Source organism: Thioalkalivibrio sp. ALE23, from assembly GCF_000378545.1.
GTDB lineage: Bacteria > Pseudomonadota > Gammaproteobacteria > Ectothiorhodospirales > Ectothiorhodospiraceae > Thioalkalivibrio.
This window is the reverse complement of the sequence record NZ_KB900035.1, coordinates 167,677-224,636: the sequence shown is the minus strand read 5'-3', so window position 1 is coordinate 224,636 and position 56,960 is coordinate 167,677. Positions and strand designations below refer to the sequence as shown.

Annotated in this window: 53 protein-coding genes and 1 pseudogene (2 of these 54 only partly in view); 39 read left to right on the top strand and 15 right to left on the bottom strand. The window is 68.5% G+C overall.

The features are described from left to right. The 5 genes and pseudogenes from F573_RS0111390 to F573_RS0111370 form a co-directional block, all read right to left on the bottom strand. Positions 1-5,284, bottom strand: the 5' portion of a protein-coding gene (locus F573_RS0111390; protein WP_019022685.1) for an Hpt domain-containing protein. The gene continues 479 nt to the left of window position 1, outside the view; only the first 5,284 of its 5,763 coding nucleotides appear in the window; the start codon lies at positions 5,282-5,284; its stop codon lies off the left edge, out of view. 60 nt (positions 5,285-5,344) lie between these two features. Beyond that, positions 5,345-7,318: pseudogene (locus tag F573_RS0111385) on the bottom strand (methyl-accepting chemotaxis protein); the annotation flags it as partial. 54 nt (positions 7,319-7,372) lie between these two features. Continuing rightward, positions 7,373-7,951, bottom strand: a complete 579-nt coding sequence (locus tag F573_RS0111380; RefSeq protein WP_019022683.1) for a chemotaxis protein CheW — start codon at positions 7,949-7,951, stop codon at positions 7,373-7,375. Continuing rightward, the gene (locus F573_RS0111375) at positions 7,948-8,313 is read right to left on the bottom strand and encodes a PleD family two-component system response regulator (RefSeq protein ID WP_018869688.1); all 366 of its coding nucleotides are present in this window, start codon (positions 8,311-8,313) and stop codon (positions 7,948-7,950) included. The genes F573_RS0111380 and F573_RS0111375 overlap by 4 nt, the downstream gene beginning before the upstream one ends. Positions 8,314-8,361: 48 nt before the next feature. Then, a complete protein-coding gene (locus F573_RS0111370) occupies positions 8,362-8,784 on the bottom strand; it encodes a PleD family two-component system response regulator (protein WP_026279473.1) in 423 nt (140 codons plus the stop codon). A gap of 129 nt (positions 8,785-8,913) precedes the next feature. On the opposite strand from F573_RS0111370, the gene gshB reads away from it, so the two are divergent. From gshB to F573_RS0111315, 11 genes are all read left to right on the top strand, one after another. Further along, positions 8,914-9,861, top strand: a complete 948-nt coding sequence (gene gshB / locus F573_RS0111365) for a glutathione synthase (RefSeq protein ID WP_019022682.1) — start codon at positions 8,914-8,916, stop codon at positions 9,859-9,861. Beyond that, positions 9,858-10,919: an FAD:protein FMN transferase gene (locus tag F573_RS0111360; protein ID WP_019022681.1), complete on the top strand. Its 1,062-nt coding sequence runs from the start codon at positions 9,858-9,860 to the stop codon at positions 10,917-10,919. Before gshB ends, F573_RS0111360 begins: the two co-directional genes overlap by 4 nt. After that, a complete protein-coding gene (locus F573_RS0111355; RefSeq protein ID WP_018869684.1) occupies positions 10,916-11,296 on the top strand; it encodes a NusG domain II-containing protein in 381 nt (126 codons plus the stop codon). Before F573_RS0111360 ends, F573_RS0111355 begins: the two co-directional genes overlap by 4 nt. A gap of 2 nt (positions 11,297-11,298) precedes the next feature. Beyond that, positions 11,299-11,847, top strand: coding sequence for a Gx transporter family protein (locus F573_RS0111350; protein ID WP_018869683.1), 549 nt, complete (start codon positions 11,299-11,301; stop codon positions 11,845-11,847). Next, positions 11,822-12,775: an energy transducer TonB gene (locus F573_RS0111345; protein ID WP_019022680.1), complete on the top strand. Its 954-nt coding sequence runs from the start codon at positions 11,822-11,824 to the stop codon at positions 12,773-12,775. Before F573_RS0111350 ends, F573_RS0111345 begins: the two co-directional genes overlap by 26 nt. Positions 12,776-12,842: 67 nt before the next feature. Further along, the gene (locus F573_RS0111340) at positions 12,843-13,421 is read left to right on the top strand and encodes a YqgE/AlgH family protein (protein WP_019022679.1); all 579 of its coding nucleotides are present in this window, start codon (positions 12,843-12,845) and stop codon (positions 13,419-13,421) included. Positions 13,422-13,425: 4 nt separating this feature from the next. Beyond that, positions 13,426-13,827 (top strand): Holliday junction resolvase RuvX, encoded by a 402-nt coding sequence (gene ruvX, locus F573_RS0111335; protein WP_019022678.1) that lies wholly within the window; start codon positions 13,426-13,428, stop codon positions 13,825-13,827. Beyond that, positions 13,817-14,338: a bifunctional pyr operon transcriptional regulator/uracil phosphoribosyltransferase PyrR gene (pyrR, locus tag F573_RS0111330; protein WP_019022677.1), complete on the top strand. Its 522-nt coding sequence runs from the start codon at positions 13,817-13,819 to the stop codon at positions 14,336-14,338. Before ruvX ends, pyrR begins: the two co-directional genes overlap by 11 nt. After that, entirely contained in the window at positions 14,335-15,345 is a 1,011-nt protein-coding gene (locus F573_RS0111325) for an aspartate carbamoyltransferase catalytic subunit (RefSeq protein ID WP_018869678.1), read from the top strand. Before pyrR ends, F573_RS0111325 begins: the two co-directional genes overlap by 4 nt. Beyond that, on the top strand, positions 15,342-16,634 hold the full coding sequence (locus F573_RS0111320; RefSeq protein WP_019022676.1) for a dihydroorotase: 1,293 nt from the start codon (positions 15,342-15,344) through the stop codon (positions 16,632-16,634). Before F573_RS0111325 ends, F573_RS0111320 begins: the two co-directional genes overlap by 4 nt. Next, the gene (locus tag F573_RS0111315; RefSeq protein ID WP_019022675.1) at positions 16,631-17,527 is read left to right on the top strand and encodes a dihydroorotate dehydrogenase electron transfer subunit; all 897 of its coding nucleotides are present in this window, start codon (positions 16,631-16,633) and stop codon (positions 17,525-17,527) included. Before F573_RS0111320 ends, F573_RS0111315 begins: the two co-directional genes overlap by 4 nt. Positions 17,528-17,531: 4 nt before the next feature. On the opposite strand, the gene F573_RS0111310 is transcribed toward F573_RS0111315, so the two are convergent. From F573_RS0111310 to F573_RS0111300, 3 genes are read right to left on the bottom strand one after another with little or no spacing between them, the layout of a single operon-like run. Next, positions 17,532-18,641: a PilT/PilU family type 4a pilus ATPase gene (locus tag F573_RS0111310; protein ID WP_026300893.1), complete on the bottom strand. Its 1,110-nt coding sequence runs from the start codon at positions 18,639-18,641 to the stop codon at positions 17,532-17,534. Positions 18,642-18,696: 55 nt separating this feature from the next. Continuing rightward, positions 18,697-19,869 (bottom strand): PilT/PilU family type 4a pilus ATPase, encoded by a 1,173-nt coding sequence (locus F573_RS0111305; RefSeq protein ID WP_019022673.1) that lies wholly within the window; start codon positions 19,867-19,869, stop codon positions 18,697-18,699. Between the two features lie 57 nt (positions 19,870-19,926). Then, on the bottom strand, positions 19,927-20,961 hold the full coding sequence (locus F573_RS0111300) for a type IV pilus twitching motility protein PilT (protein WP_019022672.1): 1,035 nt from the start codon (positions 20,959-20,961) through the stop codon (positions 19,927-19,929). A 109-nt stretch (positions 20,962-21,070) separates the two neighbouring features. On the opposite strand from F573_RS0111300, the gene F573_RS0111295 reads away from it, so the two are divergent. The 4 genes from F573_RS0111295 to F573_RS0111280 all read left to right on the top strand — a co-directional run bounded on the left by F573_RS0111295 (position 21,071) and on the right by F573_RS0111280 (position 23,855). Continuing rightward, complete coding sequence (locus F573_RS0111295; RefSeq protein ID WP_018869672.1) at positions 21,071-21,778, top strand: YggS family pyridoxal phosphate-dependent enzyme; 708 nt, start codon at positions 21,071-21,073, stop codon at positions 21,776-21,778. Between the two features lie 26 nt (positions 21,779-21,804). Continuing rightward, positions 21,805-22,626 carry a pyrroline-5-carboxylate reductase gene (gene proC / locus F573_RS0111290; protein WP_018869671.1) on the top strand — a complete coding sequence of 274 codons (822 nt, stop codon included), beginning with the start codon at positions 21,805-21,807 and terminating at the stop codon, positions 22,624-22,626. Positions 22,627-22,719: 93 nt separating this feature from the next. Continuing rightward, complete coding sequence (locus F573_RS0111285; protein ID WP_019022671.1) at positions 22,720-23,289, top strand: YggT family protein; 570 nt, start codon at positions 22,720-22,722, stop codon at positions 23,287-23,289. Between the two features lie 113 nt (positions 23,290-23,402). Continuing rightward, positions 23,403-23,855 carry a DUF4426 domain-containing protein gene (locus F573_RS0111280; RefSeq protein ID WP_026300892.1) on the top strand — a complete coding sequence of 151 codons (453 nt, stop codon included), beginning with the start codon at positions 23,403-23,405 and terminating at the stop codon, positions 23,853-23,855. A 78-nt stretch (positions 23,856-23,933) separates the two neighbouring features. Here the strand turns inward: F573_RS0111280 and F573_RS0111275 are convergent, their stop codons facing one another. Next, the gene (locus tag F573_RS0111275; RefSeq protein ID WP_019022669.1) at positions 23,934-24,599 is read right to left on the bottom strand and encodes a sulfite exporter TauE/SafE family protein; all 666 of its coding nucleotides are present in this window, start codon (positions 24,597-24,599) and stop codon (positions 23,934-23,936) included. A 15-nt stretch (positions 24,600-24,614) separates the two neighbouring features. Further along, positions 24,615-25,109 (bottom strand): TerB family tellurite resistance protein, encoded by a 495-nt coding sequence (locus F573_RS0111270; RefSeq protein ID WP_019022668.1) that lies wholly within the window; start codon positions 25,107-25,109, stop codon positions 24,615-24,617. A 125-nt stretch (positions 25,110-25,234) separates the two neighbouring features. Between F573_RS0111270 and F573_RS0111260 the strand changes: the two genes are divergently transcribed. Both F573_RS0111260 and F573_RS0111255 read left to right on the top strand, forming a co-directional pair. Continuing rightward, positions 25,235-25,876, top strand: coding sequence for a 7-cyano-7-deazaguanine synthase (locus F573_RS0111260; RefSeq protein ID WP_019022666.1), 642 nt, complete (start codon positions 25,235-25,237; stop codon positions 25,874-25,876). Next, positions 25,873-26,124, top strand: a complete 252-nt coding sequence (locus F573_RS0111255; protein WP_018937096.1) for a hypothetical protein — start codon at positions 25,873-25,875, stop codon at positions 26,122-26,124. The genes F573_RS0111260 and F573_RS0111255 overlap by 4 nt, the downstream gene beginning before the upstream one ends. Here the strand turns inward: F573_RS0111255 and F573_RS0111250 are convergent. Then, the gene (locus F573_RS0111250) at positions 26,117-26,821 is read right to left on the bottom strand and encodes an HAD family hydrolase (RefSeq protein ID WP_038033326.1); all 705 of its coding nucleotides are present in this window, start codon (positions 26,819-26,821) and stop codon (positions 26,117-26,119) included. The genes F573_RS0111255 and F573_RS0111250 overlap by 8 nt on opposite strands. Before the next feature lie 31 nt (positions 26,822-26,852). Here F573_RS0111250 and F573_RS0111245 point away from each other — a divergent pair, with 31 nt between their 5' ends. From F573_RS0111245 to cysQ, 3 genes are read left to right on the top strand one after another with little or no spacing between them, the layout of a single operon-like run. Beyond that, positions 26,853-27,614: a hypothetical protein gene (locus tag F573_RS0111245; protein WP_019022664.1), complete on the top strand. Its 762-nt coding sequence runs from the start codon at positions 26,853-26,855 to the stop codon at positions 27,612-27,614. 55 nt (positions 27,615-27,669) lie between these two features. Beyond that, positions 27,670-28,221, top strand: coding sequence for an ADP compounds hydrolase NudE (nudE, locus tag F573_RS0111240; protein ID WP_018869662.1), 552 nt, complete (start codon positions 27,670-27,672; stop codon positions 28,219-28,221). Continuing rightward, complete coding sequence (cysQ, locus tag F573_RS0111235; RefSeq protein ID WP_019022663.1) at positions 28,218-29,069, top strand: 3'(2'),5'-bisphosphate nucleotidase CysQ; 852 nt, start codon at positions 28,218-28,220, stop codon at positions 29,067-29,069. The genes nudE and cysQ overlap by 4 nt, the downstream gene beginning before the upstream one ends. A 5-nt stretch (positions 29,070-29,074) precedes the next feature. On the opposite strand, the gene F573_RS0111230 is transcribed toward cysQ, so the two are convergent. Continuing rightward, complete coding sequence (locus tag F573_RS0111230; RefSeq protein WP_019022662.1) at positions 29,075-29,920, bottom strand: pyruvate, water dikinase regulatory protein; 846 nt, start codon at positions 29,918-29,920, stop codon at positions 29,075-29,077. Positions 29,921-29,923: 3 nt separating this feature from the next. Then, a complete protein-coding gene (gene ppsA / locus F573_RS0111225) occupies positions 29,924-32,299 on the bottom strand; it encodes a phosphoenolpyruvate synthase (RefSeq protein WP_019022661.1) in 2,376 nt (791 codons plus the stop codon). Positions 32,300-32,391: 92 nt separating this feature from the next. Here ppsA and F573_RS0111220 point away from each other — a divergent pair, with 92 nt between their 5' ends. From F573_RS0111220 to F573_RS0111160, 13 genes are all read left to right on the top strand, one after another. Continuing rightward, positions 32,392-32,943: an ATP-dependent zinc protease gene (locus F573_RS0111220; protein WP_019022660.1), complete on the top strand. Its 552-nt coding sequence runs from the start codon at positions 32,392-32,394 to the stop codon at positions 32,941-32,943. Beyond that, a complete protein-coding gene (locus F573_RS0111215) occupies positions 32,940-34,475 on the top strand; it encodes an inactive transglutaminase family protein (protein ID WP_019022659.1) in 1,536 nt (511 codons plus the stop codon). Before F573_RS0111220 ends, F573_RS0111215 begins: the two co-directional genes overlap by 4 nt. Beyond that, positions 34,475-35,488, top strand: coding sequence for an alpha-L-glutamate ligase-like protein (locus F573_RS0111210; protein ID WP_018869656.1), 1,014 nt, complete (start codon positions 34,475-34,477; stop codon positions 35,486-35,488). Before F573_RS0111215 ends, F573_RS0111210 begins: the two co-directional genes overlap by 1 nt. Before the next feature lie 92 nt (positions 35,489-35,580). Continuing rightward, positions 35,581-39,342: a PAS domain S-box protein gene (locus tag F573_RS0111205; RefSeq protein ID WP_019022658.1), complete on the top strand. Its 3,762-nt coding sequence runs from the start codon at positions 35,581-35,583 to the stop codon at positions 39,340-39,342. Positions 39,343-39,436: 94 nt separating this feature from the next. Continuing rightward, on the top strand, positions 39,437-39,904 hold the full coding sequence (locus tag F573_RS0111200; protein WP_019022657.1) for a response regulator: 468 nt from the start codon (positions 39,437-39,439) through the stop codon (positions 39,902-39,904). Continuing rightward, the gene (locus F573_RS0111195; RefSeq protein ID WP_019022656.1) at positions 39,901-41,202 is read left to right on the top strand and encodes a diguanylate cyclase; all 1,302 of its coding nucleotides are present in this window, start codon (positions 39,901-39,903) and stop codon (positions 41,200-41,202) included. Before F573_RS0111200 ends, F573_RS0111195 begins: the two co-directional genes overlap by 4 nt. A gap of 53 nt (positions 41,203-41,255) precedes the next feature. Further along, positions 41,256-41,732 carry a transcriptional repressor gene (locus F573_RS0111190; RefSeq protein ID WP_019022655.1) on the top strand — a complete coding sequence of 159 codons (477 nt, stop codon included), beginning with the start codon at positions 41,256-41,258 and terminating at the stop codon, positions 41,730-41,732. A gap of 25 nt (positions 41,733-41,757) precedes the next feature. Then, positions 41,758-42,282 (top strand): DNA-deoxyinosine glycosylase, encoded by a 525-nt coding sequence (locus F573_RS0111185; RefSeq protein WP_019022654.1) that lies wholly within the window; start codon positions 41,758-41,760, stop codon positions 42,280-42,282. Between the two features lie 363 nt (positions 42,283-42,645). Next, the gene (locus F573_RS0111180; RefSeq protein WP_019022653.1) at positions 42,646-43,947 is read left to right on the top strand and encodes a hypothetical protein; all 1,302 of its coding nucleotides are present in this window, start codon (positions 42,646-42,648) and stop codon (positions 43,945-43,947) included. A gap of 101 nt (positions 43,948-44,048) precedes the next feature. Beyond that, entirely contained in the window at positions 44,049-44,981 is a 933-nt protein-coding gene (locus tag F573_RS0111175) for a metal ABC transporter substrate-binding protein (protein WP_019022652.1), read from the top strand. Between the two features lie 9 nt (positions 44,982-44,990). Further along, positions 44,991-45,602 carry an ABC transporter ATP-binding protein gene (locus F573_RS0111170; protein ID WP_019022651.1) on the top strand — a complete coding sequence of 204 codons (612 nt, stop codon included), beginning with the start codon at positions 44,991-44,993 and terminating at the stop codon, positions 45,600-45,602. Next, positions 45,595-46,371: a metal ABC transporter permease gene (locus F573_RS0111165; protein ID WP_019022650.1), complete on the top strand. Its 777-nt coding sequence runs from the start codon at positions 45,595-45,597 to the stop codon at positions 46,369-46,371. The genes F573_RS0111170 and F573_RS0111165 overlap by 8 nt, the downstream gene beginning before the upstream one ends. 36 nt (positions 46,372-46,407) lie before the next feature. Beyond that, positions 46,408-47,268 (top strand): class I SAM-dependent methyltransferase, encoded by an 861-nt coding sequence (locus tag F573_RS0111160; RefSeq protein WP_019022649.1) that lies wholly within the window; start codon positions 46,408-46,410, stop codon positions 47,266-47,268. A 15-nt stretch (positions 47,269-47,283) separates the two neighbouring features. On the opposite strand, the gene folE2 is transcribed toward F573_RS0111160, so the two are convergent. Further along, entirely contained in the window at positions 47,284-48,198 is a 915-nt protein-coding gene (gene folE2, locus F573_RS0111155; RefSeq protein WP_019022648.1) for a GTP cyclohydrolase FolE2, read from the bottom strand. A 77-nt stretch (positions 48,199-48,275) separates the two neighbouring features. Here folE2 and dksA point away from each other — a divergent pair, with 77 nt between their 5' ends. The 6 genes from dksA to F573_RS0111125 all read left to right on the top strand — a co-directional run bounded on the left by dksA (position 48,276) and on the right by F573_RS0111125 (position 56,402). Then, on the top strand, positions 48,276-48,704 hold the full coding sequence (dksA, locus tag F573_RS0111150) for an RNA polymerase-binding protein DksA (RefSeq protein WP_019022647.1): 429 nt from the start codon (positions 48,276-48,278) through the stop codon (positions 48,702-48,704). A 28-nt stretch (positions 48,705-48,732) separates the two neighbouring features. Then, positions 48,733-49,992 carry a zinc metallochaperone GTPase ZigA gene (gene zigA / locus F573_RS0111145; protein ID WP_019022646.1) on the top strand — a complete coding sequence of 420 codons (1,260 nt, stop codon included), beginning with the start codon at positions 48,733-48,735 and terminating at the stop codon, positions 49,990-49,992. Then, entirely contained in the window at positions 49,989-50,627 is a 639-nt protein-coding gene (locus F573_RS0111140; RefSeq protein ID WP_019022645.1) for a DUF1826 domain-containing protein, read from the top strand. The genes zigA and F573_RS0111140 overlap by 4 nt, the downstream gene beginning before the upstream one ends. A 109-nt stretch (positions 50,628-50,736) precedes the next feature. Beyond that, on the top strand, positions 50,737-51,123 hold the full coding sequence (locus F573_RS0111135; RefSeq protein WP_019022644.1) for a hypothetical protein: 387 nt from the start codon (positions 50,737-50,739) through the stop codon (positions 51,121-51,123). After that, positions 51,083-53,374, top strand: coding sequence for a bifunctional diguanylate cyclase/phosphodiesterase (locus tag F573_RS0111130; protein ID WP_019022643.1), 2,292 nt, complete (start codon positions 51,083-51,085; stop codon positions 53,372-53,374). The genes F573_RS0111135 and F573_RS0111130 overlap by 41 nt, the downstream gene beginning before the upstream one ends. A gap of 76 nt (positions 53,375-53,450) precedes the next feature. Continuing rightward, complete coding sequence (locus F573_RS0111125) at positions 53,451-56,402, top strand: PAS domain S-box protein (protein WP_019022642.1); 2,952 nt, start codon at positions 53,451-53,453, stop codon at positions 56,400-56,402. A 9-nt stretch (positions 56,403-56,411) separates the two neighbouring features. Here the strand turns inward: F573_RS0111125 and F573_RS0111120 are convergent, their stop codons facing one another. Then, positions 56,412-56,960 carry the 3' portion of a histone deacetylase family protein gene (locus F573_RS0111120; protein WP_019022641.1) on the bottom strand. 375 nt of this gene lie beyond the right edge of the window, so 549 of the gene's 924 nt are visible here — the last part of the coding sequence; the start codon falls outside the window, past its right edge; the stop codon is at positions 56,412-56,414.

The following is a 56,960-nucleotide window of genomic DNA, read 5'->3' as shown; positions in this document are numbered from 1 at the left end:
GCAGCGTGGCCCCGGCCACGCCCGGAATCCGGCTGAGGACCGGGCCGACCGACTTGACGACCACCTCCTGGCTGCCCGCCAGGCCATCCACACGCAGCGCGACCTTCTGCTCGTCCGTACGTACCAGCAGCAGCGGGAACGGCTCGTCCGGGAGCGGGTGGACCCCGGCCTGGGTCTCGATACCGAGGATCTCGCCCAGGGAATGCAGGGCGTATTCCTGTCCCACATAGCTGTAGGTCGGCGCCGCCCCCGATTCGTCGATCTCCTCGCGCCGCGCCCGGACGACGCCCTCGACCGAGGCCATCGGTACGGCAAAGGTTTCCTCTCCGACCTGCACCAGCAACGAATGGCTGATTGCCAGCGTAAACGGGAGCCGCAGGGTGAAGCGCGACCCGGAACCCGGGATGGAATCAATGTCCAGCGTTCCACCGAGCTGCTTGACCTCGGCATTGACTACATCCATGCCCACACCACGGCCGGCCACATGGTTCACCGATGCGGCGGTCGAGAACCCGGACTGCAGGATCAGCTGCAGTGCCTGATTGTCGCTCAGTTCGGCGTCCGGCGTGATGACTCCGCGGTCGATGGCCTTCGCCCGTACCACTTCCGCATCGATTCCGCCGCCATCGTCGGCGACTTCCATGCGAATCTCGCTGCCGGCCTGCTCCAGGGTCACCGTAATGTGACCTTCCCGCGGCTTGCCCCGCTCTTCCCGCTCGTCAGGTGTCTCGATGCCGTGCGCGACGGCATTGCGCAGCAGGTGTTCCAGCGGCGCCACCAGCCGTTCCAGCAGGGCACGGTCGAGCTCGGAATCCTGGCCCACGAAATCCACCCGGACCTCGCGCTGCATGTCGTCGGCTGCCGCGCGCACCACACGCCGCAGGCGTGGCGCCATGCGAGCGAACCGGACCATGCGCTGTCGCATCAGCTGGTCCTGCAGCTCGGTACCCACGCGTTTTTCCTGCAACAGCACGCCGCCGGCGGTCCGGAGCTCGTCATCCACCTCCTGCTTGAGGCTGTCGAGGTCACTCACACTCTCCGCCAGCGCGCGCGAAAGCTGCTGAATTCCGGAGTAGCGGTCCATCTCCAGCGGATCGAAATCCACCTGCTCCTCGCCGGTTTCCTGTTCCACCCGGAACAGCACCTGCGCTTCGGTTTCGATCTCGAGCTTGCGCAGCTGTTCGCGCACCCGCGTGATGGTCCGGTCCAGCTCCTCGACCTGGTTCTCGACCCGGCCCACCGTCTGTTCGAAGCGCCGATGGAAGGTCGCCAGCTCGCCGGCATTGTTGACCAGGCTGTCGAGCACTTCGGCGTCCATCCGCACCTGGTCCTGCAGCTTGCGGCTGGCGGGCTCCGCCTCATTCGCCGGGGCCGCGGTGTCATCCGCCGTCACCTCGTCGGCGTCGGGTTCGCCGGTCGCTTCGTCAGCCTCCTCCGGCTCTTCCGCTCCCTCCTCGACGCTCCAGTGCCTCAGCCCCGACAGTTCCCGGGTTTGGTTCTCGTCCGTCTGCCATGGCCCAACGCCGCGCTCGACCAGGCCCTGCACCTCCACCAGTGCCTTCTCCGCGGCATCAAAGAATGACGGGCGCGGATCCTGACCGGCTTCGGTCTCGACCCCGAGCGCGGTCTCCAGTGCGTGGGCGATGGCACCCACCACGGTGAAGCCCGCCATGCGGGCACTCCCCTTCAGGGTATGGACTTCCCGCTGGAAGGCCTCCTGGTCAGGACCGGGGCGGCCGCCCGCCTCGCGCCAGGCCGCCAGGGTGTGGAAGGCCTGCTCGAGAATGTCATGAGCCTCCTCGATGAAGACCTCGCCGAACTCCGGATCGATCTCGTCTTCCGACGGAGGAGACGCCGCTGCGACGGGTTCCGGTTCCGGTTCTGGCTCTGGCTCTGGCTCTGGTTCCGGCTCGGGCTCGGGTTCCGGCTCGGGCTCGGGTTCGCCCGTGACTTCGGCCAGCGCCTCCGCTTCCAGCCCCCCGGAGGTTCGGTTCCAGCGATCCTGGGCGTCTGCGAACAGGTCCTCGACCTCGTTCACCCATTCCGGTGGCGTCTCCAGCCGGGCCACCGGAGGTGGCACCGGCGATTCGACCACCGCACCGAGGTGGTCGGCCACTCGACGCAGCAACTCGATGGCCTGCGGGCCCAGCGGCTCCTCCATCTCGCGGTGAAGATGTACCAGGTTTTCGAACGGACGACAGACCGAATGCGCGGTCGAGACGCCCGCGGTTCGCGCGCTGCCGTGCAGGGTATGCAGGGCACGCTCCAACCCGTAACTCGGCGGACGCGGCGGGCCGGCTTCGGCTTCCTCGCGCCACGACCGAACCGTGTCCAGATGGCTGCGGGCCTCGGCCGAGAAGACCTCCCACAACTGCGGGTCGATCACCGGCTCCTCCGCCGGTGTTTCGTCCTCGACCGGCAGGGCGTCGAGCACATGACCTTCTTCCCGGTCCGTCGCCGGCCAGTCCTCGGCAAAGCTTGGCGCCGGCGCGGCTTCGCCCTCCGGGACCGGAGACTCGAGCTCGATCACCGAGTCAAGCTCGGGCTCGGGCTCGGGCTCGGGCTCGGGCTCGGGCTCGGGCTCGGGCTCGGGCTCGGGCTCGGGCTCGGGCTCGGGCTCGGGCTCGGGCTCGGCGGGAGCATCCAGGGCATCCATGCTGCGCGCCAGGGCCGCGAGATCGTCCTCGGCGCCGGCCGCAGGAGCCGCCGGGGCCGGCTCTGCCTCCGCGATAGTCTCGGCGGACTCGCCGGCGGCCAGGGCATCCAGACGCAGGACGATGTCGAGAATCGGCGTTTCCGGTCCCTTCTGGTCACGTACCTCCGCCACCAGCCCCGGAAGCACCGACACCGCGTCGCCCACGGCGGAGAGCGTGTCTCCATCCGCCTGGTCGGTGCCTTCGAGCAGCCGGTTGAGGAAGGACTCCACCACCCAGGCGAACTCGCCCAGCCGCAGTGCCCCCGCGAGGCGACCGGATCCCTTCAGCGTGTGGAAAGAACGACGCACGATGGAAAGCGTATCCATGTCGCCCGGTGCCGAGCGCCAGATCGGGTACTGCTCGTCGAGGCTCTGGATTTCTTCCTCGGCCTCCTCCAGGAAGATATCGAGGATCTCCGCATCTGCGTCCGGCCCGAGGACCTGCTCCTGGAGGACCGCCTCGTCGAAGGTCAAACCACCAGGGCGTTCCGCAAGCGAGGCACCGACCGGCGCTTGGGCCCGCGCGGCGGGCATGTCGAGAGCGGCCTCGGCCTCGGCCTCGGGCTCGGGCTCGGGCTCGGGCTCGGCCTCGGGCTCGGGCTCGGGCTCGGCCTCGGCCTCGGGCTCGGGCTCGGGCTCGGGCTCGGGCTCGGGCTCGGGCTCGGGCTCGCCGGCAGGTTCCTCGCTCGCCCCCTCTTCAGCCAGCTCGGGACCGGACGAGGCTTCGGCATCCGGTGCCGACGACGAAGCCGGCCCGATGTCCTCTTCCGAAAGTTCGAGATCCGGTACGGCATCCCGTTCGGCCGGCTCCGCCGCGCTGTCCGACGCCTCCGGAACGTCAAGATCCGGTATCGAGGCCGTCTCCCCGTCAGCCGGTTCCGGCCGTTCGGGCTCGGCTGGTTCCCCCATTGGGGATTCCGGAGCCGGCGCAGTGTCCTCGGATGCCCCCAGGCGCAGCAGGGCACTGCGACCGCGTTCATGCACACTGTCGAGTTCGCGCCAGGGCTGCCCGGACGATTCCAGCGCAACCTCGATCGAGCTGAGCACCTCCGCCAGTGCATCCACGGCATCCGGTGCCAGATCCGCCGCGGTCATCCCCTCGCGGTCATCGAGGAAACGCAGCAGGGGATCGATCAGGGAATGCAGGCTGCGGAAGCCCCCCATGGAAAGCGCGCCCCGCGTACGATGCAGGGCGTCACGCGCCTCGTCGAGGCTGCTGGCATGGGCATCGCCCGACAGAAACCCCATGAGGTTTTCCCGGACCCGACGAACCTCCACCAGCGATTCGCGGTACAGCGCCTCCGCCAGCTTCCGGTCGTAGGCCGCCTCGCCGCTCGCGGTCTCGCGTTCGCCTTCCAGGCCGGATTCAACGATGGACTCCAGCGCGAGCAGATGCTGGGCCAGCTCCATCTCCAGACGTTCGTCGTGGTGGGCCAGACGCGTGGGTTCCAGACATTCGTCCAGGGCCCGGGTGTGGTGTTCCCCCTGTTCCAGCCCGAGCATGCGCATGGTGGCGCCGATCCGGCGAACCTGTTCGCGCAACGGTTCGAGATCGCCCGCCTCGCGGGTCGCGGAACGAATCAGCACGTCCAGGCGTTCGCGGACCTCTCCAAGATCATCCTCCAGAGCCGCCCGCAGCTTGTCGAAGACTTCGCGCCCCAGACCACTGGATGCGCTCTCGTCCCGGGCATTCAGGTCATCGAGGTGAAAGACCTCGCGCACCGCGCGCGTCTGTTCGGTATCCGCCTCGGCCCTTGCCACGTGGAACAGGAGGGTCTTGATGATGTCGACGGGGGCTTCGTAATCGAGGTCGTCGGCCTGGCCGCCCTCGCGCAGCTGATTGGACAGTGCATTGAGGTAGCGGCCCAGTTCGCGATCGACACGCCCCACGAGACGCCGGATGTCGTTGTTGAGCTCGACCCCGCCGCGCGCCAGACCCTCGAGCAGGGCGCCGGCCACCCAGAAAAGACGCCGGAAATCACCGGCCGGGACCGCCCGCACCACCTCGCGCGAGACCTTGTGCAGCCGCTCCGCGGCCGCCGCGGCGTCCACGCCCTTCACCAGTCCCAGCAGATCCCGCTGAAAACTGCGCCGGGCCTGCTGCAGGGTCCGCAGGCGCTCCGCCGGCGACAGTCCCTCTTCCGGCTCGCCCATGCGCGAATCATCGACGTCGTCGAAGTCGGGCATCAGTTCGGCGACGTCCATGAGCATGCTCGCTCCGCGGACGCTGCGGAGTTCGTTGAGCAGCGGGAGCAGCACCATAGGAGACGGCAGATCGGCGGCATCGCCGTGTTCGAGATAGTCGGGGAGCTGCAGCGCGGCGCGCAACAGTGCCTCGGTGGTCGCGGCCGATGCGGACTCGCCGTTGCGCAGATGCTCCAGCACCGCGAGCATCTCGTCGCACACCTTCACGACGCTTTCGACCTGCACCATCACGAGCGTGCCGCGAATCTGGCGCACTCGTTCGTAGGCCCGGTCCAGCGAATCCACGCTGGTCGGGTCGTCGGAGTATTGGCGCAGGGCTTCCTGGACCTCGCCGAACAGCGCGTCCAGCTCGTCCCGAACCCAGTTCAGTGCACTGGCAACCATTGCGTGGCCCGGCCGTTATCCCTGCGTTCCTGAACGACCCGTGTCGTCCTGGTCCGAAGCCGGCAGCTTGAAGTCCGCGACCGAAGACTGCAGTTGCTGCGACAGCTGGGCCAGGTCGTCGATGGAGGCCGCCGTGGTATGCGTGCTTTCGGTGGTTTCGGTGGTGATCTCGCGGATCTGCGCCATGATGGACGTCACGTTCTTCGCCATTTCGGCCTGCTGATGGGCCGAAGAAGAAATGCCGTCGATCAGGCCGGCGAGGTCGTTGGAAACCTGCTCGATCTCGGACAGCGCCTCGCCCGCCGCCTGGGCCATCTCGGCCCCGGAGACCACGTTGGCGGTACTCTGTTCCATCGAACTGACGGCCTCGCTGGTATCCGCCTGGATCGCCTTGACCAGCCCTTCGATCTGGCGTGTCGCGCTACTCGAGCGTTCCGCCAGGCGCTGGACTTCGTCGGCCACGACGGCGAACCCGCGCCCGGCCTCGCCGGCCGCCGAGGCCTGGATCGCCGCGTTCAGCGCCAGGACGTTGGTCTGTTCGGCGATGTCGTTGATCAGGCCGATGATATCGCCGATCTCCTGCGAAGATTCGCCGAGACGCTTGATCCGTTTTGCCGTCTCCTGAATCTGTTCGCGGATCGAATCCATGCCCTCGATGGAGCGGCGCACGGTGGCGGCCCCGCGCGAGGCGATCTCCACGGAGTTTCGCGCCACCCCCGCGGACTGCCCCGCGTCCGAGGCCACCTTGTCGACCGACTGCGCCATCTCGTCAATCGCGTCGTTCGCCTGCTGGATCTCCTGGGTCTGCTGCTCGGCCTTCTCGGCCAGCCCCAGCACCTGGGCGCGGCTGTTCGCGGCCGAGTCATTGATATCGTCCGCCACACTATTGATGGTGGCGACCAGCGTACGCAGGTTCTCGATCGCGAAGTTCATCGAGTCCGCGATCGCGCCGGTGAAGTCCTCGGTCACCGTCGCGTTGACGGTGAGGTCCCCGTCGGCGAGGTTCATCATTTCGTCGAGCAGACGCAGGATGGCCTGCTGGTTACGCTCGTTCTGCGCCTCGGTTTCCGCCAGTTCGCGACGGGTGTCGCGATACAGGAACAGGCCCAGCGCAAGCAGGAACACCAGTGACAGGAGACCGAAGGCGAAACCGGCCAGGGCAATGAAGCCGGCCTGGTCCGCCCTTTCCGTCAGGGCGGTCTCCAGATCGCCCGTCGCCTCCAGCATGTCGCCGGAACCGGCTTCCACGTCCGCCACCGCGGCGTTCACCTCGAACACGCGGGAAGACGTTTCGAGCACCCCCTCGACCGCCTCGCTGAAGGCGATGAACAGGGTTCCGATCTCGTTGAGCATGGCCTGGGTTTCGGCATCATCCACGGCCTCGATGCCCAGCGGCGCGAAGCCTTCGATCAGCCCGTCCAGCACCCGCCCGAACAGGGTGGCGTCCCGTTCAAAACGTTCGATCGCGGTCGCGGCACGGGCACCGCCCTGCAGCACCTCGTTCAGACTGTTGCCGATCCGCTGGATCAGCATGGTCTGGCGCGCGGCCACGTAGATCTGGTCGGGATCCTCACCAATCTCCGACATGCGCCGCACCACGCTGTCGGACAGCCGGGCCAGCTCGGGGGAGAACTCGTTCACGGCTTCGGAGAATTCGGTGACTTCCTCGATGGCATCACGCCCATGGAGGATCGTGTTCACGTTGTCGCGATAACCGCTCCACTCGCCCTGAACCTGTTCCAGGTCGGCTTGCAGGTCGTCCGGCAGCGGCCCCAGGCCTTCGCGACCGTCGCGCAGTTCCTCGAGGTTGCGGTCGAACGCATCGCGGAGTTCGCCGATCTGTTCGAAGGCACGCTCGGAACCGGCTGCGGCCTCCAGCGAGCCGGTGGCCAGCCGCTGGGACAGCAGACGCATGTCGTTCGCCAGCGCGATCCGGTCGCGGTACTGGCTCTGCTCGTATTCATGCAGGGTGAACGCGACGCCCGTCCCGATCAGAGAGACTACCAGCAGCCCCCCGAGCAGCAGGTTGCGCATACGACGACTCAATCCCATAAAGCGTTGACTCCCTGTGACAGTGATGCCGCCCCGTCAGGAGGCGACCGCCTGCTGTTGGCCTTCGGCCGGTTCCGCCGTCTCGAGCCCCGCGAACCGCCCGGTATCGTTCAGTAGCCGATTGAGATCCAGCACGGGGTGGAGCCGGTGGCCCAGATCGAATCCCCCCGTAACAAACGGACGTGCCGCCTCGGGCACGTCCACTTCCAGGCGCCGCTGATGCGGGGCACAGTTACGCATACCCTCTACCCGACTCACCAGCAGCCCGGCCATGCCCTGCCCCTGCGGGGCCACCACGATGCGCTGGCGCGAGCTGTCACCGGCGAGGGGTTCGCCCAGCAGCAGCCGCCCCAGGTCGAACACCGGCAGCACCAGGCCGCGCAGATTGCCGACCCCCAGCACCATGGGATCGGCCAGCGGGACATGGGTCAGGGACATGGGATCGGTCACTTCCGAGATCGCCTCCATGTCCACCAGGAAGCGAAACTCGCCCACGGCCAGGAGCACGCCGCGCCAGCCGGATGAAGAATCGCGCTGGTACTCCCGGTTTACTCGCCGGCTCTCGCGATCCAGGCTCGCGAGCAGCTCAAACGGCGTGGAAGTATCGACCTTCATGCCGACAGATATTTCTCGATCGTCTGCAGCAGGGTGTCCTCGGTGACCGGCTTGGTGATGTAGTCCCGCGCCCCCTGGCGCATGGCCCAGACGCGGTCGGTCGCCTGGTCCTTGGTGCTGACCACTACCACGGGGACATTGGCGGTCTCTTCCTGCCTGGAGAGCTCGCGCGTGGCCTGAAATCCGTTCAGACCGGGCATCACGACGTCCATCAGGACCAGGTCGGGCACCTGGGCCCGCGCGGTCTCGACACCTTCCTCCCCGCTGGCCGCCGTGGATACCGAATACCCGTTCTTCTCGAGCATCGTGCGCAGGACGTGGATCTCGGTGGGGGAGTCGTCAATGATCAGGATACGGGCCATGGCGTTCTTCTTTCCTGGGTTGGTGCACGCGATTCACTCGCGATGGATTCATTCCGGGGTGCCCTGGTGCGCATACTTGCGCATGGCATCCAGGAGGTCGTCCCGCGTGAAGGGCTTGGTGAGATAGTCCTCCGACCCCACGACACGCCCCTTGGCCTTGTCGAACACGCTGTCCTTGCTGGACAGCATGATGACGGGGGTCTCCCTGAACTGCTTGTTGTTCTTGATCAGGGCGCAGGTCTGATACCCGTCCAGACGGGGCATCATGACGTCGATGAAGATGATGTCGGGGCGGGAATCGGCCACCCTCGAGAGGGCCTCGAAGCCGTCCACCGCGGTTTCCACCGCGGCACCGTGCTTCTGCAGCAAGGATTCGGCGGTGCGCCGGATCGTCTTGCTGTCGTCGATCACCATGACCTTCACTCCCTGAAACTCGGTGGCCGAGTCGGCTTCCGCTGGCGCGTCAGACACCTTACCCCCCCTAAGGCTATATGCAGGATCGAATCTAACGAAGTCCCGCGGGATACACAAACATCGAGCGGTAATATTGCTCCGCGTGGCATACTCGACTGACACGGATCACGAAGAAGGCCCGTTATCGTGCCCCACAACATCGCCATCATCATGGACCCCGTCACGGGGATCAAGCCGGCCAAGGACACGACCTTCGCCATGATGCTCGCCGCCCGGGCCCGGGGTCACGCCGTGCACTATCTCGAAATGAACGATCTGTGGGTGGAAGACGGCCGCGCCATGGGCCGCAGCCGCCCGATCGAGGTTCGGGACCGGGCCGAAGCGTTCCACGAACTGGGGACGGAAACCACCGGCCCGCTGGATCGCTTCGATGTCATCCTGATGCGCAAGGATCCACCGGCGGATGCCGAATACCTGTACGCCACCTACACGCTCGAGCTGGCGGAACATGCGGGAGTATGTGTATCGAACCGACCACAGGGGCTGCGCGACATCAATGAGAAGGCGTTCACGGCGCTGTTTCCGGACTGCACCCCGCCGACGCTGATCACCCGTGACCGCGCCCGCATCCGCGCATTCCTCGAGCAGCACGGCGATATCGTGGTCAAGCCGATGGACGGCATGGGCGGGAGTTCGATCTTTCGCATCCGCGAGGGCGATCCGAACACCTCGGTGATCCTCGAGACCATGACCCGGTTCGATCGGCGCACGGTCATCGCGCAGCGCTTTCTGCCGGAGTTCACGGCCGGCGACAAGCGCATCATCATGATCCACGGCGAACCCTTCGAGCATGCCCTGGCACGGATTCCGGCACCCGGTGAATCGCGCGCCAACCTGGCGGCCGGGGGACGGGGAGAAGCCGTGCCACTGACCGCGCGCGACCGCGAGATCTGCGAACGCGTCGGGCCGGAGCTGCGACGGCGTGGCATCCACTTCGCCGGACTGGACGTCATCGGGGAATCCCTGACCGAAATCAACGTCACCTCCCCGACCGGCGTGCGCGAGCTGGACACGGCCTGCGACGCAGACCTCGCCGGCCGCTACATCGATTTCGTGACGGGGGAAACCGCATGAATCCGCGCCGTACCTTGTTTTTCCTGGTCCTCACAGCCCTGATCGCGATGCTGCTGGTGGCCTGCGAACGCACGCCGGAAACCGAGCAACTGCAGTTCCGGGCCTTCGGCACCCTGGTCGAGGTCGCGGTCGCCCCGGCCGGGGAATATGACCTCGCCGGGATCGAACGCGAGCTGCAGGCGGAGCTCGACATCCTGCATGCCTCCTGGCACGCCTGGGAAGAAGGTTCGCTCGGACGCACCAACCAGCTGCTGCCGCTGCAACGCGAATTCAGCGCCCCGCCCTCGGTGCTGCCCCTGATCGAGCAGGGCCGCGCGGTGGAAGAAGCCACCGACGGCCTGTTCAACCCGGCGCTGGGACAGCTGATCGCGGCCTGGGGCTTCCATCAGGACGAACCCGCCGGCCCGCCCCCGGATGCCGACACGCTCGCCGAGCTGCTGGAGGACCCGCCGTCGATGGGGGACATCGAACGCAACGGGGTCCGCCTGACCGGGCACCACCCGGACCTGCAGCTGGACTTCGGCGGACTGGCCAAGGGCGCGGCCGTGGAGCGCGCGCGTGACCTGCTGGCCGACCTGGGCGTGGAGGCGGCCATCGTCAACGCCGGCGGCGACCTGATGACGCTGGGCCGGCCCGCCGGCCGCGACTGGCGCATCGGTATCCGCCACCCGGACGGGGGCACCCTCGGCGGCATCGAACTGGGCGGAGGCGAGGGCCTGTTCACCTCCGGGGACTATGAGCGCGGTTACGAACACGAGGGCGAACGCATCCACCACGTGATCGACCCGCGCACCGGCCGACCGACCGAGGGCGTGCGCTCCGCGACCGTGCTGCATGGGGACGGCGGCCTGGCCGACGCGGCGGCCACCACCCTCATGATCGCCGGCCCCGAACACTGGCCGGAATACGCCGCCCGGCTCGGGATTGACCACGCCCTGGTGGTGCTCGCGGACGGTCGCATCGAGGCCACGCCGGCGATGGCCGCGCGCGTCGAGATCGGGGAGCCCCACCCCGAGCCGGAGGTCCGCGAACGGCCGGAGGCCGGCTCCACACCGTGAGGGTTCCGGGCCTGCGCTGGGGGGACGCGGTCATCGCCGCAACCGGGGCCGGACTGGTCGTGACCGCCTTCATCCTCGCCTGGAACCCCGACGCGGGGACCGGGGCCCGCAGCCTGGTCATCACCCAGGCCGGCGAGCCCGCGCGCCGGGAGCCTCTGGAAGGCCCGCGCGAACTGCGCCTGCAGGGCCCCGCCGGGACTACCCGTGTGGAGATCGAAACCGGGCGCGCGCGCTGCGCGGAATCCCCCGGCACGCAGAACATCTGCGAGGGGGCCGGCTGGCTCTCCACCCACGGCGACATGGCCATCAGCCTGCCCAACCGCCTGACCCTCCGAGTGGAGGGCGCCGAACCCGCCTGGGACAGCATCCATTACTGACCGTGGACGTCGACCGCCCCGCCTCCCGCCGCGATCGCCAGATCGCTGCCCTCGCCGCCATCGCCATCGGAATCCAGATCCTGGAAGCCGCGATCCCCGGTCCCGTCCCGGGCATCAAGCCGGGGCTGGCCAATATCGTGACCCTCGTCACACTGCTCACGCTCGGCTGGCGCGCCGCGGTCGCCGTCACCCTGCTGCGGGTGGTCGGCAGCAGCCTGCTGCTGGGCACCCTCCTGAGCCCTGCCTTCTGGCTCTCGCTGACCGGCGCCCTGGCCGCTCTCGCCGCGCTGGCCCTGCTGGCGCCATTCGCCCCGCGACACGTCGGCGCCACGGGGCTGGCCATCGCGGCCGCCATGGCGCATGTCACCGGGCAGTTCCTGCTCGCCTGGCTGGTGATCATCCCGCACCCGGGCCTGCCCCTGCTTCTGCCACCCCTGTGGCTGGCCGCGCTGATCGCCGGCGCCGCCACCGGTATACTGACCGCCCACGTACTTTCCGATCCCCGGATCCAGCGCCATATCCGCCATGCCCGCCCCCCAGGACCAGCCTGAGCGCCCGGTGCCGACGCCCCCGTCGGAACAAGCCGCCGCACGTCCGAACCATCTCGCCACGATGGTCTTCCTGGCGGTGCTGGCCCACGGGCTCGTGATCCTGGGCATCGGCTTCACCGTGGACCTGCCCGACCCCAGCCCGCGCGAGCCGCTGGACGTTACCCGGGTTGCGGATCCCGAGGCCGCCGCGCCACCCCCCGAGGAAGTCGAGCGCATCGCCGAAATCGACCAGGAGGCGAGCGCCGAAGACCCCGAAGACCAGGAAGCCACCGCCCCCGAGGCCGCAGACGAAGGCACCGGCGAACCCGGCCCCGAAGGCGTGGAGGCCCCGCTGCCGGAACCCGGTCCGCTGGTGGCGCAACCGTCGCCCCCCGAACCCGAACCGCAGCCGGAGAGGCCCGAAGCCGAGGAATCGCCGGAACCGGCCCCGCCCGAGGTCGCCGAACCGGAACCGATCGAGACCCCCGAGGCCGAGCCGCGCCCGGATGCCGCCACCCTGATGAACCGCGGACTGGAGAGCGCCCGCGCGGCCCCGGCGGAGGAACGCCAGAGCTTCGCCGCACGCGGCCAGCGCACCCGCTATCTCGACAGCCTGTCGGCGCGCAGCGCACCGGAGGCGGCCTATCTCCAGGCCTGGATCGACAAGGTCGAACGCGTCGGCAACCTCAACTACCCGGACGAGGCCCGGCGTCAGGGGCTTTCCGGCAGCCTGGTCCTGTCCGTGCGCCTGAACCCCGAAGGTGAACTGATCGATATCCAGGTCGCGCGCAGTTCCGGCGAACCCGTGCTCGACGAAGCCGCCATCCGCATCGTGGAACTGGGCGCCCCCTACGCCCCGTTCACCGAGGCCATGCGCGAGGAATACGACGAACTGGTCATCACCCGTACCTGGGCCTTCCGCCGCGACGAAGTCCGGCAGGTGCGCTGATCACCGGCGTACCCCAAACCCGACACGGTGATTGATCGCAGCCCGGCACAAGCCGATACTGGAACCCATGGATACCGCAAGCTCAGGCACTCTGGAATCGAGCCTGCGCGATCAGTTCCTGATCGCCATGCCGTCCCTCAACGACGGGCTGTTCAGCCACGCCGTGGCCTACGTGTGCGAACACGACGCGGAAGGCGCGCTGGGGCTGGTGATCAACCAGCCAACGGAACTCACGCTGCGCGACCTGCTGCAGCATGTGGAGCTGGAGCCGGCCGACTATCTGCCGGAGCTGCCGGTGTTCCGCGGCGGGCCGGTACAGCCGGAGCACGGGTTCGTGCTGCATTCCTCGGAGCAGCAGTGGCGCGCGACCCAGCCGCTGACCGATCAGGTCAGCCTGACCACCTCGCGTGACATCCTCGAGGCCATCAATGCCGGCGAGGGTCCGCAGCGGGTACTGATCACCCTGGGGCATGCCGGCTGGGGCCCCGGGCAACTGGAAAGCGAGCTGGGCGAAAACGCCTGGCTGACCGCCCCTTCGGATACGGGGATCCTGTTCGAGACGCCGCCGGCGGAGCGCTGGTCGCGCGCGGCCGAACTCATCGGCATCGACGTCAACCTGATCAGCTCGGCCTCCGGGCACGCCTGAACCCGTGGCCTTCCTGGCGTTCGACTACGGGCGCCGCCGCATCGGCGTGGCGGTGGGCGAACCGCTGACCGGTTCGGCGCGGGGCCTGATCACGCTGGCCGGCGGGTCGCCGCCGCCGTGGCCACGCATCGACGCGCTGGTCACGGAATGGCGCCCGGAGGGGTTCGTGGTCGGCTGGCCCACCCAGGCGGATGGCCAGGCGACTCCGCTGGGCCCGGCCATCCGCGAATTCGGCGCGGCGCTCGAAGCGCGCTTCGGCAAGCCGGTATACTGGTCGGACGAGCGGCTGAGCTCGCACCTGGCCCGCGACCGCAGCCGGTCGGGCCGCAACGACCCGGGGCTGGATGCCCATGCCGCGGCCGTCATCCTCGAAGGCTGGTTTCTGGAGAATGCCCATGACGCCTGAAGTCCCCACCCTGCTCGACGACATGGCCGCGCGGACCCGCGAGCTCCTCGAAGCCCGCGGGATCGAGTCCCCGATCGTGGTCGGCATCCATTCCGGCGGCGTATGGATCGCCGAACATCTGCGCGAGCGCCTGGGCATCCAGCGTCCGCTGGGCAAGCTGGACATCAGTTTTTACCGCGATGATTTCTCGCGCATCGGCATGCATCCGCAGGTGCGCCCCTCGGAACTCCCGGAGGACCTGGACGGCGAACACGTGCTGCTGGTGGACGATGTCCTGTACACCGGCCGCACCATCCGCGCCGCCCTGAATGAGCTCTTCGACTGGGGCCGCCCGGCCTCGGTCTCGCTGGTCGTCCTGGTCGAGCGTGACGGCCGGGAACTGCCGGTCTGCGCCGCGGTGGCCGGGGCCCACATGGAGCTGGGCCTGGCCGAGCAGATCAAGCTGCGCGGTCCCGAGCCGCTGAGCCTCGAACGCGTGGCGGTGGAGCCCCCGGAGGGCGCTGACGGATGACGGAGCTGCCCGCCGCGCACACCAGTCGCCTGCCCCAGCCCGGCCCGCTCCCCAACCGCCTGCAGCTGACCGACGAGGGGCAGTTGCGGCACATGCTCACGATCGAGGGGCTGAACCGCACGCTGCTGACCGAGATTCTGGATACCGCCGAATCGTTCGCCAACATGAACGAGAAGGCGGTCAAGAAGGTCCCGCTGCTGCGCGGCAAGACCATCGTGAACCTGTTCTTCGAGGCCAGCACGCGCACGCGCACCACCTTCGAACTGGCCGCCAAGCGGCTGTCCGCCGACGTGCTCAACATCAATGTCAGCACCTCGTCGGCGGTGAAGGGCGAGAGCCTGCTGGACACCCTGCGCAATCTCGAGGCGATGAACGTGGACATGTTCGTGGTGCGCCACGAAGAGAGCGGGACCGCGCATTTCATCGCCCGCCACGCGGCCCCGGGAATCAGCGTGCTCAACGCCGGCGACGGGCGCCACGCCCATCCCACCCAGGCCCTGCTGGACATGTTCACCATCCGGCGACACAAGGGCGATTTCACCAAACTGAAGGTTGCGATCGTCGGCGACATCCTGCATTCGCGGGTGGCGCGCTCGCAGATCCACGCCCTCAACATCCTGCAGACCGGCGAGGTGCGCGTAGTTGCGCCGCGCTCCCTGCTGCCGGCGGATGTCGAGCAGCTGGGCGTGCATGTGCACCATGATCTGGACAGCGGGCTGCAGGACGTCGACGTGGTCATCATGCTGCGCCTGCAGCGCGAACGCATGGAGCACGCCCATCTGCCATCCGAGCACGAGTATTTCCAGCGCTTTGGCCTCACCGCCCGGCGCCTGCAGCTGGCTTCACCCACCTGTCTGGTGATGCACCCCGGCCCGGCCAACCGTGGCGTGGAGATCGAATCCGCGGTCGCCGACGGCCCCCACTCGGTGATCCTGGAACAGGTGACCTACGGGATCTCGGTGCGCATGGCCGTGATGTCCATGGTGATGGGGGCCCACCAGTCATGAGCGTGGTCATCGAAAACGTCCGCATCTTCGACCCCGCCGACGGTTTCGATGCGGTGGGCGACCTGTGCGTCCAGGGCGAAGAGATCCTGGCCCGTGGCAGCACCCCGGAGGGCTTCGAGCCACGCCGGCGCATCGACGGCAGCGGCCTGTGGGTGTTCCCGGGGCTGGTGGACCTGGCCGCGCGCACCCGCGAACCGGGCGAGGAGCACAAGGCGACCATCGCCTCCGAGGCCCGCGCCGCGGCGAGCGGCGGTGTCACCACTCTGGTCATGCCGCCCGACACCCAGCCGCCGGTCGACTCGCCCGCGGTGCTCGAGCTGATCACCCGCCGCGCGCGCGAGGCCTGTGGCGTGCGGGTGTACGCCCTGGGCGCCCTGACCCACGGGCTGGAAGGCCAGCAGCTGGCGGAGATGGCCGCGCTGGTGCGCGCCGGCGCCCCCGGGGTCAGCAACGGGCAGCGCCCGCTGGCCAGCCTGCTGGTGCTGCGCCGCGCGCTGGAATATGCCAGCACCTTCGATCTGGCCACCGTGCTGTCGGCCCAGGATCCGGCGCTGACCGGCTCCGGCTGCGTGCACGAGGGCCCGGTGTCCACCCGCCTCGGGCTCTCGGGCATCCCGGAAGCCGCGGAGACCGCCGCACTGGGTGCCATCCTGGCCCTGGTGGAACAGACCGGGGCACGGGTGCATGTCGCGCGGCTGTCCACCCGGCGGGGCGCGGAGATGATCGCCAAGGCACGCAGCGACGGCCTCCCGATCAGCGCCGACGTGGCCGCCCACCAGCTGTTCCTCACCGAGGTCGACGTAGCCGAATTCAATCCGGACTGCCACGTGATCCCGCCGCTGCGCAGTCAGCGCGACCGCGACGGGCTGCGGGCGGCCGTGGCCGACGGCAGCATCACCGCCATCTGCTCCGATCACCAGCCGCATGAAGCCGACAGCAAGCTGGGGCCGTTCGCCGACACCCTGCCCGGCATCGCCGCGCTGGAGACCCTGCTGCCCCTGACCCTGCGCCTGGTCGAAGACGGACTGCTGACCCTGGAGCAGGCCCTGTCGCGGATCACCACCGGCCCCGCGGAGGTGCTGGGACTGGAACATGGCCGCCTGACGCCCGGCGCGCGGGCCGATTTCGTGCTGTTCGACCCGGGCGCGATCCACGATCTCCAGCGGGATCAGTGGCTCAGCGCCGGCCACAACACCCCGTTTTTCAACTGGACGTTCGGCGGCGAGGTCCGCGAGACCTGGGTCGCCGGACGCCCCACCTGGACCCGCCCCGGCGAGGACGACGCATGAGCCCGCAGCACCCGCCGCATCGCGGCACCCTGTTCGAAGAGTCCGCCCGTATCCTGGCGCATGAAGATGCGGGCAGTGGCCAGTGGATCCTGCGGGTCGAGGCCCCGGAATGCGCGCGACGCGCGCAGCCCGGGCAGTTCGCCCACATCCAGTGCTCGCCGCGCCTGCCGATGCGGCGGCCGCTGTCGATCCAGCGCGTCGACCCCGACGCCGGCTGGGTGGAATTCCTGTACAAGACGGTGGGCGACGGCACCCGCGCGCTGGCGGAACAGCCCGTGGGCCGCAGCCTGCAGGTGCTGGGACCGATCGGCCGGTCGTTCACGCTGCACCCGGAGCGGCCGCGGCGCCTGCTGCTGGGTGGCGGCGTCGGCATCCCGCCGATGATCTTCCTCGCCGACCGTCTGCGCCAGCAGGGCGAGGCGGGCACCACCCGCGCGATCCTGGGATCCGAGGTTCCGTTCCCGTTTCGCCCGCGGCCGTCGCAGATGCTGTGGCCGGGGCTGCCGGAGGGCGCCATCGGCACGCTGCCGCTGCTGGAGGACTGGGGCATCTCCTGCCGCCTCACCTCGAAGGCCGAGATCCCCGGGGCGTTCGACGGCTTCGTCACCGACCTCGCACGCGCCTGGCTGGGCGGACTGCCCCCCGCCGAACGCGGGGAGGTGGAGATCTTTGCCTGCGGGCCGCACCCGATGCTGGAGGCCTGCGCCGAACTGGCCGCGGAATTCGACCTGCCCTGCCAGGTGTCGCTGGAGGAATTCATGGCCTGCGCGGTGGGCGGCTGTGCCGGCTGTACCGTACCGGTGCGCACCGGCGCAGGCGTGGCGATGAAACGGGTCTGTGTCGACGGACCGGTCTTCGCCTCCGCCGACGTCTTCCCCGAACCGGCCCCGTAACGGGCTATTCCGGCGGCTTGAGCTCTTCCTCGCCGCCTTCCTCGGCGGCCCCCACGCCGCCGCCGAAGTTGAGCTTCCACTCGAGGTTGGCGCGCGAATCGGCCTTGCTCAGCGCCTCGTTGAGCATCACGTCACCCGACTTGAAGAGCTTCACGATCGCCTGGTCGAAGGTCTGCATGCCGACCGAGGCTGACTTCGCCATGACCTCCTTGATCTCCCCGATCTCTTCCTTGTGGATCAGCTCGGAGATGTAGGGCGTGTTCACAAGGACCTCCAGCGCCGCCACCCGCGAGCCATCCTTCTTCTGCAGCAGGCGCTGGCCGATGATCGCCCGCAGGTTCAGGGACAGGTCCGACAAGATCTGCGAACGGTGATCCTCGGGGAACAGGTTGATGATGCGGTCCAGCGCCTGCGAGGCGTTGGTGGCATGCAGGGTCGACAGCACCAGATGCCCGGTGTCGGCGTAGTTGAGTGCGGCGCGCATGGTCTCGCGGTTACGCACCTCGCCCACCATGATCACGTCCGGCGCCTCGCGCATGCCCTCCTGCAGGGCGTGCTCGTAACTGGGCGTGTCGATCCCCACCTCGCGCTGGCCGACGATCGCCCGCTTGTGCCGGAACAGGAACTCGATCGGGTCCTCGACGGTAAGTATATGCCCGGTATCGATGGTCAGGCGGTGGTCGATCATCGCCGCCAGGGTCGTGGACTTCCCGGTCCCGGTGGAACCCACGACCAGGATCAGGCCGTCACGGTAGTTCATGAAATCCTTCAGCACCGGCGGCAGGCCCAGCTGCTCGATGGTGGGGATGGCGCTGCGGATGTAGCGGATGACCATCGCCACCTCGCCGCGCTGGCGATAGACGTTCACGCGGAAGCGGCCCAGCCCCTGGCGGGTGAGGCCGAAATTGACCGCGGTCTCCTCGTCGAAGATGCGCGCCTGATGGTCGTTCATCATCTCGCGGGCAATGCCCTCGGTCTGCCCCGGCGCCAGGGCCCGTCGCGCGATGGGCTGCAGCACGCCATCCACCTTGATCGACGCCGGCGCCCCGGTGAGGAAGAACAGGTCCGAGGCCGATTTCTGCGCCATCAGCTTGAGATAGGGCTCGATCTGCAGCTGGCGCTTCGCGGGCTCCCCGGCGGCCGCCCCGTCCGAACCGGTGTTCTGTGCTTCAGCGGACACGGAAATCCTCCGGATCGTCTTCCACCGAAATCCCTCCGCCGGTATCGGCCACTGCCGGGGCACCGTCGCGCCGCGCGCGCTCGCTGTCGAGCTTGATGCGCAGGCGCAGGTCGTTCACCGAGTCGGCGTTGCGCAGGGCCTCGTCGTAACTGATCTCGCCGCTCTCGTAGAGGTCGAACAGCGCCTGGTCGAAGGTCTGCATGCCCTGCTCGCGCGAGCGCGAGATCAGCTCCTTCATGTCGTGCACCGCACCCTTGAGCATCAGATCCGCCATCAGGGGGGTGTTAATCAGGATCTCCACCGCCGGCACACGCCCCTGGTCGTCCTCGCGGCGCACCAGACGCTGCGAAACCACCGCCTTGAGGTTCAGCGAAAGATCCATCAGCAGCTGTTCGCGCCGGTCCTCGGGAAAGAAGTTGATGATGCGATCCAGCGCCTGGTTGGTGCTGTTCGCGTGCAGCGTGGACAGGCACAGATGACCGGTCTCGGCGAAGGCCACCGCGTAGTCCATGGTCTCGCGGTCGCGAATCTCGCCGATCAGGATCACGTCCGGCGCCTGACGCAGCGTATTCTTCAGCGCGATCTGGTAGTCCTGGGTATCCACCCCGACCTCACGCTGGGTCACGATGCTCTTGCCGTGCTGATGCACGAATTCGATCGGATCCTCGATGGTCACGATGTGATCCGACGATGACCGGTTGCGATGACCGATCATCGCCGCCAGCGAGGTCGACTTGCCCGAGCCTGTACCCCCGACAAAGATCACCAGGCCGCGCTTCTCCATGGTGATCTCTTCCAGCTGCGGCGGCATGCGGATGTCCTCGAAGCGCGGGATCTCCGAATTGATCACGCGCATGACCATCCCCGCGCTGCCACGCTGGGTGAAGACGTTCACGCGGAAGCGCGAGATGCTCGCCAGACCGACCGCGAAGTTGCATTCCTGATTACGCTCGAATTCGGCCGACTGCTTGTCGTTCATCATCGCGCGCGCCAGTGCCTGGGTATGCGACGGGGTCAGTTTCTGCTCCGTCAGCGGTACCACGCGACCGTCGATCTTGGCCGCCGGCGGCATGCCCACGGTGATGAACAGGTCCGACCCGCCCCGGTCCACCAGGGCCTTCATCAGGTCGTGCATGTACTTGATCGCCTTGTCACGATCCATGGGCATCCTCCGATTGGCGTGGCCGCCCCGCCGGGCGACCACGGCGATGGCTCGAGTTTACAGCGCGTCGGGGTTCACGGCCTTGCGGCGGGCGTCCTCGCGACTCACCTGGCCCTGGGCCAGCAGATCCTTCAGGCACTGGTCGAGGGTCTGCATGCCGGTGCCAGCGCTGGTCTGGATGGTGGAATACATCTGCGCGATCTTGTTCTCGCGGATCAGGTTCCGGATCGCCGGGGTTCCCAGCATGATCTCGTGGGCCGCGATGCGTCCGCCGCCGATCTTCTTCATCAGGGTCTGCGAGATCACCGCACGCATGGATTCCGACAGCATCGCGCGCACCATGTCCTTTTCCGCCGCCGGGAAGACGTCGATGATGCGGTCGATGGTCTTGGGCGCGGAACTGGTGTGCAGCGTGCCGAACACCAGGTGCCCGGTCTCGGCCGCGGTCAGTGCCAGACGGATGGTCTCGAGGTCACGCAGCTCGCCGACCAGGATGGTGTCCGGGTCTTCACGCAGCGCCGAGCGCAGGGCCTCGGAGAAGCCGTGGGTATCGCGATGCACCTCGCGCTGGTTCATCAGCGACTTTTTCGACTCGTGCACGAATTCGATCGGATCCTCGATGGTGAGGATGTGCCCGTAGTCGTTCTCGTTGCGGTGGTTGACCATCGCCGCCAGCGTGGTCGATTTCCCCGAGCCGGTCGGCCCGGTGACCAGCACCAGTCCGCGCGGGTAGTTGGAGATGTCCTCGAAGATCTTGGGGGTGGCCAGGTCCTCCAGGGTCAGGACCTTGGAGGGGATGGTACGGAACACCGCCGCCGCGCCGCGGTCCTGGTTGAAGGCATTGACACGGAAGCGCGCCAGTCCCGAAACCTCGAACGAGAAGTCCGTCTCCAGGAACTCTTCGTAGTCCTTGCGCTGACGGTCGTTCATGATGTCGTAGATCAGGCCCTGCACTTCCTTGTGCTCCATCACCGGGACATTCACCCGGCGCATGTCGCCATCGATGCGCACCATCGGCGGCATGCCCGCGGAGATGTGCAGGTCCGAGGCCCCGTTCTTGACCGAAAACGCCAGCAGCTGCGTGATATCCATTCAATCCCCCGTTGTTCCGGGCCGCCGCGCGCTCCGTCCGTGGCGACCGTGGATGGCGCCGATAAAGACACCACTTCTGATCATGTCTTCAGGACTATATCATAGGCCAATGACCACGCCAGAAGCCGCCCTCGAACGAGTTCACGCCCGCATCACGCAGGCCTGCCACCATGCCGGCCGTCCGCGGGATTCCGTCCACCTGCTGGCGGTCTCCAAGACCCGCGATGTCGCGGAAATCCGGGCCCTGCACCGCCTCGGCCAGACGGCTTTCGGGGAGAACTACGTGCAGGAGTTCATCGAGAAGCACGACGCCCTGGAGGCTCCCCCGGAACCGGCCGGGATCGAATGGCACTTCATCGGCCCGCTGCAGAGCAACAAGACCCGCGCGGTGGCCGAACGCGCCGCCTGGGTCCACACCCTGGAACGCGAGAAGATCGCGCGACGCCTGAGCGAGCAGCGTCCCGAACACCTCGGTCCACTGCAGGTCTGCATCCAGGTCAATGTCTCCGGCGAACCGCAGAAGGCGGGCGTGGAGCCGGACGCACTCGCGGCGCTGGCGGACGCGATCGCCGCCCTGCCGCACCTGCATCTGCGCGGCCTGATGACCCTGCCGGCGGCCGAAACCGACCCGGAACGCCAGCGCATCCCGTTCGCCCGCCTGCGCGAATTGCGCGACGACCTCTGCCGTCGCGGCCACGAACTCGATACCCTGTCCATGGGGATGTCGGGCGACCTGGAGGCCGCCATCCTCGAGGGGGCCACTCTGGTCCGCATCGGTACCGACCTGTTCGGCCCGCGCCCGACACCACCAGCCTGAATCCACCACCCGAGCCCGGAGCCCGCATGTCCACGCATTCCCGCGCAGTCGCCTTCATCGGTGCCGGCAATATGGGCGAGGCCCTGATCCAGGGGCTGGTCGACAGCGGCCGTGAACCGTCCAGCCTGGCCATCGCCGACAGCCGTCCCGAGCGCATCGACGCCCTGCAGCAGCGTTTTCCCGGGCTGGGGGCCGGCGCGGCGGAAGAACTCGCCGGCGACAGCGCCATCCTGGTGCTGGCGGTCAAGCCGCAGACCCTGCCCGAGGTCGCGCCGACGCTGCGCGACGCAGTAGCCAGCGGCGACCCGCTGGTGGTCTCCGTGGCCGCCGGGGTCACCACCGCCCGGCTGGGCGAATGGCTGGGACCGCAGGCGCGCATCGTACGGGCCATGCCCAACACGCCCGCGCTGGTGGGCGCCGGTGTCACCGGCCTGTTCGCCGGGCCCGGCGTGGGCGAGGAAGACCGCCGGGCTGCAACGGCCCTGATGGAGGCCGTCGGCCGCGCCCTGTGGGTGGAAGACGAAGAACTGATGCACGCCGTGACCGCGACTTCCGGCAGCGGTCCGGCCTATGTCTTCCTGATCATCGAGGCCATGCAGGCCGCCGCCGAAGAACTGGGGCTGCCGGCGGAGACGGCGCGCGAACTGACCCTGGGCACCCTGGCCGGGGCCACCCGGCTGGCGGCCAACAGCCCCGAGGATGCCGCGGAGCTGCGCCGGCGCGTCACCTCGCCCGGGGGCACCACCGAACAGGCCGTCAACGCGCTCGAGCAAGGCGATCTGCGCGGCCTCATGAAGCGTGCCATGCAGGCGGCGGCGGCGCGCAGCGAGGAACTCGGCCGGGGCTGACGGGATCGCCCCGGCCATGTCCCTTGGCTTCCCGACAACCCTGGAGGAAAATACGCGTCTTCATTCGCGCCGCGCAGACCGCCAGGAGCCAGCATGAACCCCGGAGCCATGACCACCGGCCAGGAGATCCTCAACTTCCTCATCGGCGTTGCCTTCGGCATCGCCATCATCCTGCTGATGCTGCGGGTCATCTTCGGGCTGGTGCGGGCCGACTACCGCAACCCGATCTCGCAGACCATCCTGATGCTGACCACGCCGCCGCTGAACCTGCTGCGGCCGATCATCCCCTCCATCGGGCGCGTCGACACGGCAGCCATCGTGTTGATGGTCGTCCTCAAATTCCTGGAACTGTGGCTGCGCGTCGCCGTACTGGGCATGCAAGCCGACCCGGTGGTCCTGCTGCTGGTGGCTGTCCGCGAACTCCTGATCACCACGATCTGGGTGTTCATCATCGCCCTGATCGTCGAAGTCGTGATGAGCTGGGTACAGGCCGGCGGCGGGGGCGGCTACAACCCCATCGCGCGGCTGGCGGCCGACGTGAACCGCCCGATCCTGGGCCCGCTGCGGCGCATGCTCCCGTCCACCGGGGCCATCGACTTCTCGCCGATGATCGCACTGGTCGGGCTGTATATCCTGACCATCATCGTACGCGGCATCTTCTGAGATCCGGCTGCGCAAATCACGTCAGACGGACTAGACTGGAATCAGGGGCGGAACCCGCCGCCCGGCTCCGGTATGGATCCCGGGGCATGGTTCAAGCGAATGAGGAGTCCGATATGACAAGAGTGCAGCGTGTTCTCGGTGGCGTCGTCTCGATCGTGGCCGCCCTCGCCCTCGGCAGTTCGGTGGCGAACGCGAACGAGACCGGGTTCGACGATCACGTGGTCTATTACAACGTCATCAACACCACCTTCCTGTCGCCCGAAGTTGCGCGTGCCTATGACGTCCGTCGCAGCAGCAACCGTGCAATGATCAACGTCACCGTCATGGAACGCACCGATGACGGTCTGCAGGCCGTTTCCGCCGATGTCAGCGGCAACGCGGTCAACATGAACCAGCAGTCGCGCAGCCTGCGCTTTCGCGAGATCGAGGACGGCGACGCGATCTACCACCTCTCGGAAATGACGGTGCGCGCGGGCGAAGAAATGACCTTCAATCTGGAGATCACGCCGGCGGGGTCGGACGTGGTCCTGCCGATCGAGTTCGAGCAGAAGTTCTACGTCGACTGACGCGGCCTCGACCCCGGCCATCCCGCCTGCCGCCGGGGCGGTCTCCGCCCCGGCTTCGACCCGCGCCCGCCGCTACAGCTACAGCAGCAGCGCCACCAGCATCCCCGCGCCATAGAGGACGATCGCCGCGCCCGCGAACTGGCGCACCCGGGGCTTGCGCACGAAACCCGCCAGCTTCGCCGCGAACACCCCCATCAGCAACAGGTTGGGCAGCGTCCCCAGCGCGAAGGCCGCCATCAGCGCCGCGCCCTCCAGCGCGCCGCCGGCGCTCAGCGACCAGGCCAGTACGCTATAGACCAGACCGCAGGGCAGCCAGCCCCACAGCCCGCCAACCACCAGCGCCTGCCCCGGATTGCGCACCGGCAGAAAGCGCCGGCCCAGCGGCTCGATCCGCCGCCACAGCACCCCGCCCACCTGCTCCAGGCGCGCCAGCACCGGCCACCACCCGGCAATGTAGAGTCCCAGCAGTATCAGGAAGATCGCGGCCACCACCTGCAGGATGGTCTGCCCCGCGGGCAGCCCCCCGAGCAGCGTGGCACCCAGCCAGCCCGCCAGCGCCCCGGCGATGACATAACTGGTCATGCGGCCGATGTTGTAGCCCAGCAGCAGCGGCCACACCGGGCCACGGCGCCCGGCATGCCCCATGGAAATGGCCCCCACGATCCCGCCGCACATCCCGAGGCAGTGCACCCCGCCGAGGATGCCCACCGCGGCGGCCGCCAGCAGCGTACCCGGATCAGCCATAATGTCGTGCGACCGTCATTCCCGGCCGCCCTGTTCTTCCGGTGCCTCGCCGCGCTCCTCCAGCACCGCCAGCTTGGTGCGGATGAACGTGGCGTGCGGCACGTAGAGCAGATCGGCCAGGTGCCGGATCACCGCCTCCTGGCGCTTGTGCAGCTCGTCGTTGGCCAGCGCCGAGCGCCACAGGGCCTTCATGATCGCCGCCTTCTGATCGGCATTGAAGGCGGCGTTCACCTCGCGCACCACCGGGTGCAGGGAGACCAGCGCATCGCTCTTTTCCCGCGCGATGTCCAGCAGGGCATCGGCCGCCTCGTCGTCCAGTCCGAACATCTCGATCAGGTTGGCGCGCACGCTCTCCAGCTCCGCATCCACCAGCTGGAAGTCGGCCCGGCATACCTCCATCATCAGCGCGGCCGCAGCGCGCTGCAGGCGCTCCTGTTCGTCGCCGGTCTCGCTGTCACTGCGTTCGGCGCGCATCAGCTGCTGCCAGCGCGCCCGCAACTGCTCAATCATCGTCTGTCTGCTCCCGGTGAAGGCCCATCGTTGAGGCCATGACCATGCCCCCGGGTTCCGCGGCGACCACCCCGCCCCCGTCCCGGTCTCTGGCGGCGTTCCCGCGCGGCCCATAATTTGTAGCCATGAACCCGGAACCCGACCTGCTCCTGCTCTCCGGCGGCATCGAAAGCGCCGCCCTGCTGCGCCGGTGGTGCGCCGACAACCGCCCCGTCATCGCCGCCTGGGCCGACTATGGCCAGCGCAATGCCGCGCGTGAGCGGGCTGCCGTGCGCGCCCTGGCCGAAGCCGAGGGCGTGCGCCTGGAGACCGTGGAAACCGGGGCCCTGCGCGAGGCGTTCACCCGGCGTTCCGACTGGGTCGGGCATGTCCCGCTGCCGCAGCGCAATCTGCTGATCCTGGCCCTGGCGGTCAACCTGGCCCAGCACCACGGGACCGGACGCATCCTGCTCGCGCTCAACCGCGAGGACGCCGGGCACGGCCCGGGCAGCCGCGCGGCCTTCCTGCAGGACTTCGGCTCGCTGGCCGCCCGGCTGGTTCCCGGCCTGTCGGTGGCCGCCCCGCTGCGGGAGCTCGGCAAGGCCGATATCATCCGCCGGGGCGGACAGGACGGAGTGCCATGGCGCCTGACCTGGAGCTGCCTCCTGGGTCAGGAACGCCATTGCGGCCGCTGCCCCCAGTGCCACGCCCGCCAGGCCGCCTTCGCCGCCGCCGGCGTCCCCGACCCGACCGACTACCGCCAGCCACCCGGACCACGGACACCATGACCGAAGAAACCCCGCGCCACATCCTCGAACGCCTGGAAATCGCCATCCTGACCGGCGAAACCCTGCAGCTGCACTGGGCCGGCCCCGATGACGGGCCCGATGCCGGCCGCGCCTGGATGGGCCGGGTCACCCCGCGCGAGGTCACCGCGGACGACCACGGGCATCACTGGCTGGAAGGCACCTGCGAGGGCGAGACCGTGCACATCCGTCTGGACCGGATCCGCAACATGCCCACGCCGGTCAAGTGAGCCCGTCCAGCAGATCCGACAGGTCCTCCAGCAGCACCCGGTCATCGCTTGTCATCGGGGTGCCGCTCTCGTCCGGGTAGCGCATGCCGCGCAGCTGGGCGATGCCCGCCCGGTGCGCGCTGGCGAGCGCATGCAGGTTGTCATCCACCAGCAGGGTGCGCGCAGGGTCGTGGGGTGCCACCGCCTGCAGGCGTTCCCAGAAGGTCGCGTCCTCCTTGGCACAGAACAGGTCATGGGCGGAGACAATGCGGTCGAGATGGTCCCCGATCCCGGTCAGGCGGTGCTTGAAGGCATACACCTCGGGATGCGCGTTGGTCACCAGCACCCGTTCCCGCCCGCTGGCGGCGATCCGGTCCAGGACCTCGACGGCGTGCGGCTTGATCGCCACGTGATGGGCCAGTTCGCGCTTGAGCGCGAGCACATCGAGACCGGTGAAATGCGTCCAGTGGTCGACGCAGTACCACTCCAGGCGCCCGCGCACCCGCTGCATCTCGTCTTCCAGCCGCCGGCGCGCGCATTCCGGATCATCGGGCTGGCAGCGCATGTATTCCTGCGGGATCAGCTCCCCCCAGAACCGGTTGTCGAAGTGCAGGTCCAGCAGCGTGCCGTCCATATCGAACAGCACGGTATCCACCCGCGACCAGTCCACCGGCGTGGCGGGCGTCTCGGGATTTTTCGCGCGGGTCTGCGAGTCCATGGGATGTGGGGAAGCAACGACGGGATTGACGATGCACAGAATAACCGAAACACGAACGGCACGCGGACCCGGCGCGATTGCGACGGGGCTGATCCTGGCCCTGGGCGGTGCCCTGGCGACGGCACCCGCCATGGCCATGGATCCGGATGACCCGGACTACGACCCGCTGGAGGACGACAGCCTGTGGGAGGACGGCCCCCCGGGCCCCGGTCAGGTGGATCCCGAGGACGCCCAGACCACCAGCCCGGAACTGCGGATCTACGCCGCGCCGCCGGAAGAGCGCGACACACCGCTGCATCACCACGACAACCACCTGACCCTCGACGAAGACAGCCTGAACGACGGATGGGTGCGGCTGCGCCAGTGCCATAGCGGCCTGGCCGAGATCAGCCGCATGTCCATCGTGTACAATGAGCCGAACATCCGGGGCCTGCGGGTGGCCAGCGCCGACGAGGTCGAAGATGCCTGGGCCGAGGACGACCGGGTCGTCGTCATTGGCGTCACCGAGGCCTCGGAGCTGTGCGTCGAAGCCGAGATGCGCGTGGTCGAGAACCGGGGCAACGGCGAATACGTGCTGGAGAACGGGCCGTTCATGCGCCGCTTCCTGGACGGCTACTTCCCCATGCGCGTGACGCTCACGCTGTCCTGGGGGGATCTGGACCTGTCGCTGGAAGACACGATCCCCGAACGGCAGCCCGGCGTGGACGTCCGGGGTTTCGAGCACGGCTTGATCCTGGACACCACCTTCGAGGGCGAGCTGGAGACCCGGATCCGGCTGAGCCGCGACGAGTGACCCGCGTCCGGGAGCAGCCTGTCTGCTCCCGGACGCCCCGACCGATGGACCCGCAATGAGCCGCGACAAGCCCGCCGTCCACGAACGCCGCACGGTGGCCCGAAGCCGCCTGTTCGAAGTGGAGGAGCTGGACCTGGAATTCAGCAACGGGGCCCACGCCTGTTTCGAACGCCTGGTCAGCCGCGGCAACGGGGCCGTGATCATCGCCCCGGTACGCGACGATGGCCATGTCCTCCTGATCCGCGAATACGCCGCCGGCACCCACCGCTACGAACTCGGCCTGCCCAAGGGGCGCATGGAGCGCGGGGAGGAGATCATCGCCGCGGCCAACCGCGAGATCATGGAGGAGGTCGGTTATGCCGGCCGTCGCCTGACGGCGATGGGCAGCCTGACCGTGGCCCCCGGCTACATGAGCCATCAGACCCATCTGGTCCTGGCCGAGGACCTCTACGAGCAGCGCGCCGAGGGTGACGAACCCGAGGCCATCGAGGTGGTGCCCTGGCCCCTGGATGCCCTGGAGGAACTGGTGCAGCGCGAAGACTGCACCGAGGCCCGCTCCATCGCCGCCCTGTACATGATCCGCGAACACTTAAGGAAACAATCTTGACCGACAATGCATCCGCCGCCGTACCCGAAGGCGCGGCCCTGTCCGCCCTGCTCAACGAGGTCGGCACCGTGGCCGAGGACGCCGGCCGCGCGATCCTCGAGATCTACGAGACCCGCTTTGCCGTCACCGAGAAGGACGACCGCTCGCCGCTGACCGAGGCCGACCTGGCCGCGCATCGGGTGATCAGCGACGGCCTGCGCGAGATCGCCCCGCAGTGGCCGGTGCTGTCGGAGGAAGGCCAGGACATCCCGTTCGCCACCCGTCAGGACTGGGACACCTACTGGCTGATCGACCCGCTGGACGGCACCCGCGAGTTCGTGAAGCGCAGCGGCGAGTTCACCGTGAACATCGCGCTGATCCACAACCACGAACCGGTGCTGGGCGTGGTCTGGTGCCCGGTGCTGCAGCGCCTGTACGCCGGGCAGATCGACGGCGAGGCCTTTCGCCGTGACGCCGACGGGCCGCGCACGTCCATCCACGTGTCCACGCCACGCTCTCCGGAAGAAACGGTCCGGGTGGCCGGCAGCCGCTCGCACGGCGCCGAACGCCTGAACGCGGTGCTGGAACGGCTCGGCCCGCACGAACTGGTCAGCCTCGGCAGTTCCATGAAGCTGTGCCTGGTGGCCGAGGGCAGCGCCGACATCTACCCGCGTCTGGGACCGACCTCGGAATGGGATACCGCCGCCGCCCACGCGGTGGTGCGCGCGGCCGGAGGCCGCGTCACCGACCTGGACGGCAACGACCTGCGCTACAATACCCGCGACAGCCTGCTGAACCCGGAATTCCTGGTCTGCAACGGCGACCCCGCCGACTGGCTCGCCCGCCTGGGCCTGCCCGACGCCGCATAACCCCCTCAGCGCGCCGGCGGGTCCAGCAGGTCGCGCACCCGGGTGGCGATCTCCTCGATCGAGCGTTCGGTCACGTCCAGCTGCGGGATTTCCCAGACCTCCAGAAAGGTCGCGATCGCCCGGGTCTCGGACCGGCACTGCTCCAGGCTGGCGTAGCGGCTGCCCGGGCGCCGCGCCTCGCGGATCTGAGCCAGCCGCTGCGGGTGAATGGTCAGGCCGACCATGCGTCCCTCCAGCCCGCGCAGGGGCTGCGGCATGTGCGGCGTCCCGCCATGATCCAGGTCTTCCGGCACCAGCGGATAATTGGCCGCGAACAGGCCGTAGTGCATCGCCAGATACAGGCTGGTGGGGGTCTTGCCCGAACGCGAGGCCCCCAGCAGCACCACGTCGGCCACCGCCAGATCGGTACTGGCCAGGCCGTCGTCGTGCGCCAGGGTATAGTTGAGGGCATCGATGCGGCGGTCGTAACGCTCGGCGTCGCCGCGCCCGTGGGCCCGCCCCGGAACCGCCTCGGCCTGCGCCCCCAGGATCGCCTCCAGGCGTCCCAGGTGTTCCCCGAGCACGTCGATCACCGGCACCGGGCAGTGCTCCAGCTGCGCCCGCAGCTGCCCATCGGCCAGCGTCGCCACCACCAGCGCCGGTTGCGGCCCCTGCTCGATGCGCGCGAACGCCGACGACAGACGCCCGGGTGACTGCACGAAGGGCAGGCGATGCCAGTCCGGCGTAAGCGCCGGAAACTGGGTGAACAGCGACCGCGCCAGGGTCTCCGCGGTAATGCCGGTCCCGTCGGAGACCAGATAGACCTGCGGGCAGCGCGGTTCGCCCGAAGCAGCCGGATCGCCGGCGCCCATCGTTCAGCCCCCGCCGCCCGCCTGACGCAGCTGCGCCAGGCTCTTCCAGGTGGAGATCAGCGCATCCGGGTTGAGCGACAGCGAGTCGATACCCTGTTCCATCAGCCAGCCGGCCAGCTCGGGGTAGTCCGACGGCGCCTGGCCGCAGATCCCCACGTACTTGTCCTTGCGCCGCGCCGCCTGGATGGCCAGCGCCAGCAACTGCTTCACGGCGTCGTCGCGCTCGTCGAAGGAGTCCGCCACCAGCCCGGAATCCCGGTCCACGCCCAGCGTCAGCTGGGTCAGGTCGTTGGAGCCGATGGAAAACCCGTCGAAGCGCTCGAGGAAGGCATCGGCCAGCAGGGCGTTGGACGGGATCTCGCACATCATCACGACCTTCAGGCCGTTCTCGCCGCGCTTCAGGCCTTCCTCCTCCAGCACCTGCAGGACGTCGTCGGCCTCTTTCAGGGTGCGCACGAAGGGCACCATGATCTGCACGTTGTCCAGGCCCATCTCGTCGCGTACCCGGCGCAGCGCCTCGCATTCCATCGCGAACGCCGGGCGGAACACCGAGGCGCGGTAGCGCGAGGCGCCGCGGAACCCCAGCATCGGGTTCTCTTCCTCCGGCTCGTAGCCGGTCCCGCCGATCAGATGCGCGTATTCGTTCGACTTGAAGTCCGACAGCCGCACGATCACCGGCTCCGGCGCGAAGGCCGCCGCCAGGGTCGCCAGGCCTTCCGACAGCTTGCGCACGAAGAACTCGCGCGGGCCGTCATCGAAGCCGTGCAGACGCTCGGCGATCCGTTCGCGCACCGCCGGCTCGAGGCGCTGCGGATCCTCGGCATAGTCCAGCAGCGCCAGCGGATGCACGCCGATGGTGCCGTTGATGATGAACTCCAGCCGCGCCAGGCCGATGCCCGCATGCGGCAGCTGCGAGAAGGCGTAGGCGCGCCCGGGGTTGGCGACGTTGAGCATCAGCTTGAGCGGCAGCTCCGGCAGCTCCTCCGGGCTGGCCTGCTCCACCTCGAAGGGGATGTGCCCCGGGTACACGTAGCCGTCGTCGCCCTCGGCGCAGGACACGGTGGCCTCGAAGCCGTCGCGCAGCTTCTCGGTGGCATCGCCGCAGCCGACCACTGCCGGCACGCCCATCTCGCGCGCGATGATCGCCGCGTGGCAGGTGCGCCCGCCGCGGTTGGTCACGATGGCCGCGGCGCGTTTCATGATCGGCTCCCAGTCGGGGTCGGTCATGTCCGCCACCAGGATGTCGCCCTCTTCCATGCGGTGCATCTCGTCGGGCGACTCCAGCACCCGCACCACGCCGCTGCCGATCCGCGAACCGATCGCGCGCCCGGTCACCAGCGGCTCGACGTCATGCTCGCCCAGCCGGTAGGTCTCGCCACCGCCGACCTCCACCCGGCTCTCCACCGTCTCCGGGCGCGCCTGCACGATGAACAGCTCGCCGGTCTCGCCGTCCTGCGCCCATTCGATGTCCATCGGCCGGCCATAGTGCTGCTCGATCGCCACCGCGAAACGGCCCAGCTGCTCGGCGTCGGCATCCGACAGGCAGAAACGCCGGCGCAGCTCTTCCGGGGTATCCTCGGTCTGCGTGCCGTCCTCGGTCAGCACCATGCGGATCGCCTTGGTGCCCAGCGTGCGGCCGATCACCGCGCGCTTGCCGGCCGCCAGCGCCGGCTTGTACACCTGATATTCGTCGGGGTTCACCGAACCCTGCACCACGGTCTCGCCCAGGCCCCAGGCGCCGGTGATGAACACCGCGTCACGGAAGCCGGTTTCGGTATCCAGGGTAAAGATGACCCCGGAGGCGCCGATGTCCGAGCGCACCATGCGCTGCACGCCGGCAGACAGCGCCACCTCGTCGTGGGCAAAGCCGTTGTGCACGCGGTAGGCGATGGCACGGTCGTTGTACAGGCTGGCGAAGCACTCGCGCACCCGCTGCAGCAGCGCATCGATGCCGCGCACGTTGAGGAAGGTCTCCTGCTGGCCGGCGAACGAGGCCTCGGGCAGGTCCTCGGCGGTGGCCGACGAGCGTACCGCCACCGGCACGTCCTCGCCCAGCTTCGCGTAATGCTCGCGGATCGCGTCTTCCAGCTCCGCGGGCAGCGGGGCGGCCTCGATCCAGCCGCGCACCTCGCGGCCGGCGTCGCGCAGGGCCTCGATGTCGTTGATGTCCAGCCCGGCGAGGCGGTCCTTGATGCGGGCATCCAGCCCGTCGCGCGCCAGGAACGTGCGAAACGCCGACGCGGTGGTGGCGAAACCGCCCGGCACCCGGACTCCGGCAGCCCCCAGCTGCCCCAGCAGCTCGCCCAGCGAGGCATTCTTGCCACCGGTCTCGGCAACATCGTTCATGGTCAGGTCGGCGAGGTCGATCACCCAGCTCATGGCCGGCTCCTTGATTGTGTGAATCGGGTTCGAGCGGCTCAGGCAAACATGCCGTATCCTCGAGAGCTCTTCCCTGCATCCTTACGGACGGTATGCACCTGCCCTTCAGTGTACTCAAATCGGCCGCGCTTTTTGTGGCCCTCCTGCCGGGCCTGACCTGGCTCCCCGCCGTGGCGGAATCGGGTTCTTCGCTGACGATCCTCGGCACCGTCGAGGATGCCAGCATCGTGCAAGAAGACATCACCCTGGAGGCACGCCTGGATACCGGCGCCACCTCCTCCTCCCTCAACGCCCTGGAGCAGGAAACCTTCGAGCGCGACGAGGAGGAGTGGATCCGCTTCGAAATCGTCGACCCGGAGGACGAAGACGCGCGCCTCACGCTGGAACGCCCGATCGAGCGCAGTGCCCGCATCCGTCAGCATAGCGGCGAACTCGATGAACGGCACGTCGTGCGCCTCGAACTGTGCCTCGGCGACCGGAAGATCGAAGCCGACACCACCCTGGTGGACCGCACGGAACTCACCTACCAGCTGCTGGTGGGCCGCAGCCACATGGCCGGGCACATCCTGGTGGACTCCGGCAACGAACACCTGCTGCCACCGGACTGCCCGACGGACGAAGACAGCACTGACGCCGTCGAATGAAACGGTTCCATCTGCCCCTGCTGATCCTGCTCCTGCTGGGGGCGGGGTTCGGCATCTTTCTCTACAAGGCCACCCTGCTCGACATGCCCCTGCAGCCGGGTGCGACGGCCGACACCTGGGTGGTGGAATCGCGCATCCGCTTCCAGCCAACCGGCGGGGCGGCCGAAGTCCGGCTGCGCATCCCCGAACGGCTCCCGAACTTCGCCCGGCTGGACGAGAACTTCATATCCCGGGGCTACGGCCTGACCACCTCGCACGGCACGGATGACCGCGTCGCGCAGTGGACCTCGCGCGACCCGCGCGGAGAGCAGACGCTCTATTACCGCACCACGCTCTATCGCGACGCCAGCGCCGGCCCCCATGCGGAGTACCCCGGACCGGTGGCGCCCCGCGAATGGGACGAACCCTTCGATTCGGCCGCCGAAGCCCTGATCCAGAGCGTGCGCGAACGCTCCTCCGGCATCCAGAGCTTTGCCACGGTGCTGGTCCGGGACCTGGGAGGCACCGGAGCGAACGGCAACGCGTCGCTGTTCGTGATGGATGACGGCGACCGCGAACTGCGCACGCAGACCCTGATCGACCTGCTCTCCGTCGCCCGCATCCCCGCCCGCGCGGTCACGGTCATCCCGCTGCGCGACGGGCATCGCAATATCGAGCCGGAGACCTGGCTGGAGGTGCACAACACCGAGCGCTGGGTTCCGGTGCATCCGCTGAACGGCAACATCGACTACCCCGACGACGTGGTGGTCTGGAGCCATGGCGATGCGCCGATCCTCGAGGTCCGTAACGGCACCGGGGAAGAACTGCGCTTCGCGGTGACCCGCAGCGTGCAGGACGCGCTGGGCACCGCTCAGCGTCTGGGGGAGACCCTGGACACCCGAATCCTCGATTTCTCGCCGCTGGAACTGCCGCTGGGCACGCAGAACACCTATCGCGTGCTGCTGATGGTCCCGCTGGGGGCCGTGATCATCGTGCTGCTGCGCAACGTGATCGGCATCCAGACCTTCGGCACGTTCATGCCGGTGCTGATCGCCCTGTCCTTTCGCGAGACCCAGCTGCTGGCCGGAGTCATCCTGTTCACCCTGATCGTCTCGCTCGGACTGGCGGTGCGTTTCTACCTGGAACACCTGCGGCTCCTGCTGGTACCCCGCCTGGCCGCCGTGGTCAGCGTGGTGATCATGCTGATGCTGGCGCTCTCGATCCTGGCCCACCACCTGGGACTGGAACGCGCGCTGGCCCTGTCGCTGTTCCCGATGGTGATCCTGGCCATGACCATTGAGCGCATGTCGGTGGTGTGGGAGGAACACGGCCCGACGGACGCGATCTCCCAGGGGGTCGGCAGCCTGATCGTGGCGGCCGCGGCCTATGGCCTGATGGCCAGTCGCCAGCTCGAGCACCTGCTGTTCGTGTTCCCCGAACTCCTGCTGGTCATCCTCGCCGTGACCCTGCTGCTCGGGCGTTACACCGGCTACCGCGTGACCGAGCTGTTCCGCTTCGGGAAGATGCAGGACGCCCTGAGGAAACCCGACTGATGGGCGGCTGGTGGCCCCGTTTCGTGCGCCCGTCGACCCTGCGCCGGCAGGGCATCCTCGGCATGAATGCACGCAACGGCCTGTACATCGCCGAATACAACGCACGGCGCCACTATCCGCGCGTGGACGACAAGCGGATGACCAAGCAGCTGGCCAGCGCCGCCGGCCTGGCCGTGCCGGAGCTCATCGGTGTCATTCACAGTCACCACCAGCTGCGCGGCCTGGAACGGCAACTGCGCGAATACGCGAACGGTTTCGTCATCAAACCGGCCCATGGCGCGGCCGGCGACGGCATCATGGTGATCTCCGGCTGGCGCGGTGAGCGGCTCCGCCGGGCCGGCGGGCGCATGCTCGAGATCAGCGAGCTGCAGGACCATGTGTCCGGGATCCTGTCCGGGATGTACAGCCTCGGCGGGCGTCCGGACGTGGCACTGATCGAGGAGCGCGTGGAGTTCTCCGAGGTCTTCGCCGAGGTGACCCATACCGGCGTTCCGGACATCCGCACGGTGGTCTATCGCGGATACCCGGTAATGGCCATGCTGCGCCTGCCGACGCAGGAATCGGACGGCAAGGCCAACCTCCACCAGGGGGCGGTGGGCACCGGCATCGACCTCGCAAGCGGACACACCCTGGGCGGCGTGCAGCACAACCAGCCCGTATGGGTCCACCCGGACACCGAGGCCAGCCTGGTGGACCTGGCGATCCCGGGGTGGGACAAACTCATGGAACTCGCCGCGGGCTGCTACGAACTCAGCGGCCTCGGCTATCTGGGCGTCGACGTGGTCATCGACCGCCGCCACGGCCCGCTGATTCTGGAGCTCAACGCCCGGCCGGGGCTGGCGATCCAGATCGCCAATGGCGAAGGCCTTCGCCCCCGCCTGCGCGCGGTCGACGAACACATTCGCAAGACCGCCGAAGAACCCCAGGCGGCACGTGCGGCCTGGGCCGCCGCCCGTTTCGGCTGCCGCCCCGCCGGCTTCGGCGCCGTACCGCACGAACGCCACGCCGACTGACGCTGCCCCCGCCTCGTGCGGGCAGACGCTGCGTGGCAGAATTGGCGGCCCTGTCTCCCGACCGCCGCCCGATCTTCGGCGGGCAACACGCCATGGATCCCGAGAACACGCATTCCGCCTTCTTCGAACACGCCCCGGTCGGCATGGCCGTGGTGGACGCCGACGGGTGTCTGCGCGCCGCCAACCGGCGCCTGTCCGGGCTGCTGGACCGGGAAGCGGACGTCCTCGTCGGGCAGACGCTGACGGTGTGGTTGGCCTCCGCCGAGGCCGACCGGGTGGCAGCCGCGATCCATTCGCTCATTCACGGCGACACCGGCGAGTGGCGCGACGAATGCCGCCTGCTCCCCCGGCAGGGCCCGCCGCTGTGGGTGGAACTGGCGCTGAGCCGCCTGCCCGACGCCGATGATGGCGCCGCGCGCCTGGCCCTGACCGCCACCGACATCGACGCACGCAAGGCCAGCGAGGCCGAGCGCGACGAACTCGAACATTTCTACCAGCAGACGTTTACCAACAATGTCGCGGTCAAGCTGCTGATCGACCCGGACGACGGCCGCATCGTCGACGCCAATCCCGCCGCGGAGACCTTCTACGGCTGGTCGATCGAAGAGCTGAAAAACCGCCCCATCCAGGCGATCAACACCCTCTCCGCGGAGGAGGTGCAGGCCGAGATGGAACGGGCCGCTGAGGAGGAGCGGCTGTACTTCCGCTTTCGCCACCGCGTCGCGAGCGGTGAGATCCGCGACGTGGAGGTCTATTCCGGCCCGGTGTGGCTGCGCGGCAAGCGCTATCTGCACTCCATCATCCACGATGTCACCGAACACCATCGGGCCGAACGCGAACAACGGGAGCTGCTGCAGATCCTGGAAGCCGCGCCCGATTTCATCGGCATGGCCGACCCCGATGGCCGCATCCTGTACCAGAATCCTGCATTCGACCGCGCCCTGGGCCTGACCGGACGGGCGACGCCGGGCGAACGCGCCATCGACGATTTCCATCCCGAGCCCGTACGCCGGCGAGTAAAGGAAGAGGCCCTGCCGACCGCGGCACGCGATGGTGTGTGGCGGGGCGAGACGGAACTGCGCACGGCGGACGGCAAATCGCTCCCGGTGTCCCAGACCATCGTGGCGCATCGCGACGACACGGGGGCGGTGCATCGCTACTCCACCATCCTCCACGACATCTCCGCGATCCGCGCCGCCGAGGCCTTCCGCAACCAGCTGCTGGAAAGCCTCGCCGAAGGGGTGTTCGGCCTGGACCGTGAAGGCCGTTACACCTTCCTCAACCCGGCGGCCTGCCGCCTGCTGGGATACGAACGGGAGGCCGATGCCCTGGGTCTGGCATCCCACGAGACCTCCCGTCACAGCCACGCCGACGGCAGCCCCTACCCGCTGGAAGACTGCCCGATCTACCGCGTGCTGCAGACCGGCAAGCCGCTGGAGGCCTGGGAGGACGTCTTCTGGCGCCCCGACGGGCATGCCTTCCCGGTGCTGGTCTACGCCGCCCCCCTGCACGGTTCAGAAGGTGAACCGACCGGGGCGGTGGTGTCCTTCCAGGACATCAGCGAGCGCAAGGCCGCGCGCCAGCGCATGGAGACCCTGCTGCAGACCAGTCCGGCGGTGATCTACACCATGGACCCCGCCGGGTTCGCCACCATGACCTACCTCAGTAACAACGCCGAGGCCGTGATCGGCTGGCGGCCGGAGGAGGTGACCGGCAACCCGCGCTGGCTGGAGCACCACATCCATCCCGATGACCATGCCGCCAACATTGAAGCCGTGGGGGCCTGGCTGGCCGCGGGGGCGCGTGGCACCTGTCGCCTCCAGTACCGCCAGCGCCACGGTGATGGCCACTGGATGCACATCGAGGACCAGCTGGTCGCGCTGCGCGACGGGCAGGGTCGGGTCAAGGAACTGGTGGGCGCATTCCAGGACGTCAGCGACCGCGTGGAGAGCGAAACCCGCCTGCGCACCATCGCCCGTCACCTGCCGGGCGCCCTGTATCAATACCGCGAGGATGCCGACGGCACCCCCGGATTCCCGTATTTTGGCGAAGGCCTGGAGCAGCTCACCGGCCTCCTGCCCTCGGAGGCTACCGGGGATGCCGCACGTCTGTTCTCGCGCATTCCCGCGGAGGACCTGGAGGCGCTCCGCGCCAGCGCGGCCCGTTCGCGGGAGACCCTCGAACCCTGGCAGCAGCACTTCCGTGTGCGACACCCGCAACGGGGCGAGGTATGGCTGGACGGCCGGGCCACCCCGGAACGCCAGGACGACGGCAGCACGGTCTGGAACGGGGTGCTGGTGGACATCACCACCCGGGTCGCGGCCGAGCAGGCGCTGCGTCAGCGCGAGGCGGAGCTCAACCAGGCGCAGCGGATCGCGCGCATGGGCAGCTGGGTCTCGGATTTCCGCGTGAACGAGATCCGCTGGTCGGACGAGATCTACCGCATCTTCGGCCGCCAGCCGGAAGACGGCCCGGTGACCCACGAGACCTTCATGGAGACGGTCCATCCACATGACCGCGCGGCAGTACAGGCGGCGCTGGAGGCCTCGTTCGCCGGCGAACCCTACGACATCGTGCACCGCGTGGTCCGGTCGGACGGCGAGGTCCGTACCGTGCGCGAGCGCGGCCACACCGAGTTCGACGACACCGGCCAGCCGATCCGCATGCTGGGCACGGTGCAGGACATCACCGAACAGCGCCAGCTGGAGGACAGCCTGCGGCGTCTGGTCTCGATCCTCGACAGCACCCCGGACGTGGTCTCGATGCACGGCCCGGACGGGGCGATGCTCTACCTCAATGCCGCCGGCCGCCGGCTGATGGGCCTGCCGGAGCCCGAGCTCGCCGACCACTGGGACCCCGAGACCGGCTGGAACCGCGCCGGGCTGCCGGGCGAGATGGACACCGTGGAAGGCACCATCGAGCGCGTGCATCCGCCCTGGGCGCTGGAGCGCGTCCGCGAGGAGGCCCTGCCGGCCGCGATGGAACACGGCCTGTGGCAGGGCGAGACCGCGCTGCTGGATGGCGAGGGCCGCGAACGACCGGCGTCGCAGGTGGTGCTGATCCATCGCGACGCGGATGGTGCGATCGCCCAGACCTCGACGATCATCCGCGACATCACCGAGCGCAAGCGCATCGAGATGGAGCTGGAACGCTCCAATGCCGAGCTGGAGCAGTTCGCCTACGCGGTCTCGCACGACCTGCAGGAGCCGCTGCGCATCAACAACAGCTACCTCGGGCTGCTGGAGCGGCGCCATGCCGAGGCACTGGACGACAAGGCCCGGCGCTACATCGACACCGCCACCGACGCGGCCGCGCGCATGCGGCAGATGATCCAGGACCTGCTGGAGTACTCCCGGGTTCAGCGCATGGGCGAGGCCTTCGCGCCGGTGGCGCTGGACCGGGCGCTGGACGATGCCTGCGACAATCTGCAGGCCGCCATTGCCGACAGCGGGGCCCGCATCACCCGCGAGGCGCTGCCCACGGTGCAGGGGGACGCCGGCCAGCTGATGCGGCTGTTCCAGAACCTGCTGTCCAACGCCATCAAGTACCGCGCCCCCGAAACCACCCCGGAGATCCACGTGGGCTGCACGGACCGGGGCGATCACTGGGAGATCCGCGTCACCGATAACGGCATCGGCATCGATCCGGAACAGATCGGACGCATCTTCCAGGTCTTCCAGCGCCTGCACGGTCGCGGCGAGTACGAGGGCACCGGCGCCGGGCTGGCGCTCGCCCGGCGAATCGTCGAGCGCCACGGCGGGCAGATCCGGGCCGAGTCCGAAGGCGAGGGGCACGGCACGACGTTCTGCTTCACCCTCCCGCGGCAACCAATGGCTGCGGCTGCCCCCGAGTGAACTCCAGCGCGGAGCGACGGGACAATCGCATTGGCCACAGGGCAATCGATAGACTACCGTCAACTTCAGAATTGCCAGCACCGGACCGTAACCGATGAAACCCGTCACCATCCTCCTGGCCGAAGACTCGCCGGAAGACGTCGAGCTCCTGCAGGAGGCCTTCGAGCACCATCAATTCTCGGCCGACCTGCGCCCGGTACGCGACGGGGTGGAGGCCATGGCCTATCTGCGCGGCGAAGGTCCGTACGCCGACGCACCCCGGGCCGACCTGCTGCTGCTGGATCTCAACATGCCCCGCATGGACGGCCGTCAGGTGCTGAGCGCGGTCAAGAACGATCCGCAGCTGCAGACCCTGCCGATCGTGGTCCTGACCACCTCCTCGGCACCGGACGACGTCGTGCATTCGTACACCCATCGGGCCAATGCCTTCCTGACCAAGCCGGTGGATTTCGACGAATTCCTCGAACTGATCCGGTGTCTGGGCGATTTCTGGATCGACAGCGTCTGCCTGCCTTCGCGCGCGGGCCTGCCCCCGTCGGACCCGTCCCGGATGTGCCCATGACCCGGCATCGGCTCCTGCTGGTCGAGGACAACCCGGCCGACGCCGACCTGGTCGAGGACCTGCTGGAGGAAGTCGCCGACCCGGGGTACACGGTGGAACGCGCCGGCCGCCTGGATCAGGCCCTGCAGCTGCTGAAGGAGCGTCCCTTCAGCGTTGCCCTGCTGGACCTGGGACTGCCCGACTCCCAGGGCCTGGACACCCTGCGCCTGCTGCTGAAGGCGAGCGCCGGCGTGCCGGTGGTGGTCATGACCGGCCACCAGGAACATGGCACCGGCACCGGGGCGATTCGCCTGGGGGCCCAGGATTTCCTGCCCAAGGACGAGCTGCAGCCCGACCTGCTGTCGCGCGCCCTGCGCTATGCCATGGAGCGCTACCGCAGCCAGCGCGAACTGCGCCTGATGGCCGCCGCCTTCGACAGCGCCCAGGCGATCCTGGTCACCGGCCCCGACGGCCGGATCCTGCGCACCAACCCGGCCTTTACCCGCATTACCGGATACGCCGAGGAGGAGGTCCTGGGCGAAAACCCGCGCATCCTGCAGTCCGGTCATCAGGACCTGGAGTTCTATCACCGCATGTGGACGGAACTGCAGACCCGCGGGCAATGGGAAGGCGAGATCTGGAACCGCCGGCGCGACGGGACGGTGTATCCCCAGTGGGAGACCATCAGCGCGGTGCACAACGAGGCCGGCCAGCTCGAATACTACGTTGCGGTGTTCCACGACATCTCGGAGCAGAAGCGCCTGGAGGCGGAACTGGAACGGGAGGCGACGACTGACCGCCTGACCGGCCTGTTCAACCGCCAGCGCTTCGATGCCGAGCTGGAGCGCGCCCTCGCCCGCACGCGTCGCTACGGAACCGACGCGGGAGCGATCCTGTTCGACATTGACCATTTCAAGCGTCTCAACGATACCTGCGGCCACGACGCCGGCGACCGCGTACTGGTCGAGCTGTCGCGCCGGGCAACCGACGCCCTGCGCCGGACCGATTTCCTTGCCCGCTGGGGCGGCGAGGAGTTCGTCGTGCTGCTGCCGGAAACCGGCCCCGACGGCGCCCGGCGGATGGCGGAGCGGCTGCGCCGCGAAGTGGCCGCCACGGCGTTCGAGGGGGCGGGGCACGTGACCGTCAGCCTCGGGGTCACCGTCATCCACCCGGACGACGATGCCGATACCCTGCTCAAGCGGCTGGACAACGCGCTCTATGATGCCAAGCACGTGGGCCGCAACAGCGTGGTCTATCATCATCGCGATCCCGGGGAAGACGCCGACGCCGAGGCCCCTCCGCTGTCGCTGCTGCAGTAAGCGCTCCGGACCGTGTTCGCCCCCGCGCGTGCATATGGATTAAGCTTGGCGGCATGACCACGGCCACCCGCCAGCACACCACCGACGACGCCGCAATCCAGCAGGCCCTGAACGAGGCCGAGCGGGTCTGCACCCGGCGCGGCGCGCGCCTGACCGAGCAGCGCCGCCGCATCCTCGAACAGATCCTGCGCACCGACGGCGTGATCAAGGCCTACGACCTGATCCACGCGCTGTCGTCCGAGGACCGCAGCATCAAGCCGCCGACGGTCTACCGTACCCTCGCCTTCCTGCTGGAGCAGGGCCTGATCCACCGCATCGAGAGCCTTAACGGCTTCGTCGCCTGCAGCCACCCCGGGGAACGCCACGAATCCGCGCTGATGATCTGCGACGGCTGCGGCCAGATCATCGAGTTCCACACCCCGGACACCGCCAGCCATGCCCTGGAGGCCGCCGCGGCCGAGACCGGCTTCGCCATCGAGACCCGCACCGTGGAACTCCACGGCCTGTGCCGCGACTGTCAGTCGACCTGACCTTTCGGCCCGAAGTGCTCCGGGGATGACCGTGCCGCTTTCCAGTCCGGAGTTGCGGGCGTTCGAGCCCGTGCTGCGCGCGGATACCCGGGCCGTGGTGCTGGGCAGTTTCCCCGGGGTCGCCTCGCTGGAGGCGGCCGCCTATTACGCCCATCCGCGCAACCAGTTCTGGCCGATCATGGCGCGCATCCTCGGACCGCCGTTCCCGGAACTGCCCTGGCCGGAGCGCTACGCCCGGCTGCTCGACTGCGGGGTCGGGCTGTGGGACATCTACGGCACCTGCGCACGCGAGGGCAGTCTGGACAGCGCCATCCGCAACCCGCAGCCCAACGATCTCGGTCGGCTGACACGCGAGGCCCCCGGCCTGCGGCTGATCGTCCACAACGGCGCGGAAAGCGCCCGCCGCATCGGCGAGACCCGGGCGCTGGGCGTCAGCGCGGTGCGCCTGCCCTCCACCAGCCCGGCCAATGCCCGACTGGGCCTCGAGGCCAAGCTTGAACGCTGGGCCGAGGCCTTCCGCGAGGCCGGGCTGGGCGCCCCGGCGCCCTGAGCCCCGGCAACCCGCCGCCCCGCTGGGTCGATGAACCGCGCCATTGGAATCGGCCACGTTGACACCCAAACGCGGATGCATATAATTCTCACTTAGATGCGCGATTGTTGTCGGACTCTGGCGTGTCGCCGGGACCGGGGCCTCTTCGCTCCCCTGTCTCTCCAACCTCCGCTACGCTTGGCCGCCCGCTGTAACGGGCGGCTCCTTTTTTCCGTTCTCCCTCCCGGCATTGCCCCCACCGGGGTGACGGCCCCTTGTACCGCTCTATTGTTACATTATATCGTTCTTGTGCTCGTTCGTTACGCTATAACGTCTTAATAGCGATGGACGGAGGCAATCAGTGTTCACAAGGGGAGAAAAGACATGCTGAACGCGCGACACCATCGCAACGCCCTCACGGGCCTGACCGTTCTGGCCTGCGCCACGCCGGCCCTGGCCGCCGCCCAGGCCCAGGACGACTCGGGATCGGACTGGGGCATGGACATCTCGCTGATCCTGGAAGGGATCTACTACAACGAGATGAGCGAAGGGATCGACACACCCGCCGGGTTCGACGACGGGCATAGCCATGACCATGGCCACGGCCATGATCACGACCATTCCTTCGACGACGGTTTCAATCTCGGCCACAACGAACTGGTGTTCGAGGCCGACCTGGGCGGCCTGCTGGACGGCACCCTGATGATCGGCTTCGACGACAGCGACATCGAGGTCGAGGAGGCCTATCTGACCACCCGCTCCCTGCCGGCCGGCCTCCAGCTGAAGGCAGGCAAGTTCCTGTCGGATATCGGCTACATCAACAGCCGCCACGTCCACGACTGGGATTTCGTCGACCGCCCGCTGGTAAACGAATACCTGTTCGGCGACCACGGCCTGCAGGAAATCGGCGTGCAGGGGACCTGGGTCGCACCGACGGAGACCTACACCCAGCTGGGCGTGGAGCTCCTGCAGGGGGATCAGGACGGCGGCATCGCCGCGTTCGATGACGGCCCGGTCTCGGAGAAGAGCGGGCCGCGCATCGCCACCGCTTTCGCCAGGGTCGGGCCCGATTTCGGCCCCGATCATGCCGCCCGGTTCGGCGTTTCCGGCGGCTATGTCACCCAGACCGGGGTGACCGAAATCCATGGTGACCATGGCCACGCCCTTGAAGGCGATGCCTGGTTCGCCGGCCTGGACGCGGTCTACAAGTACGACTCCGGCCGTGCCTACGGCCACGGCGACTGGAACGTGAAGGGCGAATATTTCTACGTCCGCCGCAGCCTGGACCAGTTTGACGGCCACGAACACGGCCATGGCCACCACACCCATATGCACTGGGAAGGGACGGACAGCCTGACCGAGAAGCAGGACGGTCTCTATGTCGAGGGCATCTACGGCTTCGCTCCCCGCTGGCAGGCCGGTCTGCGGACCGAAGCCCTCGGTCTGACCAACGACGCGGTCGAGGGCAGCCATCACCACGGGGACGAATACTTCACGATCGAATCGATGGACACCTCGTACCGCCATTCGGCCCAGGTCACCTTCCGTCCGGTGGAGCCGGTGTTCCTGCGCGCGCAGCTCACGCAGAACGACTTCGTCGACGATCATGGCGACCGCGATCGCGGCCTCGAATTCATGTTCCAGGTGAACGTGGCGCTGGGCGCCCACGGCGCGCACCGCTTCTGATCGATCCGTCGGGGCCCGCCAGCGAGTCCCGGCACCCCGTTACGGAGCGCGAGGCCCCGCCACGGGCCTCGCGCAAAACCTGCATTTTTCAAGGAGTACCCATGAAAAACCGCAAGACCCCGCAGCAACGTCCGGCCATCGGGCTCTCCGCCCTGACCGGCGCCGCACTCGCCACCGCCCTGTTCCTGCCCGCGCAGGCCTCCGCGGACGAGCTCAACGTGGTCGCCACGACCTCCAGCCTGGGAGCGCTTGCGCGTGAAATCGGCGGCGACGAAACCCGCGTGCGTGTCCTGGCGGCGCCCGACCGCGACGCCCACTATCTGGATGCCCGGCCCAGCTTCATGGCCGCCCTGCGCAACGCCGACCTGCTGCTGGAACTGGGCGCCGGGCTGGAAGAAGGCTGGCTGCCGGCCGCCACCCGCGGTGCGTCCAACCCGGCCATCAACCAGGGCCAGCGCGGGCATTTCTACGCCGCCGGCAAGGTCGATCTGCGCCGCTCCATCACCCAGGACGGGCCCAACATGGGCCACGTCCATGAAGAGGGCAATCCGCATTTCAATGTCGACCCCCTGCGCATGGCGGAAATCGGCCTGGCCCTGGGCGAGCGGCTCGCGGAGCTCGACTCCGCCAATGCGGACGTCTATCGCGAACGCGCGGAAGAGACCGCGCAGCGGCTGCGCGAGCATGCCGAGCATCTCGCCAGTGAGCTGGCACCCGACCAGAACATCGTGGTCTATCACGAAGACCTCGACTATCTCGAGGAATGGCTGCCCGCCACGGTCGTCGGCTACCTCGAACCGGCACCGGGTATCCCGCCCACCGGTCGCCACCTGCAGAGCCTGGTCGGCGAGCTGGAAGACATGGACGGTCACGTGCTGTACGCCGAGTTCCAGCCCCCGCGCGGTGCCGAATTCCTCGAGCGCGAACTCGGCTGGGACAGCCACGCCGTACCGCTGGATCCGCCGCAGGACGCCGGCCTGGACGGCTACCTCGAGCTGATGGAAACCTGGGCATCCACCTTCCGCACCCGCTAGGCTGCGCGGATGTCCGACTCCCCCGTCATCGAGGCCCGGGCCGCGCGCCCGGGCTTTGACCGCCCCGTCCTCGGGCCGCTCAGTCTTGCGGTCCCGGGCGGGGCACGCTGGGCGCTCGCCGGCCCCAACGGGTCCGGCAAGTCGCTGCTGCTCAAATGCCTGACGGGGCAGGCGCGGGTGCACGGGGGGCGGCTCACCACCGCTCCCGGCACCCGCATCAGCCTGCTGGCCCAGGATCATCCGCGCCCGTACCCATGGCCCCTTTCCGGACACGACTGGTTCCGGGCCATGGGTACGCGCGTGCCCGAACACCCTCGCATCCGGGCGCTGCTGCGCCGGCGTCTGGATCAACTCAGCGGCGGCCAGTGGCAGCTCCTGCGCCTGGCCTCCGTACTGGCGCCCGTTGAGGCCGCCGACCGCGACACCAGCCGCCCCCACCTGGTGCTGCTGGACGAACCCGCCAACCACCTGGATGCCGAGGTCCGCGCCGACGCGGTGGAACTGATCACCGCCCTGCCCGCGAGCGCCACTCTGGTCATGACCAGCCACGACGACGAACTGCTGGGCACCCTCGGCGTCGAACGCCACCCCCTGCAGGACTACCTCGACGCCCATGACTGAACTGCTGCTGACGCCTTTCGTGGCGGGATTCCTGATCACGCTGGTGCTGGCGCTGGCGGGCAGCGGCCTGTTCCTGCGCGGCTCGGTCTGGCAGGCGCTGGCGCTGGGCCAGTGGGCCGCCGCCGGTGGCGTACTGGCCTCGGTCCTGCACTGGCCGGTGCTGCCGGTCGCGCTGGCCCTGGGGGCCGGGGTGATGGCCCTGCTGCAGCGGGTACGCGATACCGAGCGCCTGCCGCTGGCGCTGTTCCTGGGCGGGCTGGCCGCGGTCACGCTGCTGGCGGCCAATTTCTCGCAGGCAAGCATCGCGGCGGCCGCCTGGGCCGAGGGACAGCTGTATTTCGCCGGCCCGAACGAGCTGATCACGGTGGTGGTCGCCGGGGTAGCCAGTGGGATCCTGTGGCCCTGGCTGCGCCGGGTCTGGCTGCACGCCCAGCTCGCCCCGGACGTTTCCGCCGCGCCGGCACCGCCGGCGGTCGCGCGCTGGCTGGAGACCGCATGGCTGGTCGCCGTGATCGTCCTCGGGAGCATGGTGCTGGGCATGCCCGCGGCACTGGCCACCCTGCTGCTGCCGGCCTGGGGGGCGGCCTTTCTGGCTCGCGGCCTGACCGGGGCGCTCCTGTGGACCCAGGGCCTGGCGATTGCGGGCTTCCTGGTCGCGTGGAGCCTCAGCCTGCCACTGGATCAACCCTTTGCACCGGTGCTGGTGGTCGTGCTGCTGCTTCTGGCTCTGCTGGCCCGGGCGGACGCCGCCCTGCGGCGCACACACTGATTCTCCGATCTCCCTCTGCAACCAAGGAATGCAACCATGAGTGAAAACCCGCAGGGCTCGGGTACGAGCTCGCCGATCTTTCAGGCCATCGAGCAGATGCAGGGATCGCTGCCCTGGGGCAGCTTTCTCGATGCCGGGACCGGCCGCAAGTCCATCGAGTGGATCACCGCGCTCGACACCGAACGCTGGACCGCCATCACCGCCTCGCAGAACATGGCGCGCACCGTGCAGGAGGCCGCGGGCGACCGGCGCCGGCCACAGGACCGCGTGCTGGTGGGCACCTGGCACTCCGAACACCTGCTGTACGGCGAGCGCTTCGACACCGTGCTGCTGGACTACTTCATCGGTGCCATCGAGGGCTTCTCCCCCTACTGGCAGGAGCAGGCCCTGCACCGCATCCGCCCGCATGTCGGCCAGCGGCTGTACATCATCGGCGTGGAGCCCTACGTGCCCAGCAAACCCGACACCGAGGCCGGACGCCTGGTGCGCGAGATCGGCCGCGTCCGCGATGCCTGTCTGCTGCTGAGCGGCGGCATGCCGTACCGCGAGTATCCCTCCCCCTGGGTGCTCCGCCAGCTGGGCCAGGCGGGCTTCCGGGTGATGGAGACGCGCTACTTCCCGATCCGCTACCGCGAACGCTTCGTGAACGGGCAGCTCGACCTCGCGCTGCGCCAACTGGATCATTTCACCGATCCGGACACCGCCGAGTCCATGCGTGGCTACATCGAGCAGCTACGCGCCCGTGCCCTGCCGATCGCCCGGCAGAAGGAAGGACTCAAGTACGGCGCCGACTATCTGATCTCGGCGGAGCCCATGGCCGACCGTCACCGCAGCTTCGAGGACCCGCTGCAGCGCTTCTACGGTCAGGCCGGAGAACAGGCCGGAGAACAGGAATAGCCCTGCTGCCCGGCCTCAGGCCCCGCGCGGCGGCCGCTCGACCCGCGCCACCGCATCGTGCGCATGCAGGCTCTCCTCGTGGCGCACGTGGATGCGGTAACCGCGCGCCCCGAACGGGGCCTCCAGGGCCTCGTCGAGTCGCCGCGCGGCATCCTCGCAGAACATCGGGTTCGCACCGTTGGCCACCGCAAACGCCTGCTCGTCGGCGCGCTTGACCGCGGTCTGCAGCGCGGTGCCCAGCGCCTGCTCGACCCGATCGACCAGAAAGCGGAACGGAAAGGTCTCGGCATCCGGCCGCAGGCCCACCTCCACCCACGCCCGGCTGCGCTGGCTGTGCGGTGTCGCCATGATGCCCGCCTCGCTGCCCAGCCATTCACGCAGCCGGTCCGGATCCGGCGGCGCCGTCCCGAAGTCCTGATCATAGCGTTCCTGGATGGCCTGGCGGGCGAGTGCCGCCGAGCAGGGACAGGTCGAGGAATACCCGATCTCGATCCCGAGGCGGATCTGCGTACCGCGGTCGTCCTTTTCCGTATCCACGCGAAACGGATACGCCTTCCAGCCCGCCAGGGGGCTGACCATGGCCGGGCGCTCCAGTAACGCCTCGCCCTCCAGAGCCAGCGCGGCGCGCCCCGAAAGCCCCTCGTGCGACTCGAGGAACGCATCCAGCACGTGGCCCAGCCGAGCGCAGTCCAGCTCGCGGTGGATCAGCATGCGCAGGGCCAGATACAGCCGCGACATGTGGATGCCGCGGGCCTCCGGATCGTCGAGGCTGACCCCGGCATCGGCGCGCGCGGCGACCGGCTGCCCGGCCACCTGAAGGGGCAGTGCGATGCGCTCCATGCCCACCCAGTCGAGGGTCGAGGCGCGGCGCGATGTCCCGGTCGCCACGTCCGGCAGGTCGGTGCTCCGGTGGTCGCTGGCTGAATCCATCGTATCTCCCGCAAGGGTTCGGGTCACCGGCGCGGGGCCGTTGTGACCGTGGGTCAGTAACGTTATATTGTAACGCCATGAGCGAGACGATCCATAACACCCCCCGCACCGAAGACGAGCTCCTCGCGATGCCCGAGGAGGCTTACATGAACCCGCAGCAGCTCGAGTTCTTCCGCGCACGCCTGCAGGCCATGCGTGAACAGGTCCTCGACGATATCGAGCAGGTGCGCAGCGATCTGCGCCAGAGCAGTCAGGCCGCGGACGAACTCGACCGCGCCAGCGAAGAGGAAAACCGCCAGCTCGAACTGCGGATTCGGGGACGCGAAAACCGGCTGCTGAAGAAGATCGACGAGGCCCTCTATCGCATCGAGACCGGCGATTACGGCTTCTGCGAGCAGACCGGGGACCCCATCGGCCTGCCCCGACTCCTGGCCCGACCCACCGCCACGCTGAGCGTGGAGGCCAAGGAGCGCATGGAAGCGACCGAGCATCTGTTCCATGAGTGACATCCAACACAATCCCCGGGAGCCCGCCATGACCGAACGTCTGCCCGTTACCGTCCTTTCCGGATTCCTCGGCGCCGGCAAGACCACCGTGCTCAATCATCTGCTGCACAATCAGGAGGGGCTCAAGATCGCCGTGATCGTCAACGACATGAGCGAGATCAACATCGACGGCGCGCTGGTGCGTGGCGACCACGTTGACCACGGTGATCAGGACGGCGTGTCGCGCACCGACGCCCGCACCGTGGAGATGAGCAACGGATGCATCTGCTGCACCCTGCGCGACGACCTGCTGGTGGAGGTACGCCGCCTGGCCGAATCCGGCCAGTACGATTACCTGCTGATCGAGTCCACGGGCATCTCCGAACCAATGCCGGTGGCCAGCACCTTCGCCTTCCGCGACGAGAACGATGCCTCGCTGGATGACGTGGCGCGTCTGGACACCATGGTCACGGTGGTGGACACCGCCTCCCTGCTGCAGGACTACGCCTCCCCCGACGACCTGAGCGACCGCGGCGAGTCGCTGGGCGAGGACGACGAACGCACCGTCGTCGACCTGCTGGTCGACCAGATCGAGTTCGCCGACGTCATCCTGCTGAACAAGATCGACCGCGCCACCGACGAACAGCGCCGCCAGGCGCATCGCGTAGTGCGGGCCCTGAACCGGAATGCACACGTAATCGAGATCGACCATGGACGAGTGCAGCCGCGTGAACTGCTCGGCACCGGACGCTTCGATTTCGACCGCGCGGCCCAGGCCCCGGGCTGGGCGCAGGAACTGATGGGCAACCACACTCCCGAAACCGAGGAGTACGGGATCCACAGCTTCGTCTATCGGGCGACCCGGCCGTTCCACCCCGGGCGTTTCTTCGACCTCCTGCACCGGGAGTGGCCCGGCGTGATCCGCAGCAAGGGCTGGTTCTGGCTGGCGTCGCGACCGGACTGGGTGGGCACGCTGTCGCAGGCCGGCGGCGCGCTGACCCATCACGCCGCCGGCTTCTGGTGGGCCTCGGTGCCTCCGGAACGCCGGCCGGTGGACGCCGACTGGTGGCAGGACCACGTCGCGCCCCACTGGGACGAACGCTACGGCGACCGTCGCCAGGAGATCGTCGTGATCGGCATCGACATGGATCCCGACACCATCCGCCAGCGCCTGGACGCCTGCCTGCTGGACGACGACGAGCTGGCCGCGGGAGCCGACGCCTGGCGCGAGTATCGCGACCCCTTCCCCGAGTGGCGGCTGCAGAACGGCGCGGAAGAGACCGAAGAAGAAACCGAGGTGATCTCGTGAGCACCCGTCCCCGCACCCGCGCGACCGCAGCGTCCCGGCATCGTTTCATTGACCGGGCCGCCGAGCTGCACGGGATCCGGCGCGATGACGTCAACGCCCTGATCTGGCGTCGTCCGGAAACGGAGGAGCTGCGGCTTCAGGCACAGACCCTGGCGGAGCAGAGCCCCGGACTGAAACTCGAGCTCCGGGGCCGGCCGGACCAGATCCGCACCGGCCTGCTGGAGGCGGCGGGAACGCGGCCGTTCGACATCCATCACCTGGCCCTCGACATCGAACACCTGGCCCGCAACTTCGCGGTGGTCACCCGGCGCGTGATCCTGCGCGCCCAGCTGGAAGTGCTGGAGGCCCGACCCTGCCCGCTGTTCCACGTGGACCAGCTGGAGCTGCGCATGCTGTGCAGCTATACCGGCCCCGGCACCGAATACGTGGACGACCGCCACGTCGACCGCAGCCGCCTGGGCTGCGGCGACAACGACGGCGTGCTCACCGGCCATGACCCCCTGCGGATCGCCCGCGGGCACGTGATCCTGATGAAGGGCGAACGCTTTCCCGGCGGCGCCGGACAGGCCGCGGTGCACCGTTCCCCGCAGCCGGCCGCGGGCGACCCGCGGCTCGTCCTGCGGCTGGACGCCTGAAGGAAACGCCGGCCCCGGGAAGACGAGACATCCGTCACTTGACGGCAGCCGCCGGAACGACGACTATTAAATGCGAACGATTCGCATTTACTGCAAGAAGGAGCTCCACATGCTGACCCTCGATGCCTGGCTGGAATGCCCGTCCCCCCGCGTCCGCATCCTCGACCGTGACTCGCGCCGGGTGGTCGCCGAATGGCAGGGCCGGGAGCTCGCCGACCTCATGGAATCCGGACGACTGTGCCCGGAAGACTGCCGCGGGCGCCCCGGTGCCGATCCCGAACACGAGATCATCCGTGAGCTGCTGCTGGAATCCTGTCTCGGTGACCTGACCGTGGCCCGCCGCACCGCGGCTCCCGTCGGGGGTTCCCCGGACTGCCACAAGCGGCCGGTGGGAAAACCCGCCCTCCGGTGCGTACACTCTATGCAGAAGGGGCAGCGGGAAATGGAGCAGCACCATGAACACGGACGAATTCGAGATCTTCCCCTGGGGCGATGAATTCCTGACCCGCATCCCCGAGGTGGACCGCCAGCATCATTACCTGGTGGACCTCATCAACCGCCTGGCCCGCACGGTGCTGGAGGGCACCGACGAGGCCACGGCCGACGGGATCGTCGCGGAACTGCGCGACTACGCGCGTTACCACTTCGAGACCGAGGAAGGCATCTGGGCACGGGCCTTCCGCGACGACGAATGGTTCGCCCGCCACTGCCAGGCCCACGCGGGGTTCATCGACGAACTGGACCGCATCGCCGCCCTGGAGGGCCCCGACGAATATCGCCTGCAGCCCCTGCTGGAGTTCCTGGTCCGCTGGCTGACCCTGCACATCCTGCGCAGCGACAAGCAGATGGCCGCCGCCATCAACGCACTGGAAGCCGGGGTCGGGGTGGCCGAGGCGCGCGAACGGGCCGCGCGGCATTTCCGCGAACAGTCATCGGCGAGTCTGGAATCCCTCCTCAACACCTACGTACATATCGAGCGCCAGGTCTCGCAGTTCGCCCGGCATCTGGCCTCGCGCGGGCAGGAAGAGGCCGAGAACCGCTTTCGCACCCTGTTCGACTGCTTCATCCACCCCCTGCTGATCCTGGATGCCGAAGACGGCAGCATACTCGACGCCAACCCCGCCGCCTGCAGGATGACCGGCCACGCGGAGGACGAGCTGAAGCAGCGGCCCATCACCGATCTGCACCCGGACGACGAGCGCGAGCGGATTGCCGCGCACCTGACGGCACCGCCCGAGGCCCCCGCCGGACACGACAGTCCGCCGCTGTACAGCCGGGTGCGCACCGCCACGCAGCGCGACGTCCCGGTCCGCATCACCCGCGGCGGCGAACTCCGCGATCACGGCCGCAGGCTGCGCGTCGCCTTCTACGAGAACATGACCCGCGAGCTGGAACACCGCCGCGAACTGGAATGGCGTTCGTTCAATGATCCGCTGACGGGCCTGCCCAACCGGGCCGGGATCATGCAGGCGCTGGAGCAGGTCACCACCGAGCACGACGATACGGCCCTGGCTCTGATATCCATCGACGTGGACGACTTTGGTGCTCTCAACAACCGCCTGGGCACGGCGGCCGGGGACCGGATCCTGGCCGAACTGAGCCGCCGCTGGCGCGAACGTCTGAACGACGATGCCCTGCTCGGACGCCGCGGCGGCGACGAGTTCATCCTGGTGCTGCGCAGCTCCGGGGCGATCGAACGCCTGGAAGAGATCATGGGTACCGTGATCGAGGCCGGGCATCACGTGCCGGTGTCCGACAAGGGACCGGCCGGCGCCAGCGAGAACGTCTCGGTCAGCGCGGGGATCTCGATCCGCCCGCCACGCAGCGGCCTCGACCCGGAAACGGTCCTGCGCCAGGCCGACCATGCGCTGTACGAGTCCAAGCTGCGCCGCGACCGGGCCTGGGAATATTTCGACCACGGCCAGTACCAGCGGGTGGCCAGCCGGCATCGCACCATCAGCGCCTTCCGCCAGGCGATGCATCGCAACGAACTGAGCGTGGAATACCAGCCCAAGGTGAACATGCGCACCGGCACCATCCTGGGCGTTGAGGCCCTGGTGCGCTGGCGGCATCCGGATCACGGCCTGCTGACGCCGGGCGAGTTCCTCCCGACCATTGAAAACGACCCGGTCTCCATCGAGCTCGGCGAGTACATGCTGGAGGAGGCGATGCGCCAGATGGAGGCCTGGCGCGCGGCCGGCCGTCATCTGCCGGTCAGCGTCAATATCGGCGCCCTGCAGCTGGAGAGCGGCGACCTGCCACGACGCCTGGAAAACATCCTGGATCGCCATCCGGAGATCCCGCGGGCCGATCTCGAGATCGAGGTGCTGGAAAGCACCGCGTTCGACAACGCCGCGGCGGCGGAGGCGAACATGCGTGCGGTCCGCGAACTGGGCGTGTCCATGAGCATCGACGACTTCGGCACCGGCTACTCGTCGCTGACCTACATCAAGCGCGTGCCCGCCAACGCGCTGAAGATGGACCGCAGCTATGTCCGCGACATGCTGGAGGACGCCGATGACCGGGCGATCATCGAGGCGGTGGTGGGCCTGGCCCGGGCATTCGACCGCCTGGTCCTGGCCGAGGGCGTGGAAACGGTCGAACAGGGGCGCATCCTGATCGGCATGGGCTGCGAGAACGGCCAGGGCTACGCCATCGCCCGCCCGCTGCCGCCGGACGCGCTGGAGGGCTGGCTGGAACACTGGACGCCCCCGACGGAGTGGTCCGCCGCACCCGCCCCGGCCTGAGCCCGGGCACCGTCGCTGTATTCGCCGACAGGCAGCGGTTATCCTGCAGACCGTGAACCATGCACGGAAGGAACCGATGCCGCCCCGAGCGTCCGAGATCCCCCGCCCCGAGGACTCCCCTCCCCTCAGCGTTCTGCTGATCGAGGACAACATGGGTGATGCGGCCCTGGTACGGGATCTGCTGACAATCCCGACCGGGACCACGCGGTTCGACACCACACACTGCGGCCGGCTGCAGGAGGCCCGGGAGCACCTGGCACGCGACGCCACCGCGTTCGACGCGATCCTGCTGGACCTGAACCTGCCCGATTCGGACCCGGATGAGACCCTGGAGCGGGTGCTGTCGACGACCCGCGAGCTCCCTGTGGTGGTCCTCACCGGCGATGACCATGCGGCCACCGGGGCGCACACCATCGAGGCGGGGGCCGAGGATTTCCTCAGCAAGAACCGGCTGGGCGAAGACCTGCTTCAGCGCAGTCTGGTCTACGCCGTGACCCGCCACCGCGCGCGCCGCGAACTGGCACAGCAGGAGGCGCTGTACCGCAGCCTGGTGGAGGACCACCCGCACCTGGTCACCCGCTACCTCCCGGACACCACGCTGCTGCATGCCAACCGCAGCATGCTTGAGCACCTGGGCCGCACATCGGAAGAACTGCTGGGCCAGCGCTGGCTGGACTGGACCCCGGAGGCGGACGCCGGGCGGGTCCGCGCGCACCTGGAAAGCTTTACGCCGGAGCGTCCCGTGGGACATTTCGAGAACACCCTGCCGCGGGCCGACGGCGAGCTGCGCACCATCATGTGGAGCAACCGGGCGTTCTTCGACGCGGACGGGCGGGCCGCCTGGTTCCAGGGGGTGGGGATCGACGTCACCGAGCAGCGCGAGGCCGAGCGCGGCCGCGAACGCCTGATCCAGATCCTCGAGGCTACGCCGGACTTCGTCTCCATGGCCGATGCCGACGGCAGCATCCACTACGTGAACCGCGGCGGCAAGGAGATGCTGGGCCTGCCGGGCGCGGAAGGTGGCGCGGCCCCGGAACAGGATCGCGATTACTTCTCCGGAGAGCGCGCCGGCGAGTGGCTTCACCCCGAATGGGCCACGCGCCGACTGCAGCGGGAAGGGCTCCCGACCGCCCGCCGCACCGGTTTCTGGGAAGGCGAGTCCGCGCTGCTGGATGTCGACGGCCACGAGATACCCGTGTCGCAGAGGATCATTGCGCACTTCGATGGCGACGGCGAGCCCGAGTACTACTCCACCATCATCCGCGACATCCGCCCGGAGAAGGCGCGCGAGGCCCTGGAGCAGCGCCGGCAGAACGCGCTGCAGGAGCTGCACCGGATCACCAGCACCGCGGACACCGAAGACGCCGGCAAGCTGCGCGCGCTGCTGGAACTCGGCCTGCGCGAATTCGCCATGGACCACGGCCGCCTGGTGCGGGTGGACGACGGCAGCCGGCGCATCCTGGAGGCCGCCGGCGAGTGGCCGGAGGGCCCGCGGGAAGCCGGAGAAACGGGTGCCACCTTCTGCGACAACGCCCTCGCGGAAACCGGCCCGGTGGGTTTCCATGCCCCGGAGGCCCGGACCGACGGCTGCAGCATCTCGGACACGCCCGCGGCCGGCGCATGTTTCGGCATGCCGGTGCACGTGAACGGCGAACTGCGCGCGGTGCTGAGCTTTGTCGCGCGGCGACCGCGCGAAGCCTTCGTGCCCTTCGAGCGCGACCTGATCAACCTGATGGCGCAATGGATCGGCCACGAGCTGACGCGGCGCGAACAGCGCCTGGCGCTGGAACGCGAGCGCAACCTGTTCATGGCCGGCCCGACGGTGGTCTTTGCCTGGGACAACGCCCCGGGCTGGCCCATCCAGTATGTCTCGCCCAACGTACGCGAGATCCTGGGCTACGACCCGCAGGAACTGGCCGGCGAACGCAGGCCGCACAACGACCTGGTCCACCCCGACGATCGCGAACGCGTGGACCGGGAAGTGCTGGCGCACACCGACGACCGCAGCGCGAACTTCCAGCACAGCCCCTACCGCATGCGCCACCGTGATGGCGGGTGGCGCTGGATGCTCGACTTCACCACCATCGAACGCGATGAATTCGGGGCGGTTGATCACTATCACGGCTACCTGGTCGACATCACCGAACGCCGCGAACTGGAGGAAGAGCTGGAACTGCTGGCGGCGACCTTCCGCGCCAGCCATGCGATCTTCATCACCGACGCCGACGGGCGAATCCTGCGGGCCAACCCGGCGTTCGAGGAGATCACCGGTTACAGCGCGGCGGAGTCGATCGGCGCCAACCCGCGGGAACTGCTGAAATCGGGCGAGCACGACCGGTCTTTCTATTCCGACCTGTTCGGCCGCCTCGACGAACAGGGCCACTGGGAAGGGGAAGTCTGGGACCGACGCAAGGACGGGACGCGGGTCCCCCTGTACATGTCCATCACCGCGCTGCGATCCGGGGACGACGGACCGGTGGAACACTACGTGGCGGTGTTCCACGACATCTCGCGGCAGAAACACCTGGAGGCGGAGCTGGAACGCCAGGCCCTGCACGACCGCCTGACCGGCGTGCCCAACCGGCGCCACCTGGAGAGCCTGCTGGAACAGGAAGCCAGTCGGTCCGACCGCCACGGAGAATCGTTCTCGGTCCTGCTGCTGGACCTGGACCGGTTCAAGGCCGTCAACGACACCTTCGGCCACGACGTGGGGGACGAGGTGCTGCAGACCCTGGTGCGGGTCCTTCAGGAACGCCTGCGCAAGTCCGATGTGGTGGGCCGCTGGGGCGGCGAGGAATTCATGATCCTGCTGCCGGCAACCGATCTGCAGCACGCCCGCAAGGTGGCCGAGACCCTGCGCTCGCGGGTCGGGAAGGCAGTCTTCCCGGGCCCCGGCCATGTCACCGTCAGCATCGGGGTATCGGAGCACCAGCCAGGGGAACCGCTGAAGGACACCTTCAAGCGCGCCGATGAGGCCCTGTACGAGGCCAAGCGTCGCGGCCGCAACCGCGTGGCCGCGCACGAATAGCGCCGGGGGTTACAGCCCTCCGAGCTCGCGCATGTGGGCCACCGCACTGCGCCCCAGCGCGTGCAGGGCGTAACCGCCTTCCAGCATGGAGACCACCCGCCCCTGCCCGTGGCGCTCGGCCAGCTCCACGATGCGCGCGCTGATCCAGGCGTAGTCGTCTTCGCTCAGGGCCAGGCGCGAGAGTTCATCCTCGCGGTGGGCGTCGAAACCGGCCGACACCAGCACCAGCTCCGGGGCGAACGCATCCCACTGCTCGAACCAGGCCGCGGCCACCGCTTCGCGCCACTGTCCGCCGGACGAGCCGCCGGGCACGGGCACGTTGAGGCAGTTATCGCCCAGTGGCGTTACGCCCGATCCGGGATAGGCCGGATGCTCGAAGGACGACGCGAACAGGATGGACGGATCCCCGGCCACCAGCGACTCGGTGCCATCGCCGTGATGCACGTCGAAGTCCACGATGGCGATGCGGCGGATGCCGTGGCGAGCCTGCGCGTGGCGGGCGGCGATCACCACGTTGTTGAACAGGCAGAAGCCGGCGGCGCGGTCGGCGCGGGCATG

Excerpts from the sequence above, each read along its gene's own strand:
- F573_RS0111280 (WP_026300892.1), top strand. The coding sequence starts at position 23,403 with ATGACAAGAGTGCAGCGTGTTCTCGGTGGCGTCGTCTCGATCGTGGCC.
- F573_RS0111285 (WP_019022671.1), top strand. The coding sequence starts at position 22,720 with ATGAACCCCGGAGCCATGACCACCGGCCAGGAGATCCTCAACTTCCTC.
- F573_RS0111305 (WP_019022673.1), bottom strand. The coding sequence starts at position 19,869 with ATGGATCGTGACAAGGCGATCAAGTACATGCACGACCTGATGAAGGCC.
- F573_RS0111180 (WP_019022653.1), top strand. The coding sequence starts at position 42,646 with ATGCTGAACGCGCGACACCATCGCAACGCCCTCACGGGCCTGACCGTT.
- zigA (WP_019022646.1), top strand. The coding sequence starts at position 48,733 with ATGACCGAACGTCTGCCCGTTACCGTCCTTTCCGGATTCCTCGGCGCC.
- F573_RS0111345 (WP_019022680.1), top strand. The coding sequence starts at position 11,822 with ATGCCCGCCCCCCAGGACCAGCCTGAGCGCCCGGTGCCGACGCCCCCG.
- F573_RS0111295 (WP_018869672.1), top strand. The coding sequence starts at position 21,071 with ATGACCACGCCAGAAGCCGCCCTCGAACGAGTTCACGCCCGCATCACG.
- F573_RS0111135 (WP_019022644.1), top strand. The coding sequence starts at position 50,737 with ATGCTGACCCTCGATGCCTGGCTGGAATGCCCGTCCCCCCGCGTCCGC.
- F573_RS0111360 (WP_019022681.1), top strand. The coding sequence starts at position 9,858 with ATGAATCCGCGCCGTACCTTGTTTTTCCTGGTCCTCACAGCCCTGATC.
- F573_RS0111170 (WP_019022651.1), top strand. The coding sequence starts at position 44,991 with ATGTCCGACTCCCCCGTCATCGAGGCCCGGGCCGCGCGCCCGGGCTTT.
- F573_RS0111175 (WP_019022652.1), top strand. The coding sequence starts at position 44,049 with ATGAAAAACCGCAAGACCCCGCAGCAACGTCCGGCCATCGGGCTCTCC.
- pyrR (WP_019022677.1), top strand. The coding sequence starts at position 13,817 with ATGACGCCTGAAGTCCCCACCCTGCTCGACGACATGGCCGCGCGGACC.
- ppsA (WP_019022661.1), bottom strand. The coding sequence starts at position 32,299 with ATGAGCTGGGTGATCGACCTCGCCGACCTGACCATGAACGATGTTGCC.
- F573_RS0111245 (WP_019022664.1), top strand. The coding sequence starts at position 26,853 with ATGCACAGAATAACCGAAACACGAACGGCACGCGGACCCGGCGCGATT.
- F573_RS0111380 (WP_019022683.1), bottom strand. The coding sequence starts at position 7,951 with ATGAAGGTCGATACTTCCACGCCGTTTGAGCTGCTCGCGAGCCTGGAT.
- F573_RS0111185 (WP_019022654.1), top strand. The coding sequence starts at position 41,758 with ATGACCGTGCCGCTTTCCAGTCCGGAGTTGCGGGCGTTCGAGCCCGTG.
- F573_RS0111260 (WP_019022666.1), top strand. The coding sequence starts at position 25,235 with ATGAACCCGGAACCCGACCTGCTCCTGCTCTCCGGCGGCATCGAAAGC.
- F573_RS0111250 (WP_038033326.1), bottom strand. The coding sequence starts at position 26,821 with ATGGACTCGCAGACCCGCGCGAAAAATCCCGAGACGCCCGCCACGCCG.
- F573_RS0111315 (WP_019022675.1), top strand. The coding sequence starts at position 16,631 with ATGAGCCCGCAGCACCCGCCGCATCGCGGCACCCTGTTCGAAGAGTCC.
- F573_RS0111215 (WP_019022659.1), top strand. The coding sequence starts at position 32,940 with ATGAAACGGTTCCATCTGCCCCTGCTGATCCTGCTCCTGCTGGGGGCG.
- folE2 (WP_019022648.1), bottom strand. The coding sequence starts at position 48,198 with ATGGATTCAGCCAGCGACCACCGGAGCACCGACCTGCCGGACGTGGCG.
- F573_RS0111160 (WP_019022649.1), top strand. The coding sequence starts at position 46,408 with ATGAGTGAAAACCCGCAGGGCTCGGGTACGAGCTCGCCGATCTTTCAG.
- F573_RS0111200 (WP_019022657.1), top strand. The coding sequence starts at position 39,437 with ATGAAACCCGTCACCATCCTCCTGGCCGAAGACTCGCCGGAAGACGTC.
- F573_RS0111205 (WP_019022658.1), top strand. The coding sequence starts at position 35,581 with ATGGATCCCGAGAACACGCATTCCGCCTTCTTCGAACACGCCCCGGTC.
- F573_RS0111375 (WP_018869688.1), bottom strand. The coding sequence starts at position 8,313 with ATGGCCCGTATCCTGATCATTGACGACTCCCCCACCGAGATCCACGTC.
- F573_RS0111275 (WP_019022669.1), bottom strand. The coding sequence starts at position 24,599 with ATGGCTGATCCGGGTACGCTGCTGGCGGCCGCCGCGGTGGGCATCCTC.
- F573_RS0111320 (WP_019022676.1), top strand. The coding sequence starts at position 15,342 with ATGAGCGTGGTCATCGAAAACGTCCGCATCTTCGACCCCGCCGACGGT.
- F573_RS0111210 (WP_018869656.1), top strand. The coding sequence starts at position 34,475 with ATGGGCGGCTGGTGGCCCCGTTTCGTGCGCCCGTCGACCCTGCGCCGG.
- F573_RS0111270 (WP_019022668.1), bottom strand. The coding sequence starts at position 25,109 with ATGATTGAGCAGTTGCGGGCGCGCTGGCAGCAGCTGATGCGCGCCGAA.
- F573_RS0111195 (WP_019022656.1), top strand. The coding sequence starts at position 39,901 with ATGACCCGGCATCGGCTCCTGCTGGTCGAGGACAACCCGGCCGACGCC.
- dksA (WP_019022647.1), top strand. The coding sequence starts at position 48,276 with ATGAGCGAGACGATCCATAACACCCCCCGCACCGAAGACGAGCTCCTC.
- F573_RS0111125 (WP_019022642.1), top strand. The coding sequence starts at position 53,451 with ATGCCGCCCCGAGCGTCCGAGATCCCCCGCCCCGAGGACTCCCCTCCC.
- F573_RS0111130 (WP_019022643.1), top strand. The coding sequence starts at position 51,083 with ATGAACACGGACGAATTCGAGATCTTCCCCTGGGGCGATGAATTCCTG.
- F573_RS0111165 (WP_019022650.1), top strand. The coding sequence starts at position 45,595 with ATGACTGAACTGCTGCTGACGCCTTTCGTGGCGGGATTCCTGATCACG.
- F573_RS0111340 (WP_019022679.1), top strand. The coding sequence starts at position 12,843 with ATGGATACCGCAAGCTCAGGCACTCTGGAATCGAGCCTGCGCGATCAG.
- F573_RS0111190 (WP_019022655.1), top strand. The coding sequence starts at position 41,256 with ATGACCACGGCCACCCGCCAGCACACCACCGACGACGCCGCAATCCAG.
- nudE (WP_018869662.1), top strand. The coding sequence starts at position 27,670 with ATGAGCCGCGACAAGCCCGCCGTCCACGAACGCCGCACGGTGGCCCGA.
- F573_RS0111220 (WP_019022660.1), top strand. The coding sequence starts at position 32,392 with ATGCACCTGCCCTTCAGTGTACTCAAATCGGCCGCGCTTTTTGTGGCC.
- proC (WP_018869671.1), top strand. The coding sequence starts at position 21,805 with ATGTCCACGCATTCCCGCGCAGTCGCCTTCATCGGTGCCGGCAATATG.
- F573_RS0111300 (WP_019022672.1), bottom strand. The coding sequence starts at position 20,961 with ATGGATATCACGCAGCTGCTGGCGTTTTCGGTCAAGAACGGGGCCTCG.
- F573_RS0111325 (WP_018869678.1), top strand. The coding sequence starts at position 14,335 with ATGACGGAGCTGCCCGCCGCGCACACCAGTCGCCTGCCCCAGCCCGGC.
- F573_RS0111230 (WP_019022662.1), bottom strand. The coding sequence starts at position 29,920 with ATGGGCGCCGGCGATCCGGCTGCTTCGGGCGAACCGCGCTGCCCGCAG.
- F573_RS0111255 (WP_018937096.1), top strand. The coding sequence starts at position 25,873 with ATGACCGAAGAAACCCCGCGCCACATCCTCGAACGCCTGGAAATCGCC.